Raw genomic sequence first — 56,547 nt, 5'->3', positions numbered from 1 at the left:
CACGTAGCCCACGACGAGCGCGCCCAGGATCTGCGGCACGAAGAACAGGCCGCGCAGCGCGCTCTTGAACTTGATCTTACTCGACAGCGCGATGGCCAGCATGAGCGAGATCACGTTCGTCAGGATCGTGGCGACCACCGCGACCTTGAACGTGAACAGGTACGAGTTAAGCACGCGCGTGTCGGTGAACAGGTCCGCGTAGTTGAGCAGGCCCACCATGTTGAAGGCGCCGTAGCCCTTCGAGTCGGTGAAGCTGTAGAAGAACCCCGTGATGAGCGGGTAGGTGTTGAACGCGACGAACAGCACGAGCACCGGGATGAGGATCGCGTAGAACGTCCTTGCGCGGCCCGAGCCGATCTTGCTCTTTGCGAGACTTGCCATTGCCTCTCCTCCTTATCCCTGGCTCTCTTCGTATTCCTGGACCTTGCGGATGACGTTGCGGTTGTAGCGCTGCCAGTCGCTGTCGAACTTCTCGAGGAACGCGGCGATGGCGGCATCGTCGTCGCGGTCGTCCTGGAGCATGGTCTGCAGCTGCGCGTCGACCGCCATGGCGCTCTGGTAGGAGTGGTCAAGGTAGTCGAGGACGCGGCCCTCGTCCAGCCAGGGCTTGATGTCGTCGAACAGGGGGTCGAGCTCGAAGTCGCCCTCGATGCAGGGGATGGCGCGCTGGTCGGCGATGTAGGTCTGCATGTACTCGGGCGAGGACAGGAAGTCGAGCACCTCGAAAACGGCGTCCTTGTGCTGGCAGGTCTCGGCGACGCACCACTGCAGGTCGACACCGGAGACCACGATGCGGTCTGCGGGGTCGTCCGCGGAGGGCATGGCGAACATGCCGACCTCGATGTCGGTGCCGGCGCGCAGGATCTGCGGGACCGCGAAGCTGCCGCACGGGAACATCGCGGACATGCCGTTGGCGAAGCGCGTGCACGCGTCGTTGTACTGGATCGAGAACGGGCCGGGGTCGCCGATCGTGGTCTGGCTGTAGACGAGCAGCTGGCGCATACGGCGCGCAGGCTCGCCGTAGTAGTCGGCGAACTTCGCCTCGCCGGCGTTCACCTGGCGCGCGAGGTCCGCGGGCACCATGTTCACCGTGATGGAGTTCCACGGGGAGAGAATCGTCCAGGTGTCGGCGTAGCCCAGGTAGAACGGGGCAACCTCCCCCTCCGCGACGATCCGGTCGCACAACGCGATGAGCTCGTCCCAGGTCTCGGGGATCTCCCAGCCCTTGTCGGCGAACATCCGCTTGTTGTAGAGCATGCCCGCGGCGTTGGCGACATAGGGCACGCCGTAGATGCCCTCCATGGGGACGTAGGTGACGCTCTCGAGGATGTCGCGGTAGGCCGGCTGCACGTTCTCGATGCCGGCGTAGCCGGAGACGTCGGCGAGGATCTCAGAATCGACGAAGCTCGCGTAGTCGGCGTCGCCGCCGATGCCGATCACGTCGGGGTAGTTCTCGCGCACGAAGCGCGTCTTCATGACGGTCACGGCGTCCGCCGGGCTCTGGATGTTCAGGTAGATGTCGTCATGGCTCGCGTTGAAGTCGGCCATGATCTGCTCGAAGATGCTCACGGCCTCCTGCTTGTAGGAGACGATCTCGACCTCCACCTTACCGTCGCTCCGCTCGTGCGCGCAGCCCGCGAACATGAGCGACGCGGCGCCCGCGGCGGTGAGCCCCAGGAGCGAGCGGCGCGAAATTGGCTTGGTAAGCATGCTGTGCTCTCCTCTCGGGCTCATCTAGTGGACGATGGCAAGCTCGGTCTCTTTGTCGAACACGTGGAGCTTGTCGATATCGAAGGCGACCTTGATGCGGTCGCCGGTGCGCACGGGGTTCGCGGCGGAGATGTGGGCCGAGATGGCGCCTCCGTCGACGTCGCCGTAGATCATGGCCTCCGAGCCCAGGAGCTCGTAGACGGTCACGGTAGCGTCGATCTGCTCGGAGAGGTTCCGGTTCTCGGCGTACTCGTGCTCCTCGACGACGTCCTCCGGACGGATGCCGGCGACGACGACCTTGCCGACGTAGGGCTTGAGCGCATCGGCCTTCGCATCGGGCACGGTGACGGTGTTGGCGCCGAAGGTGAGGTTAACGCGCCCGTCGCGCTCGCCCACCCGGGCGTCGATGAAGTTCATCTGCGGGGAGCCGATGAAGCCGGCGACGAACAGGTTGCAGGGCTCGGCGTAGAGCTTGGACGGCGTGTCCACCTGCTGCATCACGCCCTCCTTCATGACCACGATGCGGGTGCCGAGCGTCATGGCCTCGGTCTGGTCGTGCGTGACGTAGATGATCGTGGCGCCCAGGCGGTCGTGGAGCTTGGAGATCTCGGCGCGCATCTGCACGCGGAGCTTGGCGTCGAGGTTGGAGAGCGGCTCGTCCATCAGGAACACCTTGGGCTGGCGGGCGATGGCGCGGCCCATCGCGACGCGCTGGCGCTGGCCGCCGGAAAGCGCGGAGGGCTTGCGGTCGAGCAGCTTCTCGAGGTCGAGGATGCGGGCGGCATCGTGCACGATCTTGTCGATCTGGGCCTGGTCGACCTTGCGCAGGCGCAGCGGGAAAGCCATGTTCTCGTAGACCGTCATGTGCGGGTAGAGCGCGTAGTTCTGGAAGACCATGGCGATGTCGCGGTCCTTGGGCTCGACATCGTTCACCACGCGGCCGTCGATCTTGAGCGTGCCCGAAGTGATGTCCTCGAGGCCGGCGATCATGCGCAAGGTGGTGGACTTGCCGCAGCCGGACGGACCGACGAAGATGATGAATTCCTTGTCGGCGATCTCGAGATTGAAGTCCTTCACCCCCTCGTAGCCGTTGGGATACTTCTTGCCTACGTGTTCAAGCGTAAGTCCAGCCATCGAGCGACCCCTTCCATCGCGGTTCCCTGCTTTGCTGATGGCGACAGACAAAGCGTTCCGTCTTGATTCTAGAAGTTATCTTTTTGCTAGCTGTAACTCGCTTACGGGTATGTTTTATTCCCTATTCGTTGTTATCACTGGTATCTGGTGTATAGATTCGACGTTTGCTCTCCAAACAGATTCGACGAACGGTCGATTTCCCCTCCCTAACGGTAGGCTCGCCAAATGGACCACAAGGTATCTACACCGCATCGTAGCAGGGGGGATTTAGCGGCATGCCCTGAGCTTCCGCGCGTTTTCGATCACATATACCATTGTTCTCGTTTGTATGGACAAATAATATATCCTTATTGAACTATCCGTGCATTATGGTATATTTATCGCACCAACACGATACCTTGCGTCGCCGCAAAGGAGGGACCATGCGTCCGCATGAAATCGAGTTCTCGACCTTCGACGGGGGGATCTACACCGACCTCACCCCCTATCAATACGGGCGCGAGGTCTGCACGCCCGGCCATGCCTTCGGCCCGGCGCGGCGCGGGCACTACCTCTTCCATTACGTGCTCGACGGGTGCGGGACGCTCACGGCGAGCGGCGCGGAGGACGCCGAGCCCGCGACCTTCGAGGTCTCAGCCGGCGAGGGCTTCCTGATCTTCCCGGGCCAGGTGACCACCTACGTGGCCGACCTCAAGACGCCCTGGGAGTACATCTGGGTCGAGTTCGACGGGTCCCATGTGAAAAGCCTGCTCGACCGCACGGGGCTCTCCCCCGCCTACCCGATCTACCGCTCGCGCGACGACGGGAAGGCGCGCCAGATGGTCGACGCCATGAGGAGCCTCCTCGATCACCGCGCCGAATCGCCGGTGTACCTGGTCGGCTGCACGTACTTCTTCTTCGAGGCGTTCTTGAGCTCGGTTGAGCCGCATCGCTCGCAGGCGCCGAACAAGCTGCACGACTTCTACGTCGACCACGCCCTGAACTTCATCGAGGAGAATTACCGCGACAACGTCGGCGTCGAGGACATCGCGCGCAGCGTGGGCCTCAACCGCAGCTATTTCGGCAAGGTGTTCCGCGAGGCCATGGGGGTGTCCCCGCAGCAGTTCCTCATCGGCTACCGCATGGAGAAGGCCTGCGAGCTGCTCAAGCTCTCGACGCTCTCCATCGCCCAGGTCGGGCGCGAGGTCGGCTACCCCAACCAGCTGCACTTCTCGCGCGCGTTCAGAAACGCAGTCGGCATCTCACCGCGCGCGTGGCGCCAGCAGAACACGACGCGCTGACGCCGCCTAGCGCCCCGACGCCGCCCGTCCCCCGGCGATGGGCCGGCTCATCCACACGAAGTCCCAGGCCTCGAGCCTAAAGGTCCCGATACTCGCCGTCACGCCGGTGAGCAGGTCGGTGTAGGCGGCGCGCTCGGGCATCCACACCGTCTTCCCGGCATCGTCGAAGTTGAAGACGGCATGGAGCTCCTCGGTCCCCGTGCGGCGTACGATCCACAGGATCGCGGGATCGCTGTAGTCCTTGGCGTACGCCTCGGCGTCCGCATCGAAGAGCGCACTCGAGCGGCGGACGCGCTCGAGCTTGGCGAGCGCGCGGAAGATCCGATTCTGCACCGTGCCGTGCCGGTCGATGAGGCGCGCGAGGTCCCAGTCGAAGCGCCCGCGGTGGATGTAGCGCGAGTCGTCCGCCCGTTCCGGGTCGTCGTGGTAGCCGTAGTCGTTCACCTGCGCCACCTCGTCGCCGCTGTAGAGGATGGGCAACCCCGAGAGCGTGAGCATGTAGGCGTGGAGCATCACGTCCTTGCGCAGCGCCAGGTCCATCTTCTGCCCGTCGCCCTCGAAACCCGCCGCCTCGACGCCGCACATGGACGCCGTCGTCGCGCAGAGGCGCGCGTCGCCCGTCACGGGGTCGGCGTTGTAGAGCTCGCCGCGCGCGACGCTGCCCGGCACATGCCCCTGGAAGAACTCGTTCAGGTAGCACTTGTGCGGGACCTCCTCCATCCCCCATCGCCTGAGCGCCGGGTAGTCGAGGCCCCAGCCGATATCGTCGTGACAGCGCAGGTAGTTGAGGAAGGTGTAGGCGCGCGGCAGGCCGCTGACCGCGTTCAGCTGGTTGCGCAGCAGACGCGTGTCGCGCGTGGCGACGGTATGCCAGGTCGTGGCCATGGTGGTCACGTTGTAGAGCATGTGGCACTCCGGTTTGTCGACCGTCCCGAAATACGGTACGACCTCGACGGGCGCCATCACCACCTCGCCCAGGAGCATGACCCCCGGGCACACGATCTCGGCGATCATGCGCATCATGCGCACGATCGTGTGCACCTGCGGCAGGTTGCGGCAGTTGGTGCCCAGCTGCTTCCAGATGTAGGGCACCGCGTCGAGGCGGATGACGTCCATGCCCTGGTTCGCGAGGAAGAGGAAGTTGCACATCATCTCGTTGAACACGCGCGGGTTGCGGTAGTTCAGGTCCCATTGGTAGGGATAGAACTGGGTCATGACCGACTGCCCCAGCTCCGGGACGTACGTGAAATGGCCCGGTGCCGTCGTCGGGAAGACCTGCGGCACCTCGCGGCCGTAGCGCTCGATCGCGCCCTGGTCGGCCGTGAAGAAGTAGCGGCTCATGTACTCGCCCTCGCCCGCGCGCGCCCGGCGGGCCCACTCGTGCTCATCCGACGTGTGGTTCATCACGAAGTCCATGCAGAGGCTGATGCCGCGCTCGTGGCAGGTGCGCGCGAGATGCGCGAGGTCGTCCATGGTGCCGAGTGCCGGGTTGACGCGGCGGAAATCCGAGACCGCGTAGCCGCCGTCCGAGCGGCTTCTGTCTGCCGGCGTATCCAGGAAGGGCATGAGATGCAGGTAGTTCACGCCGCACCGTTCGATATAGGGCAGTTTCTCCTCCACCCCGCGGATCGTCCCCGCGAAGTTCTCGATATACAGCTGCATCCCGAGCATGGACCGGTCGCGGTACCACGCGCCCGCCGACTCGCGCTTTGCATCGAGCTCCTTGAGCGGGGCGGGGCGCTCATCGAAGGCGGCCCTGAGGCAGTCGCACAGCTCGGCGAACATGTCACCGTTGTCATAGAGCTCCATGTAGAGCCAGCGGAGCTCGTCATGATGGCGGGCGAGACGCCGCAAGAAGACCTCGTCGGCAGCGCTATTCTGCTTGGTATCGGAATCGGTTCGAGACGACATGTGAGCTCCCCGGTTATGCGGGAGATGGCGCACGGACCGCGCCCGCCGCCTCCCTCGCGCGTGTTCACCGCGCATCGTCTGTCGCCGGGATAACTATAGCACGTCCGCGCGGCCTATCCCGCGATAGCCAGGATCACCGTCCCGGCGACGTAGAGCACCGGGCCGAGCGCGCAGAGCACGACGCCGGCGACGCAGCAGATCTTGCCGACGGTGCAGGTCAGGTCCTTGCGGTAGTCGGCGCGGCGCGCGGCGCGCGCGAGCGTGAACCCATAGGCTCCAACCGCGATCCCCGCGACCTGCAGCACCAGCACGGGCACGAACGACAGCGCGAGCGAGATCGCCCCGAGCACGATCGACGCGACGTCTTTGGGAATGGAATCGGGCATGGGAACCTCCAGGGCTCAGGGAGCAGGCATCATCGCATGCGAGACATTATAGGCCGCCACCCCGCGCCTGCCCAGCTCCCTCGTCCTGCCCCCTTCGACGAAGGCGCCCTAGGCTTTCGATCCTTACCGCTTCCTATCCCAAATCTTCCCAGGTTCTTCCTCGTTTCCAACAGGCTCGCATACCGTTCACCGAGCGCGAACGGCAATCCTCGGCAAACCTATACCCCCTCTTGCAGACACGTGGCAGACGCGTTAGGGTGCCCCCATGAGAGATGAATCGCACCCTCCGACAACGGTCATATCGCATGCGAACGCGCTCCGCGCGATCCGCTACGCCCGCTGCCGCTACGGGCACCTCCCCTGGAGAAGACTATCCGTGCCGGAGCAGCGCTCCGTGCTCGCGCGCAGCGAATCGGGCATCCGCCGCATCGATGATGGCGAGCTCCTTCGCTACGGGTTCTGGGACGGCAGCGGCGCGATCGACTGCTTGATGTCGACCGGCGGTGCGCGAAGGCCCTCCTCGCTCATGAGCCCCCATCTGCTCACCGTGCCCCTTCCCGAGGGGAGCCTCATGGAGGTGTCCCGAGGGCTGTATGCGACCTCGCCGGAGATCGCCTTCCTCCAATACGCCCAGACCCATACGTTCGAGGAGTCGCTGGCGCTCGCATATGAGCTCTGCGGCGGGTTCTCGCTGGGCGAGCAGCCCATGCGCCATGACCGACCCGACGACCCATATTCACGTGAGCCGGGATACCTCGAGAGCGAACCCGCAACCTGCAAGCGCGTCCTCGAGCGGATGCTTTCGGGCAGCCCCGGCATGCACGGGGTCAAAGCCGCTCGTGTGGCGGCGCGCTGCGCCCTCGACGGCGCGCGCTCGCCCGCCGAAGCCATCATCGCAGGTCAATACCACACTCCCCAGGAACGGGGCGGCTTCGGGATCGTTCAGATCGAGCTGAACCGCAGGGTCGATTTCACGCCTGATGCCCAAGCAGCATCGGGGATGCCCTACGCCGTCTGCGATGCCTATATCGACATCGCGCGTGCGACCATGGAATACAACGGAGGGGACCACGACAGCCCCGGCGCCCGCATCCATGACGAACGGCGGGCGGCAGGGCTTGCGGTGATGGGTATCGTGACGTTCTCGATCAACTACACCATGCTCAGGGACATCGAATCCCTCGAGGCGATCGCGCGGGCGCTCTACCGGCGCGCCGGAAAGCAGTATCGGATGCGGACGCGCGGATACAGACCCAAGCAGATCGAGCTTCTCAACGGGTTGCGCAGCGCATTCGGCCTCAGCCCCTGTTGACCGGGGCGACCCATGCATAGTTTAGGAAGCTCCGCCCCTTTGGGCGAGCTTCGTAAGACACTTTTTTCGATATTGCACGATTGGCCGCCTCACTGGCCGGAATGCGGGCGCGTTTTCGCAGGATAGGATTCGCTCTATGCGCCTGCTTGGGAAAACGCACTGATAGACTCCCAGGATACATCGAGCAAAATCGAAAAAGATGTCTACCTGATCCGCATCCATCGCGCGCCAGGCGCGCGACCGCCCACCGCGAACGGGAAAGGGCGGGCGGTTCATATTAGAACCGGCCCGCCCGATCGCTCGCAAGGGTCGAAGTGGCTAGCACACGCCCTGGTCCATCATGGCATGGGCGACCTTGAGGAAGCCGGCGATGTTCGCACCGTACACGTAGTTCCCCTCGTGACCGTACGCACGAGCGGTGTCGTCGACGTTGTGGAACATGTCGCGCATGAGCTTCTCGAGCTTGCCGTCGACCTCCTCGAACGTCCACGTGAGGTGCTCGGCGTTCTGGCTCATCTCGAGTCCCGAGACCAGCACGCCGCCGGCATTGGCAGCCTTGCCGGGCATGAACGCGACGCCGTGGTCCAGAAGATAGGTCGTCGCCTCCAAGGTCGTGGGCATGTTGGCGCCCTCGCCGACGACCTTGCAGCCGTTCGCGACGAGCGTCTTGGCGTCGTCGAGCGTAAGCGTGTTCTCGCGGGCGCACGGCAGGGCGATATCGCAGGGCAGCTGCCAGACGCCGCGGCCGTCGCCCTCATGCCATACGGCGCCGGGACGCTCGTCGATGTACATAGCGAGGCTCACACCCTGGTCGTGACCGGAGCGCTTCTTGTCGTAGATGTGCTCGAGCACCTTGTAGTCGATACCGTCCTGGTCCTCGATCCAGCCCTTGGTGTCGGAAGCCGAGATCACGGTGCCGCCGAGCTGGGCGACCTTCTGGACCGCGTAGATGGCGACGTTGCCGGAACCGTGCACGACGACCTTCTTGCCCTCGAAGGAATCGCCCTTGCTCTTGAGGTACTCGTCGACGAAGTAGACGAGACCGTACCCCGTGGCCTCGGTGCGGGCGAGCGAGCCGCCGAACGAGAGGCCCTTGCCGGTGAGCACGCCGCTCCACTCGTTGCGGAGGCGCTTGTACTGGCCGAACATGAAGCCGATCTCGCGTCCGCCCACGCCCAGGTCGCCGGCAGGGACGTCGGTGTTGGGGCCGATATGGCGGCTGAGCTCGGTCATGAACGACTGGCAGAACGCCATGACCTCGCGGTTGGACTTGCCCTTGGGATCGAAATCCGATCCGCCCTTGCCGCCGCCCATGGGCAGCGTGGTAAGGGAGTTCTTGAAGATCTGCTCGAAGCCGAGGAACTTGAGCATGCCGAGGGTAACGGTTGGGTTGAAGCGCAGGCCGCCCTTGTAGGGACCGAGCGCGGAGTTGAACTCGACACGGTAGCCGCGGTTGACCTGCACCTTGCCGGCGTCGTCGATCCACGGGACGCGGAACATGACCACGCGTTCCGGTTCGACGAGGCGCTCGAGAAGCGAGACCTCCTCGAACTCGGGGTGGACTGCGACGGCGGGCTCGATGGTCTCGAGGACCTCGGTCGCGGCCTGTAGGAACTCCGGCTGGTCGGCGTAGCGCTCGCGCAGCTCGTCGATCACACGTTGGGTATAGTTCATCGATTCCTCCTCCAATTCATGCCCGGCCGGTGGTGGCACGGCGGGCACTCTAGCCGGATAGAGTGTAGCGCGAGGCGATTCCCGCCATGGGAACGGCCGTGCTCTTGAAACGCAGATGCAACACGGTCGAAACAACGCGAAACAGAAGCGAAGCCGGAAACACGCGCCGCAGCGCAGCAAGGCGGCGACCGGGTGCGACGTCGCATGCGCGCCTTGGCGCAAAACGAAAGCAGGCCAGATGCCTTAAGCTTCTGGCCTGCGATTTTCCTGGAGCGGGCGACGGGAATCGAACCCGCGTCATCAGCTTGGAAGGCTGGGGTTCTACCATTGAACTACGCCCGCATATGGTCGGGACGACAGGATTCGAACCTGCGGCATCGTGCTCCCAAAGCACGCGCGCTACCAGACTGCGCCACGTCCCGTGCGTCCGGGGAAGCATTATACGGGTTTTGCCCGGTACGGGCAAGGCGGCGGGCACCCTCAACCGATGCCCCATCTTCCCGATGCGCACCCGAATACGAGCGCCTATGCGCCATAATGGATGCCAAGATCAGCAGGCACGGACCATGAGGACGACATGAACGATACCGGCATACCGACCGAGGAACTTGGCCGCACCCTCATCATCGCGAACCCTACGGCGCAGCTCGGGACGAGCGAGCGCGTGGCGGAGCGGCTGCAGCGCTTCCTCTCGCTCTACCACCACGACCGGGCATCGTTCGAGCTCGTGTACACCGAGCGCGCAAGGCATGCCGAGGAGCTCGCGCGCGCGGCGGCGGGCTTCGACTCGGTCATCGCGCTCGGGGGCGACGGCGTCGTGCACGAGGTGGCGAACGGCCTTATGGCCATCGACCGGGCGCGGCGCCCCGCGATGGGCGTCGTGCCCGTGGGGTCGGGCAACGACTTCGCGCGAACGCTCGGCATGAGCGATTTCACAGGAGGGAGCCTCGCGCGCTACCTCGCCTGCGAGCGCGTGCCGTTCGATGTGGGCCGGCTCTCGCTCTGGAGCGACCGCGAGGCGCGCGCCGCCGGGGAGCCGCCGAGCGCGCACGAGCACTTCGTCGAGACGTTCTCCTTCGGGCTCGACGCGGCGGTCGCCATCGGCACCTACGAGCTGCGCGAGAAGACGCACCTCACCGGCAACGCCCTCTACATGGCGAGCGGCGTCGACGTCCTCGCGCGCCGGTTCCAGCCCTACCCCGCCCAGATAGCGCTCGATGGCGGAGACGCCGAGCGCTTCCGCACCTTCATCATGGCCGTGCAGCTGGGGCCCACGTACGGCTCGGGCTTCCATATCTGCCCCGACGCCGACCCGACGGACGGCCTGTTCGACGTGTGCATCGCGAGCGGCCGCGCGACGCGCGTGACCGCGCTCGGGCTGCTGCTCCGGGCGAAGAACGGAGGGCACGTGGGATCGCGCTACATCCGCTTCGAGCGGGCGCGCCGGGTGGATATCGAGCTCGAGGGGCGCGACTACCCCATGCAGGCGGACGGCGAGCGGGTCCGTGGCCAATGCGCCTCCATCGAGCTTCTGCCCGGTGCCCTCACGGTCTTAAAACCCATCGCGCCGTAGCACGATGCACCGGCCCTCCGGCTGCATACCGGGCCTGCCTAGAGGCCGAGCCCCTCGAGCCACGCGAGAATGTCGGCGACGACGCGACCGCGTTCCGGCTCGTTCAGGATCTCGTGACGAAGTCCCGGGTAGACGATCTCTTCGACGCGATCCATGCCGAGCGCGCGGTACTGCCCGACCGCGCGGTGCACGCCGCGGCCGAAATCGCCCACCGGGTCGCCCTCTCCCGCGATGAAGAGCATCGGAAGCCCGGAGGGGATCCGTCGCGCCCGCGAGCGGTCCTGGGCCGCAGCGGCGAGCGCCGTCACCGCGGCGTAGCCCCCGACGGTGAACTCGCGCCCGCAGAGCGGGTCGCCGATATAGGCGTCCACCACGGCGGGGTCATGCGAGAGCCAGTCGAAGTCCGTGCGCGCACCCGGTATCGCGCGCCCGTAGGCGCCGACGGCGAGGCCGTGCACGAGCGGGCTGCGCGACCGCTCTCCTCGCACGCGGGCGAGGACTCGGCAGAGCAGGTTGCCCGCACGGGCGAGCGCGAGCGGCTGCTGGCCCGTGCCGCAGACGATCGCGGCGGCGACATCGGCAGCCCGCGTGAGGTACACGCGGGCGATGAAGCTGCCGAGGGAGTGACCGAAGAGGATGTAGGGCAGCCCGTCCGCGCCGCAGAGCCCCTCGGCCCGCGCGCGGGCCTCCGCGACGTCGGCGATGAGGCATTCCGCTCCCCCATCGACCGGCAGATGGCCCAGATCGCCCGCAGCCGCGGTGGCGCCGTGGCCGATCTGGTCGTGGGCGACGACGGCGAAGCCCGAGTCGGCAAGCTCGCCGGCGAAGCGCTCGTAGCGGCCGATGTGCTCGGACATCCCGTGCACAATCTGCACGAGCCCGCGCGGGCGCGCGGGCGCCCCGGAGCCGTCCGGTACCCAAAGGCGGGCGCGGACGGTCGAGGCGCCATCGGCGCTCGGGAACGCGAACGAGCGGGTGCCCACGGCGCTAGCAGTGCTCGAGGGCCTGCGCGACGTCGTCGAGGAGGTCCTGCGTGTCCTCGATGCCGCAGGACAGGCGCACCATGTCGGGCGCGATGCCGGCCGCCTCGAGCTCCGCGTCGGTCATCTGGCGGTGCGTCGCGTTCGCGGGGTGCAGCACGCAGGTGCGGGCGTCGGCCACGTGGGTGGCGATCTGCGCGACGCGCAGGTTCTTCATGAACTCCTCGGCCGCGGCGCGCCCGCCGGTAAAGCCGAAGCTCACGACGCCGCAGGTGCCGTTGGGCATGTACTTGAGCGCCAGCTCGTGCCAGGGGTCGCCCGGGAGGCCCGGGTACTTCACGAAGCGGACCTTGGGATGCCCAGAGAGGAACTCGGCCATGGCCTGGCCGTTCTTGACGTGCTGGGGCATGCGCACGTGCAGGCTCTCCAGGCCCATGTTGAGCAGAAACGCGTTCTGCGGGCTCTGGATGCAGCCGAAGTCGCGCATGAGCTGCGAGGTCGCCTTGGTGATGAAGGCACCGGCCTGCCCGAACTTCTGCGTGTAGACGACGCCGTGGTAGGTCTCGTCCGGCGTGGTGAGGCCAGGGAACTTGTCGGCGTGCGCCTCCCAGTCGAAGTTGCCGGAGTCCACGATGGCACCGCCCACGGCGGCGCCGTGGCCGTCCATGTACTTGGTGGTGGAGTGCGTCACGATGTCGGCGCCCCACTCGATGGGACGGCACATGATGGGCGTGGGGAACGTGTTGTCCACGATGAGCGGCACGCCGTGCGCGTGCGCGGCGGCGGCGAAGCGCTCGATGTCGAGCACATCGAGGGCGGGGTTGGCGATGGACTCGCCGAAGACGGCCTTCGTGTTGGGCTTAAACGCCGCCTCGAGCTCGGCGTCGGTACAGTCGGGCGCGACGAACGTGCTCTCGATGCCCATGCGCTCGAGCGTGTGGGCGAGCAGGTTGAACGTGCCGCCGTAGATCGCGGAGCTCGCCACGACGTGGTCGCCGCAGCCGGCGATGTTGAAGACGGCGAAGAAGTTCGCCGCCTGGCCGGAGCTCGTGAGCATCGCGGCCGAGCCGCCCTCGAGCTCGCAGATCTTCTGGGCGACGTAGTCGTTCGTGGGGTTCTGCAGGCGCGTGTAGAAGTAGCCGGCCTCCTCGAGGTCGAAGAGGCGCCCCATGTGCTCGGAGGTATCGTACTTCCACGTGGTGGACTGGTAGATGGGGACCTGGCGCGGCTCGCCGTCACCCGGACGGTACCCGCCTTGCACGCACGTGGTGCCGATATGCTCTTGCATGGAATCGCTCCTAACCGTGTACGGAATCGTCTCGGCGACCGGGCGCCCGCCCGGAGGCCATGTCTACCTAGGGTACCCCTTGCGCGGGGGCGCACGCCACGGACGCGTGAAGTTTTACAGAGACGCTACCGTAAGAAGCCCCGGGCCGGGTGCTATGATGCAGGCGAGAGACCGCACGGCCCTATCGCCGCGCATTCGCCGCATGCCCGTCCGTCCCTTGGGCATAACATCGAGAAGAGAGGAACCGCCATGGCAGCCTCCGACATCACCGCGCGCACCGAGGAGCTCGTCGCCCAGGCGGACGCCCTGCACCGCCGCAAGTTCAACTGCGCGCAGTCGGTCGCGTGCGCGCTCGCGCCCGAGGTCGGCGCCGATTTCGAGACCTGCTACCGCCTGGCCGAGGGGTTCGGCGGCGGCATGGGCGGCAACAACGAGACCTGCGGCGCCATCTCGGGCGCCGTGATCGCGCTCAGTCAGCTGAACAGCGGCGGCAGCGATGCCGCCGGCACCACGAAGGCCGAGACCTACCGACTCGTCGACGCGCTGGTCGAGGGGTTCCGCGTCAAGAACGGCGGCACCGTCTGCCGCGAGCTCAAGGGCATAGGCTGCGACCACGGGCCGCTCCGCAGCTGCCCCGGCTGCATCGAGGACGCCATGCGCCTCGCGATCGGGATCATCGCCGAGAGCCAGCGCTAGATCGGAGCGCTCCCACTTCGCGGCGGGAGAGCACAGGCAGCGCGCCCGCAGGCGTCCCTAGAACTCGGCGAAGCGCTCCGCGCCCCGCTCGAGCCGGGGCTTCCCGGCCATGAGCTCGGTCACGGCCGCGATGAACGCCTCCTCGTCGCCGGCGCGGAACGCGATCGAGAGCGCTACCTCGTCGGTGTAGGCGCAATCGCGCACCTTGCCGCCGGCGCGCTCGGCGAGATGCCGCACCTGCTCCAGCAGGGCGTACCCCACGCGCACCTCCACCGGGACCACGGCCGTCATCTCCACGACCATCCCCTGCTCCACCGCCCGCTCGATCGCGGCGTGCGCGGCGGCGGTATAGGCGCGCGCGAGCCCGCCGGGCCCGAGCAGCGTCCCGCCGAAATAGCGGGTCGTCACGCAGCAGACGTCTCTCAAGCCGGCGCCGCGCAGCACCTCGAGCGTGGGCATGCCGCTCGTGCGCTGCGGCTCGCCGTCGTCGCTCGCCCGCTCCCGCCCGTCGCGCAAGATCCAGGCGGGGACGTTGTGCCGTGCATCGAAGTGCCGGGCGCGGACCGCCTCGATGTGCGCGGCCGCGGCCTCCTCGTCCTCGACATGCACCAGCTGGGCGATGAAGCGGCTCTTGCGGTCGACGAACTCGCCCTGCGCCTCGCACCCGGCGCGCATCGTGAGGTAGCTCTCCATTTCACCGGCCCTTCATGCCTAGAATCGTCAATGCGACGAGGGCGGCGCCCCAAGGCACCGCCCTCAATGGTAGCAAGCCCGGCGGCAAGCGCCGCCGTGAAGCGCGTGCGGCTTAGCTGTTCTTCATCACGATCGTGTCGATGCGGTCCGCGACCTCCTCGCAGTAATCGACGCAGTACTCGAGGAACGAGTAGGTTTCGTGCCAGGTGAAGATCACGATGGGGTCGGTGCAGGCGGTGTGCAGCTCGCGCATCGCCTTCATGTAGAGGGCGTCGGCCTCCTCCTCGATGCTGTTGAGCTCGACCACGTACTTGCGGATCGACTTGGACTTGCGGAAGTGCGCGAGCTCGCCCACGAGCCGGCGCATGGCCTCGCAGCCGCGCACGACCGTCTCGACCATCTCGAGCGCGTCGGGGCGCATCTCGCGGATGTTGTCGAAGTACAGCCGATGCAGCACGCCTTCGATGCGGTCGACCACCGTGTCGAGCGACTCACTGAGCTCGCCGATGTCCTCGCGCTCGATGGGCGTCACGAACGCGGTGACGAGCGCGTCCTGGATCTCGTGCTTCTTCTCGTCGGCCGCCTGCTCGATGGCGTGCATCTCCTCGAGCGACTGCTCGAGCGTGTCGGGATCGAAATCGTGCATGATCTTCGAGAGCAGCTGGGCCGCCTGCAGCGAGTAGTCGGCGCTCGCGCAGAAGGTCTCGAAATAGAATGCGTCGTTCTTCCTAGCCACCAGATCCTCCAATGTCGTGATGTGCGAACGGGTACGCGCCGGACCGCCCGGCGCGGCAGGTCATGCGAAACGCGGTCTAGAACACCATCATGAAGAGCTTCGCCATGACGAAGCTGATGAGGCCGCAGCCCGGGAACGTGAACACCCAGGTGAGCATCATGTCGCGGACCACGCCGAAGTTGATGGCCGACAGCCGCTTCACGGCGCCGACGCCCATGATGGCGCTGGTCTTGGTGTGCGTGGTCGATACCGGGATGCCGGTGAGCGTCGAGAGCAGGATGCAGGCGGCGCCGGCGAGGTCGGCCGAGAAGCCCTGGAAGGTCTCGAGCTTGACCATGTCCATGCCCACGGACTTGATGATCTTCTCGCCGCCCACGCTCGTGCCCACGCCCATGGTCACGCTGCAGAGGAGCATGAGCCAGACGGGGATGACGGCGCTCGCGAGGTCGGGCTGGCCGTTGCAGAACGCCACGCCCAAAAGCAGGACGCCGATGAACTTCTGGCCGTCCTGCGCGCCGTGCATGAAGCTCATGGCGGCGGCGCCGAAGATCTGCGCGTACTTGAACGCCTTGTTGGTGTGCCGCCGGTCCATGCCCGCGCAGAGGATGGTGACGAGCTTGCAGATGCCCCAGCCGAGCGCGAAGCCCAGGATGAGGCTGAGCACGAGGCCGTAGAGAACCTTCACCCACTCCTCGCCGTTGACGCCGTCGAGACCACCCTGGATGGCGATGGCGGCGCCCGTGAGGCCGGCGATGAGGCTGTGACTCTCGCTCGTGGGGATGCCGAAGATCGAGGCGCCCACGCTGTAGACCACGATCGAGAAGAGCGCGGCGCACAGCGCGATGAGCGCCATCTGGGTGTCGGTGCCGAAGTCGACCATGTTGGAGATGGTCGAGGCGACCGAGGAGTTGACCATCGTCATGAGGAGCACGCCCAAAAAGTTGAAGACGGCGCTCATGATGATGGCGGGGCGCACGTTGATGCTGCGCGTGGTCACCGCCGTGGCGATGGCGTTGGGGGCGTCGGTCCAGCCGTTGACGAAGATGACACCCAAGGTGAGCAGGACAGTGATCGCCAGGATGGGGTTGGTGGCCACCTGACCGATGAACTGGGTTACCGAGACGTCCAAGATTCGTTCTCCCCGATGCGGTGCGCGCACGCGCACACGACGATACGACCACGGGCTATTTTACCGTTTCTTAACGTTAACCTGATGTTCATCTGGATATTTGCCGGCAAATCTCGGGCCGTCATGCACGGCGCGACGCCTGCGAGCTGGGATGTTTTCGAGTGCGGCCGCAAATCTTTACGCTCAGCTTACATTGCCCTGATACCCGGATGACCGGATGGGCACCGGCCGCCGACAGCATGGAGGCGAAGCGGGCCTGTAAGCCGGGTTCTGTCGGGGACGGTCATTTATCTTGGCGGACGCGTTACCGCGCCGCTCTGCGCACGCCACCCGGGTGCGGTGCGGGCCGCACCGTGGCACCCCTATTCGCGCTTGCTCCGGATGGGGTTTACCAAGCCGCCGCGTCGCCGCGACGCTGGTGGTCTCTTACACCACCGTTTCAGCTTTTCCCTTTGCGCTTCGGCGCCGAGGCGCCTCCCCGCAGGTGGGAGTCTTCTTTTCTGCGGCACTTTCCGTCGGGTCGCCCCGCCTGGCCGTTAGCCAGCATCCTGCCCTGTGGAGCCCGGACTTTCCTCACGCGGGTGAACCGGGCCGAGCCCGGAGCCCCGCGCGCGACCGTCCGGCCCGCTTCGCAGGGGGTATTGTAGCACGCGCGGCGCATCGCGCCATGCAAAAGGGCGGCCCGCCCCAGCGGACCGCCCCGGCATGCGCGTGCGTGGATCCGGTCTACGCCATGATCTTCTTGAAGAGCTCCACGACGATCGCGTGGTCGGCCTCGCGCGGGTTGCCCGGGTAGCAGGCGTCGGCGAGCGCGTCATCGGCGATCTGGTCGAGCTCGTCGGCCTTGATGGCCTCGCAGACCTTGGGGATCTCGACGTCGGCGGAGAGCTGGCGCACCGCGGCGATGGCGGCGTCGGCGGCCTCGTCGGTCGTCATGCCGGTGGTGTCGACGCCCATGGCGACGGCGACGTCGGCCAGGCGCTCGGCCACGACGGGCTTGTTGAACTCCATGGCGATGGGCAGGAGCATCGCGCAGGCCACGCCGTGCGGCGTGTCGTAGTGCGCGGAGAGGGTGTGCGCCATGGCGTGGTCGATGCCGAGGCCCACGTTGGAGAAGCCCATGCCGGCGATGTACTGGCCGAGCGCCATGCCCTCGCGACCGCTGCCGGGCTCGCCGCTCTTGGCCTCGGCGACGGCGTCGCGCAGGTGCTTGGAGATGAGCTCGATGGCCTTCAGGTGGAACATATCGGAGAGCTCCCAGGCGCCCTTGGTGGTGTAGCCCTCGATGGCGTGCGTGAGCGCGTCCATGCCGGTGGCGGCGGTGAGGCCCGCCGGCATGGTGGCCATCATGTCGGGGTCGACCACGGCGACGATCGGCATGTCGTGCGGGTCGACGCACACGAACTTGCGCATGCGCTCGACATCGGTGATGACGTAGTTGATCGTGACCTCGGCCGCGGTGCCGGCGGTGGTGGGCACGGCGATGATCGGCGTGCAGGGGTTCTTGGTGGGTGCGACGCCCTCGAGCGAGCGCACGTCCTCGAACTCGGGGTTCGCGATGATGATGCCGATGGCCTTGGAGGTGTCCATCGAGGAGCCGCCGCCGATGGCGACGATGCAGTCGGCGCCGCACGCCTTGAAGGCCTCGACGCCGTGCTGGACGTTCTCGATCGTGGGGTTGGGCTTGATGTCGGAGTAGACCTCATAGGGGATCTGGGCGGCGTCGAGCAGGTCGGTCACCTTGGCGGTGATGCCGAACTTCACCAGATCCGGGTCGGACGCCACGAAGGCCTTCTTGAAGCCGCGGGCGGCGATCTCGTTGGGGATCTCGGCGATCGCGCCGGAGCCGTGATACGAGGTCTCGTTGAGCATGAAACGCTGTGCCATCTTGTCTCCTTCCCACACCAGCGGGGCCATGGCGCAGCTCCGCATGGACAGGCGCCCACCCGGACGCCCAACTGTCTGGTTGATACCCACGCGCGCCGAATCGTATCACTCGGTCGGCGAATGCATGCGACCGGGCACCCGCCCGCACGGCGCTACAATGGAGGGAACCCGGCACCCGTTTGCCTGCGGGCGCATCCTACCGTGGATTGGAGCTGCCATGTCCTTCGCCGACCTGACCCGTTCGCGCTTCTCCTGCCGTGCCTACGAGAGCCGCGCCGTCGCCGCCGAGGCGCTCGACGCCGTGATCGAGGCGGGCCGCATCGCGCCCTCGGCCCACAACAACCACCCCACGCGCGTCATCGTCTGCGACACGCCCGAACTGCGCGCCAAGGCCGCCCGCGCCGCGCACCACTTCGACCGCGACGGCAGCGTCTTCGGGGCGCCCGTCGTGCTCATCGCCTGCGCCGTCACCGGCGACGCCTGGGTGCGCACCACCGACGGCATGAACTCCTCGCTCATCGACACCTCGATCGTCGTCGATCAGATGATGATGCAGGCGACCGAGCTCGGCCTGGGCACCTGCTGGGTGTGCATGTTTGACCCCGCCATCGTGCGCGCCGAGTTCGACCTGCCCGAGGGCGTCGAGCCCGTCTCGATGCTCACGCTCGGCTATCCGGCAGAGGAGATCGCCGCCCCCGAGAAGCGCGCCGAGCGCTGCATCCCCCGCGAGCGCTTCCTCGACCCGCGCGCCTAGCGGACCGATAGATACGGCAAGCGCCGGGCACCGGTACTTCGACCGGTGCCCGGCGCCTCATGTCCGGGGTCGGTGCCGGGCGCTCGGGGCGGCGAGAGGCTAGAGGCCCATCTCCTGCTTCAGGCGGGCGAGCTCCCCATCGACGGCCGCGGTGGAGCCGGCGTCGGCGTACTTCTTCTCGAGCTCGGCAGCCGAGTCGACCGGCTCGGCGTTGAGCTCGGTCATGGCGTTGGAGCGGTCGAGCATCTCGTCCGCCTTGGCCTCCATGCGGTCGAAGGCGCTCATGGCGGCAGCGGCGCTATCGCCGGCGGAGCTGACGGCGTTGACCTTGTCCTGCGTCTTGGCGACGGCGACCTTGGCCTTGATGGCCTCGCGGCGGCTCTTGAGCGCCTCGATGTCCGAGACGAGCTTGTCGTGCATCTGGCGCATCTTGGTCGCGTTGTCGTGCGCGGCCTGGGCGGCCTTGCCGAGGCTGTCGCCCTTGGCCTCGAGCTGCTGCTTCTTGGCGAGGAACGCGCGGGCGTCGCCCTCGTTGCCGGCCTTGAGCGCCTGGCGCGCGAGGTCGTCGTACTTGGCGATCTCGGCGTCGTTCTCGTCGACGAGGCGCTGCGCGCGGGTCTCCTCCGCCATGACGCCGGCGGTCTCCTGCTTCACCTCGGCGAGCGACTCGGTGAGGTCGCGCAGGTACTGGTCGACCATCTTGGCGGGATCCTCGGCCTTGTCCAGAAGGTCGTTGATGTTGGCCTTGATGATGTCCGCGAACCTATCGAGCATTCCCATGTCCGTACTCCTTGTCGTATCGAACCTGTTTCCTATCCGTCCGGGCGCCTCCCGGGCGCTCGTCCGGTATGTACCCGTCCGCTCCCCTACGAGAAGGGCCCCTCGTCGTCTCCAGGATCTTTCCCGTACTTGCGCTCCAGATCCTCGAGGTCCTGGTCGCCGAAGGTCTCGAGCGGCGTGTTGAGCACCTCCTGCATGCGCTCGGCCTCCCGCTCCTTCGAGGCGCGGTAGCGCTTCACGCCCAGGTACACGAGGGCCGCGACGGCCACGATCGCGGCGCACACCGCGATGTAGACCAGAGGCGAGGTCGTGACGTGCATGATGCGCTCGCCCGTGCTCTCGAAGGCGTCGGCGAAGACCTCTTCCTCGGTGTCGGCCTCCTGGTAGTACCGGTCGAGGTAGTCCGCGAGGATGCCGATGGCCTCGTCGTCCATAACGGTCTTGGCCTGGCTGCCCACCGCGTACCCGCAGTTGAACGAACCGTGGTTATCATCGCAGAACACGAGCAGGAAGTGAGCCTCGTCGTCGAAGAGCTCATCGTATAGTTGATTCGCCATCTGGCCCAACGCACTCACCGAGGTCTCGGCACCGTTAGGCAGGATGTAGACGTACGGCGCCACGCCGGTCTCATCCTGGAAGGCGCGCAGGCCGCGCTCGAGCGTGGCGGAGTCATAGATCCAGGAGCCGTCGGCGTCGGTGTAGTAGCCCGCGTCGTCGCTCGCGGCGCCTGCCGGCAGCGCCTCGCGCTCGACCGTAGATGAAGGAGCCGACAGAGATTCTGCCGAGCACGACATCGCGCCGCTCAGCAACGAGAACAGCATCGAAAGGACAATCAGCATCACAATGATGCCCAGGCACCCGCCGAATGAGCAACCACTTCCTTGCGGCGAAGGACCCGCTGGGCCTCCCCCGCCGCCGCGCGAACCGCGCCCTATGCCGTAGCCGACCATGAAAGGCCAGAAGCCGCCGCCCGTATGGTAACCCCGCGGAGGCGGCCCCATCGGCCGCGGGCCGCGCCCGAAGCCGCCGAACCCGCCCGAGCGGCCACCGCTCCTGCCGCGGCCACCGCCGCCGGAGAAGCCGCCGAACGAGCGCCCGCCGCCCGAGAAGCCGCCGCCGAAGCCCCCGCCAGAGCGCCCGCCACCAGATCTACCCATGAGACGTCCTTTCGATCGAGATCGCGTCGGTATTACTCCCGTCCATTATGCCCGCTCGCGCGCGGGCGCGGCGCGGCGGGAGCGATTTGTTCGCCAGACGTTGACGGGCAGGCGGCCGCCGCGGGCGCGGCGGCGCGCCCAAGCCCCGGCCGTGCCGGCGCATCCAACGGAAACGGCCCCGGGGTCACCGGGGCCGTAGCATGCCTATGCGGTCGGTCGCGAACGAGCCTAGTCGAGGTCGTCCACGCCGAAGTTGTCGAGCGGCGCGAAGGGATCGGCCACGGGGACCGGCTCCGGGGCGGGCTCGGCCACGGGCGCGGGCGCCGGCGCCGGGACGGCGGGCGCGGGCTCGTAGCTCGCGGCGGCGGAGCCGACGGGCGTGGAGCTCAGCAAGTCGGAGGGGAACGAGTTCTGCGCGTCGTCCATGAAGTGCTGCAGGAGCTTCAGGTACTCGGCCTTGAACTCCTCGCGGGAGGCCTTGAGGCGGTCGATCTCCTTGAGCTCCTCCTGCTTCTCCTGGAGGGCCTGGCGGATGACGTCGCGCGCCTTGGCGTCGGCCTCGCTGGAGATGTGCTCGGCGTTCTGCTGCGCCTCGGCGACGATCGCCTCGGCGGTCTGCTGGGCGGCGATGAGGGCAGCCGAGATCTGGCGCTCGGAGGCGGAGGTGGAGGGCTGCTGCGGCGCGGCGATGGCCGCGGCGGGGCCGGCGGCGAGCTGGGCCTGCGCGTCGGCGAGCTGCTGCTGGGTCGCTGTGAGGCGGTTCTTCAGGTCGACGATCTTGGCGAGCATGGCGTCGACCTCGGACGCGAGCTGCTCGAGGAAGACGTCGACCTCGGCGGGATCGTAGCCGCGCTTGGCCTCGGAAAACGTCTGGGCCTGGATATCAGCAGGTGTAATGGCCATGGGAACTCCTTCGTTCACGTGTCAATGGGCGCATACCGCCCCTTGCCGCTTATCTACAAGATTATACCGATAACGAACCTCGACACGAGATTCAACGCAATTATTGCAATTACCGGCGAGAAGTCGAGCCCGCCCATAGGGGGGATGAGTCGCCTGAAGAGCCCGAGGAACGGCTCGCACAGCTGCTGCAGGACCATGCCGATGTCGTAGACGAGGCTCCCCTCGCGGATGGGGAACCAGGACATGAGGATGTAGGCGAGGATGAGCATCTCGTAGAAGTTGACGAGCGTGCTCAAGACCTCGGCGAGCTGGTAGGGTGTGATGGTGATCAGCGCTCCTTCGGGGCTACTTGAGGTAGCCGTCGTCGCGTAGCTTTACCAGGTCGGACTGCTTGACCTCGCAGCCGGCGGGCAGGACCATGAACACGCGGTCGCCCACCTCCTTGACCGAGGCGCCGAGCCCGCAGGCGAACCCGTAGCTGAAGTCGAGCACGCGCTTGGCGATCTCGGTGCGCACGCCCACGAAGACGAGCGCCACGGGCTGCTTGGTGCGCACGCGGCGCACGACGGTCTCGACGTCGTCGTAGCTCTCGGGGCGCAGCACGTAGGCGGGCAGCTGGGGCGTGGACGAGAGGATCGAGGACGCATGCTGCTCCACCGCGGGCGCGGGGGCCGTGCGTGTCTGGGCAGCGTGCTCGCGCACCGATGCCGCGAACGTGGACGGCGTGTCGTAGGCGCCGGGACGGTAGGCGTCCTGGCTGCGCGCCGGCGGGTTGTACGTGGCGCCGTGGCGGTCGGCGTCGCCCACGAGCTGGCCCGAGCGCGTGTAGACCGCGACGGACTCGGCCTCGCCGCGGCGCGTCTGGCCGAGCACGCCGTTGGACGGGTCGGCCTGCGAGCGGTACGTGGGCTCGGAGACGCTGCCGTCGCCCGCGCCGTAGGCGGAATCGGCCACCTGGTAGTCGTCCTGGTAGCCGTCGTCGTAGTACTCGTCGTAGCCGTCGCCCTCGTCATAGCCGTCCTGGGCGTAGTCGTCCTGGTTCTGGCCGAAGGGAAGCCTGCTTTTGATGTCGTCTAGGAAGCTCACGTTCTCAACCTCTCTGCATGCCGCGGTTCGTGACGGTCGCAGGTCGTTGTTGCCCCGACCTGCCTATTCTAGCGTAAAGGCGGGGTTGAAGACCACCCTGCCCAGGCGGATGAGGGTCGACCCCTCGAGGATCGCCTCCTCGAAGTCCTCGCTCATGCCGCAGGAGAGCTCCGCGAGGTCGAGCGCGGGGCAGGCGGCCGCGAGCTCGTCGCGAAGCTCGCGCAGGCCCTCGAACGTGGACCGCGCGATATCCTTATCCCCCTGCGGGGCCATGGTCATAAGCCCGCGGATGGCGATTCCACGAAGCTCACCCAACTCCGGAAGCACACGGCGCAGCTCGGCGGGGTCGAAGCCCGACTTGGAGGCCTCGCCGGAGACGTTGACCTCCAGGAGCACCGGCTGGGGCGCGGTGAGGCTCCCCTCCTCCATGCGGCGCTCCGCCCGCGAGGAGACCGCCTCCGCGAGGTGCGCCGAGCTGATGGAGTGGATGCACGCCGCGCGGCCGAGCACCGCGTTGATCTTGTTCTTCTGGAGGTTCCCGATCATGTCGAAGCGCACCGGCTCGAACCCGGGCACGAGCGCGAGGCCCTCGAGCTTGCGGGCGAGCTCCTGCGGCCGGTTCTCGCCGAAGAGCCTATACCCCGCCTCGATGGCGGCGAGCACCTGCACGACGTCGACGGTCTTGGAGACCGCCATGACCTTGACCTCGCCGGGGGCGCGGCCGCAGGCGGCCAGCGCGGCGTCGACGCGCTCCATGATCTCCGCGCGCCGGCGGCTGATCGCCTCGAGATATTCGTCCATGAGCGCCTTCCTTCACGTAGCGACGCCTCCATACTAGCGCAGGCGACACGTGCGCGGCCCGCGACCGCAAAGCCTCACGCAAGGTTTACGATACGGCCGGCCTGCCGCGGCGTGCGGGGCGCCGGGCCTACGCGCGCAGCACGGCGATGGCCCCATGGCGCCCGCAGGTGCCGCCCTCGCCGCGGTACGAGTAGAAGCGGTCCGTGCCCGAGAGCGTCGAGAGCCCCGTGTCGCAGATGCGCTCCGCCGCAAGCCCCGCCGCCTCGAGCGACTGCCGGATGGCCGCCGCCAGGTCGAGCAGGCGCGAGCCCGGGCGCACCGAGGCAGGGTAGCGCTCGCCGAAGCGCTCGATGAGCTCGGGCGAGACCTCGTACTCGTCCCCGAGGATGTGCGGGCCTATGAAGGCGTCCATGCCGGCGGGGTCGCAGCCGAGCTCGGAGGCGAGCAGGCGCGCCGCCTTGCCCGCGATGCCGGCGTACGTGCCCTTCCAGCCGGAGTGCGCCACGGCGAACCCGCCCTCGGCGACGACGATGACCGGCACGCAGTCGGCGAAGCACAGAAGCACGGGGACGCCCGGGGCGCGGCACACGATCGCGTCGGCGCCCTCGGCGGCCTCGGCGCGCACGCGCTCGAGCTCCGCGTCGTCGCCCGTGCGCACAATGGCCACATGGTCGCCGTGCACCTGGTTGGGCACGATGAGGCACCCCGCGAGGCCCTCGGCGCCGAGCGCGGCGAGCGCGCGGCGGCGGTTCTCCCCCACCGCCTCGGGGTCGTCGCCCACATGCGCGCCGAGGTTCAGCGAGGTAAAGGGCGCCACCGAGACGCCGCCTGTGCGCTCGGTGAAGCCGAAGGCCACCGGCCCCTCGAGGCTTCCGACGAGGGCGACCCCGTCATGTTCGATGCGCGTGAGCTCCATGGTGCGGTCCTTTCTCACGGCGCCTGCGCGACGCCGTCTGGTGCGGCCGGTGAGCGGGCCGCCTCGGGTGGATATGAGCAGGCGCCCCGGGAACCGAGGCGCCTGGCAGACGATCCGTTGGTGATGGGCCCCGGCCCTTAGAAGTTGCCGCGCTTCAGGAAGTCGGGCAGCTCGAACTGGTCGTTGCCGAAGTTGGGGACCTCGGTGCCGCCGATGGTGCGCGTCGAGGGAGCGCTCTGGGCGGGCGCGGCGTGGGCGCCGGCCGGCTCGCGCTCGGCACGGGAGCTCGCGGGCGTGAAGAGCTCGTCCTGGCGGTTGACGTTGCGGTCGGTGAAGCCGGTGGCGATGACGGTGATGCGCACCTGGTCGCCAAGGGACTCGTCCACAACGGTACCGAAGATGATGTTGGCCTCGGAGTCGACGGCGTTCGCGACGAGGTCGGCGGCGTCGTTGATCTCCTGGATGCCGAGGTCCTTGGAGCCGGCGATGGAGAGCAGGACGCGGGTCGCGCCGTCGATGGAGCTCTCGAGCAGGCGGCTCGAGATGGCCTGCTGGGCGGCGTCCACGGCGCGGTTGTCGCCGGAGGCGGTGCCGATGCCCATCATGGCCGTGCCGGCCTGCTTCATGATGGTCTTCACGTCGGCGAAGTCGAGGTTGATGATGCCGGGCACGGTGATGAGGTCCGTGATGCCCTGGGTGCCCTGCGAGAGCACGCCGTCGGCCGTGGCGAAGGCCTCGAGCATGGTGGTCTTTTTCTCGGCGATATCGAGCAGCTTGTCGTTGGGGATGACGATCATGGTGTCGACGCAGTCGGCGAGCGTGCGGATGCCCTCCTCGGCGCTGGCCTTGCGCTTGCGGCCCTCGAAGGTGAAGGGCTTGGTGACGACGGCGACCGTGAGCGCGCCGATGTCGTTCATGGCGATGTCGGCCACGATGGGAGCGGCGCCCGTGCCCGTGCCGCCGCCCTCGCCCGCGGTGATGAACACCATGTCGGCGCCGGCGAGCGCCTCCTGGATGTCGTCGCGGCTCTCGTCGGCCGCCTTGCGGCCGATCTCGGGGTTGGCGCCGGCGCCGAGGCCGCGAGTGAGGTCGGTGCCGATGTGCACCTTGATGTCCGCATCCGAGATCGCGAGTGCCTGGGCGTCGGTGTTGATGGCGACGAACTCGACGCCGCGGATGCCCTCCTCGATCATGCGGTTGACCGCGTTGGTTCCGCCGCCGCCCACGCCGACTACCTTGATAACGGCGAGGTAATTGCTGATCTCGTTCTCGTGCATGTCGGTCCTCCGAAATCGGGCTGCGGATCTGGTCCTAACTTTAACCTTCAAGTTTACATTAAACGTCGAGGTAAACCGGCATATGTTTGCACAAAACGCGCTTTGAAGTCAACCGACGCGGCCCAAAATGTGGATTTCGCAGGAGATACGCAGGTCAGGGCATCAACCGTTCACCGGTCAGGTCTAGTCGCTCTGCGCCTGCCTGAAGGTGTAGTGGTCAGGCGTGCTCACGTTGATGTAGACCACGCCCTGCTCCTGCTCGAGCAGGCGGGTTATGATGCGCTCCTTCGTGGCGATGTCGACCGGCTCGCCGAGCGAGACCTCAATGCCCGATTTCAGGATGGCCGAGATCGCCTCGACCGACTCGAGCGACAGCTCGCGCACCTCGGAGCGGAAGGAGGCCGTAAAGCCGTTCACGTACTCGAGGCCCGCGAGGAGCACCTCCGAGGTGACCTCGGCGCCCGAGGACGGCTCGATGTCGGCGGCGACATCCGTGAAGAGCACGACCCCGTCCTGCTGGGCGAGCGCGACGGCGGCATCCATGCCCGTGAGGAGCTGGCTCCCCTCCGGCACCGCGACCGCCGGCGCCTGCTGGACGGCGTCAGCCGCCTCCCCGTCGCCGGCATCGTCCGCGGCGTCCGCATCGTCGCCCGACGCCGCGCCGCCCTCATCGGAGGTATCGGAAGCCGCGGCGGCAGATCCGCCGTCGGACGGCTCCCCCGCCCCGTCATCTGCCACAGCGGCATCGCCGTCCGCCGCATCGTCCGCGGCGGCGTCCTGCGCATCGGCCGATGCCGGCGTCCCCGCGTCCGCAGGCGCGAGCGCGGAGGCGGGCGCGACGTTGCCCTCGGCATCGACCGTGACGGAGAGCGAGATCGGCGCGATCCATGTCCCCTCGGCGCTGATGCTCCACGCGACGTCGCTCGAGGCGATGAACGCGATGGCGACGACCTCGTGCTCGCGGGGCGTCACCACGAGGGTATGCGGGAACCGGCGCTCCACGTCCGCGCCGGCGATCCAGGGGTTCTGCCCGAGCGACTCCTCGATGGCGCCCACGTCGACGTTCATGAGGGTCGAGCCCTGGGGCACGTCGACCAGCTGCTCGGCCGCCTCCTGCGTGACGTGCTCGCTGCCGTTCACGACCACGTCCGTGATCGCGAAGAGCGGCGAGTTGGCCACCACGATGCCGAGCACGCCGAGCGCGAGGACGGCCGCGAGGGCGATGCCGATGAAGCGCCCCGGCAGCGCGGGAAGCTTGGGCAGCGGGATGTGCGGGAGGGCCGGGAGCGCGAACCCCTTCCCGCCGGATACCGTCCTCTTGGACGGCGGCGTGGAGAGGACGCGCTTGGTGCCGGGGCCGGCCGGGCGCCTGCCGCCCGCGGGCTTGCCGGCGGGACGGCGCACGGTGGGGGCGGCGCCCTTGCCGGCGGGCGCGGCGCCCTTGGCCTGGACGCGGGCCTTCGGGGCCTGCGGCTTAGGCGAGGCGGACTTGGCTGCGGGGGCCGAAAGCGAGGTCTTGCGCGGGCGGGCGGCCTTGGCCTTGCCCGTCCCGCCCAGAAGCGAGCCGCCGCGGGCGGCGCCGGCCGCTGCCGGGGCCTTCCTGGCGGGAGCCTTCTTCTTGGCGGGTGCCGCGCCCGGGCGCGCCGCCTTCTTGGGGCGCGGGCCCTGGGCGGGGCGCGACGAGGAGGCGCCGGCGCGGCGGAAGGTCGGTTTGGAGGCGCTAGAAGCCGAGGAACTTGACTTCCGGTTGAAGCTCGACGCCATACTCCTCCTGAACCTTCTCGTAGACGTGCCTGATGACCGCGGCGACGTCGGATGCCGTCGCGGTTCCCGTGTTCACGATAAAGTTACCGTGGACGGGCGATACCTCGGCCCCGCCGACCGAAAAACCCTTCAATCCACAGTCCTCGACCATCTTCCCTACACTTCCCTCGGGCGGGTTGCGGAAGACCGAGCCGCAGCTCGCGACGCCGATCGGCTGCGTGCGGCGGCGCCGGGAGAGGTAGCGCTCCATCTTGGTGCGGATGTCGAGCTTCGCGGCGGGCTCGAGCTCGAGCGTGGCCTCCAGCACGATCTCGTCGCGCGGGAGCGTGCAGGTACGGTAGCCCCAGACGATGTCGCCGGCGCCGTAGTGGCGAAAACCCGCGCCCGGCTTGAAGGTGACGACCTCCTTCACGACCGAGCCGATCCACTCGGTGCGCGTGCCGGCGTCCATGGAGACCGCGCCGCCCACGGTGCCGGGGATCCCCACGGCGAACTCCAGCCCTGAGAGGCCCTTCGCGTAGGCCTCGTTCACGAGTCGCATGAGCACCACGCCCGCGCCCACCGTGAGCGTGCGGCCATCGTCGGCGAGCACCGTACGGCCGAACTCGTTGCCGAGCGTGATGACCGCGCCGCGGTAGCCCTCGTCGGCGACGAGCAGGTTCGACCCGCGGCCGATGACGACCCAGGGGACCCGCTCGCGCGCGAGCACGTCGACGGTGCGGCGCAGCGCGTGGTAGCTGTGGCAGGTCACGAACAGGTCGGCGGGGCCGCCGATGCGGTAGGTGGTGTGGCGCGCGAGGCGCTCGTGCTCGGAGACGTCGGTGTCGACGGCCCCGGAGAGCGCCATGACCGCGTTGAAGAGGCCCATGAGACCCTTACGCCTCTCGCTGGGAGAGGTACTCGATGAACTCGGGCCCCACGGCGGTCACGTCGCCGGCGCCCATGGTGATGAACAGGTCGCCCGGCTTCACCACCTCGGCGAGCACCTCGGGAAGCTTCATGCGGTCGCCCACGTAGACGACCTCCTTGCCCGGGTGCCGCTCGCGCACCAGGTCGGCGAGCATGCGGCTCGTGACGCCCGGGATGGGCATCTCGCCCGCGGAGAACACGTCGATGAGCACGAGGCGGTCCGCCTCGGCGAAGGCGTCGGCGAAGTCGTCGGCGAAGGCTTGGAGGCGCGAGTAGCGATGCGGCTGGAATACCACGCCCACGCTCGGGTAGCCGAGGCGCGCGGCGGCGGCGAGCGTCGCCTTGATCTCGGTGGGATGGTGCCCGTAGTCGTCCACGACGGTGATCCCGTCGATGTCGCCCACGTGCGTGAAGCGGCGGCGCACCCCGGCGAAGCCCGAGAGCGCCTCGGCCGCGGCGGCGGTGTCGAGGTCGAGCACCCAGGCCACGGTAAGCGACGCGGTGGCGTTCAGGAGGTTATGGAGGCCCGGGTTGGCCTTGATGGTTACGTGGCGCTCGCTTCCGTCGGGGAAGCGCACGGTGCAGCCGCCGGCGAGGCCCTCGGTGCGCTCGTCGGGGATGCAGCGCACGTCGGCGTCCGCGGCGGTGCCGTAGGTGACCACGCGCCGGCCGGTGCCTCGCGCGAGCTCGGCGAGATGCGGGCTCTCGGCGCAGGCGATGACGGTGCCCTCCTCGCCGACGAGGCCCATGAACTCGGCGAAGGTGCGCTCGATCTCGTCGAGCGAGTCGTAGTGGTCGAGGTGGTCGGCCTCGATGTTGGTCACCACGACCACGTCGGGGTCGAGGTAGAGGAACGACTTGTCGGACTCGTCGGCCTCGCAGACGAAGTGCGGGCCCTGCCCGTTGCGGCCGTTGGTGTCGTAGCCCTCGACGATGCCGCCGATGAGGAAGCTCGGGTCGAGGCCCATGCGGTCGAGCATCGTGGCGCACATGGAGGACGTCGTGGTCTTGCCGTGCGTGCCGGCGATGGCGACGGTGGTGTAGCCGTGGCCGAGCTCGGAGAGCATCTTGGCGCGCGGCCAGACGGGGATCTTGAGCTCGCGGGCGCGCATGAGCTCCGGGTTGGTCTCGGGGATAGCGGTCGAGACCACCACCACGTCCGGGCGCACCTCGTCTATGGTCGCCGCGTCGTGCCCGATGTGGATGTCCACGCCGGCGCGGATGAGCTGGCGGATGTAGCGGGACTTCTTGAGGTCGGAGCCGCTCACCGCGTAGCCGCGCTCATGCAGCACGAGCGCGATGCCGCTCATGCCGGCACCTCCCACGCCGATAAAATGCACACGCATCGAGTCGGGCGCGTTCAGGGTCGCTGAGGTCTGTCCCATAAGTGAGTGCTCCTTTATCAGGGGATAGGGACCGCGCGGCGGTCCCCCTTGTCAAACGTATCAGTTTACTTCAAATCGGCGCGCTTGTGGCGCGGCGGCCGGCGCGGCGGGCGCGCCCGCGCCCTACGCGAGCCCCTCGAGCGCGTCGGCGAGGCGCTCCGCCGCCCGCGCCTGCTCGAGCCCGCGGGCGCGCTCGCGCATCGCCGCGCGGCGCTCGGGGTCCGCGAGCAACCCCAGCAGCTCGTCGGCGAAATCCGCGTCGTCGATGCGGGCGTCGGGGAACATGACGGCAGCGCCGGCATCGACCAGAAGACGCGCGTTGGTGGTCTGGTGGTCGGCCGTGGCGTGCGGGTAGGGCACGAGGACCGAGGGCACCGCGAGCGCCGCGATCTCGGCGATCGAGGAGGCGCCGGCGCGCGAGAGCACGAGGTCGGCCGCCGCGAGCACGTCGCCCATGTCGTCGATGTAGGGCCGCACGCGGTAGCGCTCGGCCTCGGCGGGCGCGAGCGCGAGGGCGCGCTCGGTGCCGTCGTAGTCGTCGGCGCCGGTCGAGTGGAGCACGTGCACGCCGGAAAGGGCCAGGAGGGCCTCCTTGAGGGAGATCATGCGCTCGTTCAGGTGGTGCGCCCCGAGCGAGCCGCCGAAGGTGACGAGGAGCGTCTCCCCGTCGCGCACGCCGAGCGCGGCACGGCCGCGCACGCGGTCCCCCGCGAGCACGGAGCGGCGCACGGGGTTACCGGTGAACACGATGCGCTCAGGCGCGGCGCCGCGCTGCTCGAAGACCGCCGAGACGCTCGGCTGCGCGACGGCGATGAGCGAGGCGCCCTTGGCGGACTGCTTGTTGGCGAGCCCCGGCACGGAGTTCTGCTCGTGCAGGGCGTACGGGATCCCCAGGTGCGCCGCGGCGCGCACGAGCGGCAGCTCCACGTAGGCGCCGAAGCCGATCGCCACGTCGGGCCTGAGCGCGGCGTCGTCCTCGAAGAGGCGCGTGAGGCGCGCCGCCTCGCGCGAGAGCCTCACCAGGGCCGAGACGAGCGTCCAAGGGCGCGAGCGGTCGAAGCCGGTCACGTCGATCGGCTGGAAGGCGAAGCCCGCCTGCGGCACGAGGGTGCCCTCCAGGCGGCGGGTCTCGCCGTAAAACGTCACCCGGTGCCCGCGCTCGCGGAGCTCCTCGGCGAGCGCCAGGGCCGGATTCACGTGGCCGGCCGTTCCGCCGGCGGCAATGGCGATGTTGAGGCTAGCGGTCATGGCTGTTCCTCCCCCGGTCGCGCCCGCGGCCCCGCCGGTCGCGGGACGGTTCCGTCCCATCATAGTTCGTGCGGACCCCGCGCGAGCGCAGGCGGTCCGCCGGGTCGGCGCCCAGGTCGACCCGCTCCCAGGACCCGCGCCGGCCCGCGTCAGCGCGCGGCGGCCTGTCCGTGCCCTGCGGGCGGCGCCGCTCCCCCGCCCCGCCCGCGGACCTCCTGCCGGACGGGCGGGCCTGCCCCTCGGGGGCGGCGCCGTCCACCACGGAGAAGCCGCGCTGCCGGCCGGTTCCGCGCACCCGGGGCGCGCCCGCGGTGCTGCCCTCGATGGTGCCGGGAGCCGCGTCCGCGACGCCACCCGCCGCGTCCTCGCGCACCACCTGGAAGGCGGCGCGGCGCGCGTCGTGCGAGGTGAGCGGGTTGCTCTCGATCGACACGCGCAGGATGAGGCCCGCGAGGATGAGCATGGCCATCATCGAGGAGCCGCCGTAGGAGATGAACGGCAGCGTCTTGCCCGTCATGGGCGTGACACCCAGGATGCCGAGGATGTTCACCAGGAACTGCGCCATGATCATGAAGGCCGAGCCGTAGGCGACGAGCCTGCCGTGCACCGTGGGCGACTGCGCGGCGATCTTGAAGGCGGCGTAGATCATCATGAGGTAGAGCGCGAAGAAGACGAGCGTGCCCACGAAGCCCAGCTCCTCGCCGATGATGGCGAGGATGTAGTCGTTGTGGGCCTCGGGCAGGTAGTTGTACTTCATCGTGGAGTTGCCGATGCCCCGGCCGAACAGCCCGCCCGAGGCGAAGGCCATGATGGCGAGCGTGGCCTGGTAGCCGTCGCCGTACGGGTCGAGCCACGGGTCGCTCGCCGTGAAGAGGCGCGCCGAGCGGTAGCTCGAGCCCAGCACGAAGATGAGCACCAAAAGCACGCCCGTGACGAAGATGAAGCCGATAAGCGGGTAGGAGAACCCGGCGAAGTAGCACATCGCATAGACGGTCGAGGCGATGATGAGGCAGGTGCCCATGTCGGGCTCGAGGATGATCGCGGCGAGCGGGGCGATGACGCAGACCGCCAGCTGCAGCAGAAACGCCGCCGTGTCGAGCGAGCCCTCCTCGTAGTACTCGTGGAAGATCTTGGCGGCCGTGAGGATGAGCACGGCCTTGGCGAACTCCGAGGGCTGGAACTGGAAACCGGCGATCACGATCCAGCGCGTGGCGCCGCCCACGTTCACGCCCACGAGGAGCACGGCGAGCAGGAGCGCCAGAAAGCCGAGCCAGATGCCCCACATGAGCCCCGAGCGCATGAAGTCGAGCGAGACGCGCGAGGCCGCGAGCATGAGCGCGACGCCCGCCGCCATGAAGGTCGCCTGGCGGCCGAGGTAGTACGTCGAGCTGCCCGTCTCCTTGAGCGCCTCGACCGACGAGGCGGAGTAGACCATGAGCAGGCCGAACGCGAGCAGCGCCGCGAGGCAGCTCAGGAAGACGAGCCGCGGGCGCATGATGCGCGCGGGCACGCCGGCGATGAGCTTCTCGCCGAGGGCCGAGTGCTCGCCCGCGCCGCGGCGCGCGCGCCGGCTCGCTTGCCGCTCGCGCGCGTTCTCTTTGTCCTTCGCCCCGGATCCCGCCCGGGCTTCGCGCTTCGTGGTCGCCATCTACGCCCCCTAGCGCCCGGAGCCGTCGCGCGGCCCGAGGTCGGCCACGAGCTCCTTGAAGCGCCGGCCGCGCTCCTCGAAGCCGGAGAACTCGTCGTAGGACGCGCAAGCCGGCGAGAGCAGGACCACGTCGCCCGCGGCGGCGAGCGAGCGCGCGACCTGCACCGCGTCGGCGAGGTCGCCCGCCTCGGCGATGTCGAGGGCGCCCTGGCCGTCCGCTTCGCGGAAGGCGTCGAGGAAGCGCTGGCGGGCGGCGCCGAAGCACACCACGGCCTTGACCGAGGACGCCGCGACGCGCTGGGCGAAGCCCTCGAGCGGCGTGCCCTTGTCGGACCCGCCCACGAGCAGCACCACGCCCACCTGCGGGAAGGCGGTGAGCGCCTTCTCCACGGCGTCGGTGTTGGTCGCCTTGGAATCGTTCACGTAGCGCACCCCGTCGACGGTCGCGACGGGCTCGATGCGGTGCTCGAGCGGCGCGAAGGAGCGTAAGGCCGCATCGACCCGCGCGGGGTCGGCCCCCACCCAGAGGGCCGCGGCCGCGGCCGCGAGCGCGTTCGTGACGTTGTGGTCGCCGGCGATGCCGAGCTCGCTGACGGGCACGAGCGGGCGCTCCGTGCCGGCGAGGCGCACGGTGAGCACCCCGTCGCGCACGAAGGCGGCATGCTCCGCCCCGGTGTCGGCGAGCGCGAGCTCGAGCACGGCGGCGCCGTGCGAGGCGGCCGCGGGCGCGCACGCCGCGGCCTCGGGGTCGTCCATCGAGACCACGGCGAGGTCGCCCGGAACGAGGTTCGCGAAGATGCGGCGCTTCGCCGCCGCGTAGGCCTCGTGCGTGCGGTGCCAGGCCAGATGGTCGGCGGTGATGTTGAGCAGGACGGCGACGCGCGGGTGCAGCTCGGTCGTCGTCGCGAGCTGGTAGCTCGACAGCTCGGCCGCGAACCACGAGCCAGGAGCCCGGGAGTCGACGGCGGCGATGGGTGCCGTCCCGATGTTTCCCACCGCGCTGCACGGCATCCCGGCGGCGTTGAGCAGGTGGTTCACGAGCGAGGTCGTGGTGGTCTTGCCGTTCGTGCCGGTGATCGCGATCCAGCGCTCCGGCGAGAGGCGCCAGGCGAACTCGGGCTCGCCCATGATCTCGGTCGCATGGGCCGCCGCCGAGGCGAAGAAATCCGAGAACTCCGAGATGCCGGGGCTCGCCACGCAGACATCGTAGGCGCCCGCGACCTCCTCGGTCGAGAAGACGAAGCGCACGCCGGCGCGCGCGAGCTCGCGGGTGGCGTCGGTCTCCTTCGAGGAGGCGCCGCCGTAGACGGTGACGGAGCTCACGCGCCCGCCCAGGTGGGCCGAAGCCCATCGGGCGACGGCGAGACCGGTCCCGCCCTGGCCGAGCACGAGCAGGCTGAACGTTTGAGGCAGAGGCATCGCGGTCACTATCCCAGCTGGAAGGCGAGGGCGAGCCCGAGCGCGCCGAAGGCGGCCGCCACGATCCAGAAGCGGATGACGACCTTCGTCTCGGCCCAGCCCATCTTCTCGAAATGATGGTGGATGGGGGCCATGAGGAAGACGCGCTTCCCCGTGGCCTTGAAGCTCACGACCTGGATCATCACCGAGAGGGCCTCGATGATGAAAAGCCCGCCCACGATGAGCGAGACCACCTCGGTGCCGGTCATGATGGCCATGCACGCGAAGCCCGCGCCCAGGGCGAGCGACCCCGTGTCGCCCATGAAGATGCTCGCGGGGTAGCAGTTGAACCACAGAAAGCCGAGGCACGCGCCCGCACAGGCGGCGGAGAACACCGCGAGGTTGGCGTCGCCCGAGATGAAGGCGAAGGCGGCCATGATGAGCATGGCGATCATCGAGGTGCCGCCGGCCAGGCCGTCCAGGCCGTCGGTGAGGTTCACCGCGTTGGAGAGACCCGCGATGAGCAGCCACGTGAAGGCGACGTAGAGCCACGGGATGCTGAACGCCCCGGCGCCCTCGCCGAGCGTCGTGGTGAGGATGCCGAGGTCGATGGAGAGCCCGCCCGGGAAACGCACCAGGGGGTCGACGCCGCACCAGTTGACGGCGAGCAGGCAGAACGTCACGCAGATGACGGTCAGACCGATCATCTTGGCGTGCGGCGTGAGGCCGAGCGAGCGCCCGTGCGAGACGGAGGTCGCGTCGTCGATGAGGCCGAGCAGCCCCGTCGCGATGGTGGCGCCCAGCACGAGCGCGATCTCGGTGGTGAAGCGCGCCATGATGAGCGTCGTCGCGAGCACGGAGACGAGGATGACCACGCCGCCCATGGTGGGCGTGCCCTGCTTCACGAGGTGCCGCTCGGGGCCGTCGGCGCGGACCTGCTGGCCGATGCCCTCGAACCGGAGCAGCCGGATCCACAGCGGCATGAGCGCCATCGCCACGACCGCGGCGATGCCGAGCGCCAGAAACGTCTGGTAGGTCGGGTACGCGGGATTGCCGAGCATCTAGCACACCTCCTCGACGAAGCGGTCGAGGCCCACGAAGCGCGAGCCCTTGACCAGCACCGTATCATCTGCCGTAAGGTCGCCCGCGATGAGGCGCGCGACCTCCTCCGCCGAGCTCGCGAGCAGCGTCACGTCCTCGTCGAGCCCCATGAGGCGGGCGGCCGCGAGCATCTCCTCGGCGCCGGGGCCGCCCACGCAGACGAGGAGGTCCGGCTTCTTGGCGGCGGCGTAGGCACCCACGAGCCCGTGCAGACGCGCGGACTCGCCCCCCAGCTCGCCGATCTCGCCCAGAACGGCGATGCGCCGGCCGCGGGCCGGCAGCATGCACATGAGGTCGAGCGCGGCGGCCGTGGACTCGGGGCTCGCGTTGTACGAGTCGTCGATGATGCGCGCCCCGCACCGCGCGCGGCGGATCTCCTGGCGCCGCCCCGTGATGGCGAGCGCGCGGAACGCCTGGTCGATATCCTCCGCGCTCGCGCCCAGGCGGGCGGCGACGGCGGCCGCGAGCACGGCGTTCGCCACGGACTGGCGGCCCGTGATGGAGAGCATGGTGTCGATCGAGGTGCCGTCCTCGAGCTTGAGCGCGAAGTGCGGACGGCCCTCGTCGTCGAGCTCGACGGCGCTGGCGCGCACGGCGTCGAGCTCCTCGAAGCCGGCCAGAAGCACCTCGACGCCCGCCGGGCGGGCGAAGGTGTCGGCGATGAACGGCGTGAAGGCGTCCTCGCCGGTGAGCACCAGAAGCGGCGCCGCGCCCGGCTCCCCCGCCGTCGCACCCTGGGGCACGGGCACCATGCCGTCCACGATCTCGGCCTTGGCGCGCGCGATGTTCTCGCGGCTGCCGAGCATGCCGATATGCGAGGTGCCCACCTTGGTGATGACGGCGAGCGACGGCTCGGCGCAGCGCGTGAGCCGCTCGATCTCGCCGCGGGAGTTCATGCCCATCTCGAGCACGAGCACCTCGGTGCCGCGCGGGGCCGCGAGGATGGTGAGCGGCATGCCGATGAGGTTGTTGAAGTTGCCGCCGGTCACGTGCACGCGGAAGCGGCGCGCGAGCACGCCGGCGAGGATGTCCTTCGTGGTGGTCTTGCCGATGGAGCCGGTGATGCCCACCACGGTGCAGCCGAGGATGCGCCGCCAGCGGTGCGCGAGCGCGAGGAGGAACCCCTCGGCGTCATCGACCGTGAAAACCGCGCAGCCGCGCTCCACCGCGAGCTCGAGCTCGCGGGCGGTAGGCTCGCGCGTGAGCGCCACGGCCGCGGCGCCGGCCTCGATCGCCTGCGCGGCGAAGTCGTTGCCGTCAACGCGCTCGCCGGGAAACGCGACGAAGAGCGCCCCCTCGCCGGCCTCGCGCGAATCGATAACGCAGCGCGTGCACACGCGCTCGGGGTCGCCGGCGCGAAGCTCGGCGCCGGTCGCCTCCCGGATCTCTCTGACAGCAAGCTCCACGGTGCCGTCCCCTCGTATATACGGGGCCGAAGCTCATCCGGCCCGACGTCTCCATCGTGCGCCCGCACCCGGGCGCCCCCGGCACCGCCATGCGGTACCAGCAGGTTATTGTAGCGTAGGCGCACGCGCCCGGCGGGCGGGGCGGCCAATCGCACAAGGTGTGCAACTGGAGCTCCAGGGCCGGCCGGTGAGCCTAGCGCGTGCGCTCCACGCCCAGGATCGAGAGCGCCTGCCCCATCACCGCGGCGAAGGGCGGCGCCGCCTGGCCGCCGCCGGAGCCCGCCGTACCGTCGAGCGTCACGTAGACGAGGACCTTCGGGTCGCTCGCCGGCGCGAAGCCCATGAAGGAGGCCATGAAGTTGTTCTCCTGGTAGCCGCCCTCCTCGCTCGCGCGCTCCGCCGTGCCGGTCTTGCCCGCGACGTCGTAGCCGGGCACCTGGCCGCCCGAGCCGGTGCCCTCGTCCACGACCGTCACCATCATCGACGTCACGGCCTCGGCGGCCTCGGGGCTGATGGTCTCGACGTCGCCGTCGCTCCAGTCGACCTCCTCGCCGTGGTGCGACTTGAGGAAGTGCGGCGTGTGCGCCACCCCGCCGCCGGCGATGCTCGCCACGGCGCGGGCGACCTCGATGGGCGAGACGGCGATGCCCTGGCCGAACGACATCGAGCCCAGAGTCGAGCCGTCGTACTCGCTGCGCTCGCGCACGATGCCCGTCGACTCGCCCGGGAAGTCGATGCCCGACTCGTGCCCGATCCCATAGGTGTCGAGGTACTCGGCGAAGGCGTCGGCCCCGATCTGCTCGCCCAAAAGGACCATGCCGGTGTTGGACGAGCGGCGCATGATCTCGCGGACCGTCATGGTCATGCCGTAGTCGCGCTTGTCGACGTCGGTCACCCAGTCGTCGCCCACCTTGACGCGGGCGGGGACCTCGAAGGTCGAGTCGGGCGTGAAGGCGCCCATGTCGATGCCCATGCCCGTGACGAGGGCCTTGAACACCGAGCCGGGCTCGTAGGCGTCGGTCACGACGCGCAGGTTCATGTCCGCAGCCTCGGTGTTCGCGAGGTCGGTCTGGTCGTAGGTGGGGTTCGAGCAGGCGGCGAAGATCTCGCCGGTCTGGGGGTCCATCACGAGGATCGAGCCGTAGTTGGCTCCCGACGACTGGACCGCCTCGGCAAGCGCCTTCTCGGCGGCGGACTGGATGTTCACGTCGAGCGCGAGCACCAGGTCCTCGCCGTCCTCGGCGTTCACCTTCTCGTAGGCGCCGCCGGCGATGTAGGAGCCGTCGCGGGCGCGCTCGCGCACGATCGAGCCGTTCACACCCTGGAGCTGCTCGTCGTAGTAGCTCTCCAGGCCCGAGACACCCTCGTTGTCGATGTTCACCACGCCCAGCACCTGCGAGGCGAGGTTGCCGTAGGGGTAGACGCGCTTCATGGTCTGCTCGAACTCGATGCCGGCGATCTCGCGGTCGGCGAGGGCGTCGGCGATGTCCTGGTCGACCTGGCGCTTGATGTAGGCGAACGTGGTGTCGCGGCCGACCTTCTCGCGGCACTCCTCCTCGTCGACGCCGAGGAGCTCCACGAGAGCGGAGACCGCCTCGTCCTCGTCATCGATGAGCTGCGGGTTCACGTAGACGTTCTGGCACTCCACACTCGAGGTGAGCACGTTGCCGTTACGGTCGTAGATGGTGCCGCGCTTGGCGAAGAGTGTCTGGTTGGAGACGCGGCGCTGGTCGGCGCGGTCGCGGTAGGTCCCCGCGTTCACCACCTGGTAGTCGATGAGCTTGCCCACGCCGAGGGCCACACAGAACCCGAAGGCGCCCATCACGACGTTGCGCCGTGGGATGCGCTCGCGGTCGAGGTCGCTGTGGAGCAGGTCGACCTGGGGGCGGCCGCCGCGCGGCGGGCGCGGGGGCCTGCCGCCGCCGGACGAGCCCGACCCCGCGCGGCCACCGCGGCCGGAGGCCGAGCCGCGGCGCTCGCCGCCCGCAGCCGGGCGACCGCCGCGGGCGGAGCGACGCGATGCCGGCCCGCGGCCCGCGGAACCCGAACCGCGGCGGCTCGAGGACGAACCGCCGCGGGAATCGTATCCATATCGGTTAGCTGACATAGGTGCCTGATCTGATCGGTAGCCTACTGGGCCGCGACGGGCGCGGGAGCGTCCGCCTCGGCTGCCGCCGCATTGAGCGCGTCGCCCTCCGTCGCAGCGGCGTCGGGCTCACTCAGATCGAGCGTGACCGAGCCCTCGGGCTCGACCATGCCGAGCGTGCCCATCGCGAGGTCGCGGATGCGCGTGTCGGCGCCGTAGACCGAGTTCATCACCTCGAGGCTCGAGCTGTCGTCGCGCGCGGCCTCGAGCGACGAGGAGACCTCGGCGTTCGCGTTCAGGTACGAGGCGGTGGCGCCTGCGATGGTAACACGGGCGATACCGATGGTGAAAACGAGCGCGACGAGCACACAGAAGACCTTCACGACATGGGTGAAGACCGGGCTCACCAGCTGGTTGGCCTCGCGACCCTCGCCGGTGTAGACGTCGAGGTGCGGGCGGCCCTGCGGGGCGCGGGCCGGCGCGGCGGTGCGGGCGCGCTCGGGAGCGGCCGCGGCGTCGAAGGCGTATGCGAGATTGGAATCATAGCGTGCCATGGTGCTCGGCCTCCCATCCCAAATCGATCGTCGGTTCGTTTGCAGTGCGTTTCTAGCGATACGGGTGGGATCTTCGAAGCCCTCGCGTCACGAGCGTTGACGGATGCCCTCCGTCCGCTCGGCCACGCGGATCTTCGCCGACCTCGCCCGCGGGTTGCGCTCCACCTCTTCGGCGGATGCAACGAGCGGTTTACGGGTGATGACCTTGAGTATCGGCACGTTCCCGCACACGCACACCGGGATCTCCGGCGGGCAGGTGCAGCCCTGGCTCAGCTCCTGGAAGAGCCGCTTCACGATGCGGTCCTCAAGCGAGTGGTACGAGATGACGCAGATGCGCCCTCCCGGGTTGAGCCACCGCACCGCCGCCTCGAGGCCGCGCTCGAGCACCTCGAGCTCGTGGTTCACCTCGATGCGGATGGCCTGGAAGCTCTTGCGCGCGGGATGGTGGCCTGCGCGCCTGCGGGCCGCGGCCGGGATGGCCGCCTTGATGGCCTCGACGAGCTCGCCGGTGGTCTCGATCGGGCGCGTCTCGCGACGCCGCACGATCTCGCGGGCGATCTGCGGGGCGAACTTCTCCTCCCCGTAGATGCTGAGGATCCGGGTCAGGTCTGCTGTGTTGTAGGTGTTGATGACCTGAGCTGCGTTTAGGGGGTTGTTCCCCGGATCCATCCGCATATCGAGCGGGGCGTCCTCGTGATACGAGAAGCCCCTTCCTGGGATATCGAGTTGCGGGCTCGAAACGCCAAGATCGAAGAGGATGCCGTCGACGCCGGGCACCTCGGCCCGGCAGAGGAGCTCGTCCAAGTCCCCGAAGTTGCCCTTCAGGAGCTTGTGCGGCGTACCCGGCGCCTCGCGGTCGAGCCGCTCGGTGGCCGCGGCGAGTGCCATGTCATCCTGATCGATCCCGATCAGCAGGCCGTCCTCGCCGATCGCGCGGGCCATCTCGACCGAGTGGCCGGCGCCGCCGAGCGTGCAGTCGCACACGACGGACCCGCTCTCCAGCTGAAGCGCTGTGAGCACTTCCCGGAGCATGACAGGTTCATGCCGATATTCTGGTGTCAACGTTCCCGTTGCCATGCACGCACCCTCCCAGGACCGTTAGTTGAAGAAGTCCGCGAGCGCGCTCTTCACGGAGGCCTTGCGGGCCTCGTGCGTCGCGCGATCCCAGATCACCAGGCGGTCGTCGTTGCCCACAACGGTCACCTCGCGGTCGAGATGGGCCTCTCCCCGGACCGACTCGGGAAGGCTGATACGGGCGGCGGAGTCTATTTCAAGTGTGGTTGCCGCACCGTTAAGAGCCTCCTTGACCAGTCGATGCTGCTCGTTCGTGGGGTTGTAGCCACCCTTTGACTCGAACACCGACATGAGCCAGTCGCGGAACGTGTCCTCGGTGAACACGTACACGGCGTCGATCTCCTTCTCAGGAGCGGCGAGGACGCGCACCTGGTCCCCAAGCTGCTTACGGAAGGCAGGCGGCAGAGACAGACGACCCTTCGCATCGAGATTGCGATCGTAGGTACCTGTCAGATACACCGCTTGCACCCCCTTAGGCTTACTCGTGGGCAGATGCGGGAGCCACCCCGCCGTCGACGCTTTCAATAATATGGGTTGACTCCCCCTTTCGCAACACTTTCTCCCACTCTCTCCCCCAACGGTACCCCAGCGCCCCTCGACGGGCCCGCGGGCACCCCGCCTCCACCCAAGGCGGAACACAAGATGTTGGGTTCGCGGTACGAAAGAGCCCCCACCGGTCGATGGGGGCTCGGTGAACCTAACCTTCAAGTTTTACTTGAACCGATTTTCGCAGACGGCCGAAGGAATTGTGTCGAAACGGAGAAGCCGCAGGTGGCCGGTGGCCTGGGGAGACGGCGCGAGCAAGGTGCGCGGGTGGGCGCGTATGCGCGCGGCTGCGGTCGAGATGGCGCTCGGCGCCCCGTCACGCGCGCGGGTGGGCGGCAAGGTACACCTCGCGCAGCTGCGTGCGGTCGAGGTGCGTGTAGACCTGCGTGGTCGAGATGTCGGCATGGCCCAAGATCTCCTGCAGGACGCGCAGGTCGGCGCCGCCGGCGAGCATGTGGGTCGCGAACGAGTGGCGCAGCGTGTGCGGGTGCAGCCCCTCGATGCCCACGGCGCGGCCGTAGCGCTCGCAAAGCGCGTGCACCGACTGGCGCGAGAGCCGCCCGCCGTTCTTGTTGAGAAAGACCGCCGAGGTCGCCTGGCCCGATCGGGCGTGGCGCGCGAGCTCGTCGCGCGGCCCGTCGAGATAGCCCATGAGCGCCGCGCGCGCGGTGCCCAGGATGGGGACGAGCCGCTCCTTGGACCCCTTGCCCACCACGCGCATGAACTCCTCGTCGAGGTAGAGGTCGCGCAGGTCGAGACCTGAAAGCTCGTTCACGCGCAGGCCGCACCCGTAGAGCACCTCCAGGATGGCACGGTCGCGCGCGGCCGCGGCGGTATCGGGGAACGGCTGCTCGAGCAGGGCGCGGGCCTCGTCGATCGTGAGGAAGTCGGGCAGGTGCTCCTCCTTCTTGGGCAGGCGGAGCGCCGCGGTGGGATGCGCTGTCGTGAGCCCCTCGCGCAGCATGAAGGCGTGGAGGCCCTTGATGGCGGAAAGCGCGCGCTCGACCGAGGCGTCCGCGTAGCCGGCATCGCGGCGCGCGACGACGAACGCGTCGATGTCGGCGCGCGCGACGCGGTCGGGGTCGGTGACGTCCCGCTCGGCGAGGAAGCCGGTATAGGCGGAGAGGTCGCGCCGGTAGCCCTCGACCGTGTTGCGCGCGAGGTTGCGCTCGACGGCGAGAAACGCCAGGTACTCCCTCACCGCGCGCTCGAGCGCCGTGGGCGCGGCGCCGGGGCGCGCGGCGCCGTTGCGGGCGGGCGCGGCCACGGCCCTAGCCCTCGGCGGAATTCCTGGGCGTGACCTCGAGGCGGTCGACGCCCTCGTGGCGGCCGATGGCGGCACGGGTGAACTCGCGGAAGAGCGGCGCCGGCTTGGTGGGACGGCTCTTGAACTCGGGGTGCGCCTGCGTGGCCACGAACCAGGGGTGCACGTCCGCCGGCAGCTCGACCATCTCGACGAGCGACTCATCCGGCGAGAGCCCCGAGATCACGAGGCCGGCGCGCTCGAGCTCGTCGCGGAACGCGTTGTTGAACTCGTAGCGGTGGCGATGGCGCTCGTAGACGAGCTCCTCGCCGTACGCCTCGCGCGCGAGCGAGCCCGCGGCGAGCTTGCAGGGGTAGGCGCCGAGGCGCATGGTGCCGCCCTTCTCGGTCACGTCCTCCTGGGCGCTCATGAGGTCGATGACCGGATGCGGGCACTCGGGCTCGAACTCGGTGGAGTCGGCGTCGGCGAGGCCGGCCACGTGGCGCGCGAACTCGCAGACCGCGACCTGCATGCCCAGGCAGAGGCCGAGATAGGGGATCTTGTGCTCGCGGGCGTAGCGCGCCGCGCAGATCTTGCCCTCGAGGCCGCGCACGCCGAAGCCGCCCGGCACCACGATGCCCGCCGCGTCGCCGAGCACCTCGTCGCAGGCCTCCCAGGTGAGCGCCTCGCCGTCGATGAGCTGGACGTCGATGTGGCGGTCGAACGCGATGCCCGCGTGCCGGATAGCCTCGATGACCGAGAGGTAGGCGTCGGGCAGCTGGGTGTACTTGCCCACCACGGCCACCTTCACCGCGTCGGCATGATGGTTGGCGTGGTCCTTCTTCTCGAGGAAGCGGTACCAGTCCGCCATGTCGCGCTCATGCGGCTCGAGCCCAAGGCGCTCGCAGACACGCAGGTCGAAGTCCTGGTCGGCGAGCATGCGCGGCACGTCGTAGATGCTCGCGCAGTCCTCGTTCGTGAAGACGCAGTCCACATCCACGTCGCAGAAGCTCGCGATCTTCGCACGGATGGCGTCGTCGATCTCGTGATCGCTGCGCAGGACGATGATGTCGGGCTGGATGCCGAAGCTGCGGAGCTCCTTCACCGAGTGCTGCGTGGGCTTGGTCTTGACCTCGTGCGCCGCGGCGATGTAGGGCACGAGCGACACGTGGATGAAGCAGACGTTCTCGGCCCCGGCGTCCTTGCGGTACTGACGGATCGCCTCGAGGAACGCCTGGCTCTCGATGTCGCCGATGGTGCCGCCGAGCTCGGTAATCACGACGTCGGAGCCCGTCTGCTCCTCGATGCGGCGGAACTTGTCCTTGATGGCGTTCGTCACGTGCGGGATCACCTGGACGGTGCCGCCCAAAAAGTCGCCGCGACGCTCGCGCGCGATCAGGTTCTTGTAGATGGCGCCGGTGGTGAAGTTCGAGTCGCGCGTGAGGTTCTCGTCGATGAAGCGCTCGTAATGGCCGAGGTCGAGGTCGCTCTCGTAGCCGTCCTCCGTCACGAACACCTCGCCGTGCTGGAACGGGCTCATGGTGCCCGGGTCGACGTTGAGATACGGGTCGGCCTTCTGCATGGTCACCTTGTAGCCGCGGCTCTTGAGGAGCCTGCCGAGCGAGGCCGCGGTGATGCCCTTGCCGAGGGACGAGACGACGCCGCCGGTCACGAAGATATGCTTGGTCATTATGTTGTACCTGCGCTTCCCGTATCAGAACCTGTGGTCTTTACGGGCCTTCATGGTATCACTCGGGCACCGCGCCGGCGCGGTCGAGCCCGGCGAATTCACGCAACGGAAACGGTAGGGGCGGCGCTTGGAAAGGCATGGGGCGTGCGGACGCCATTCCGATCCGGCCAGCGTGATGTTCAAGCAGGAATACTGTGGGTCATTCGCGGCAAGCCCCCGCCACACCCGTTCCCCATCGAGAAAACAGCTGGATAGCCGTCTGGCAATGCCCCGTGACACCCGCCTCGCACGAGTAACCCACAGTATTCTTGTCTGAACTTCCCCGGCTGCCGCCGAAGACGCCGGTTGCCGGCCTGTGGACATGGGTTTTTTAAATTAGATATATAAAAATCGATGTGGGGCGCGCCTCAAGCGAGACGACGCCCCGATGCAGGACGACACGGGGCGACGGATCGCGCGTCAACACCGGCTTTCCCCTCGGTTTCCCAACTCGGCCGTCTTGGCGGTGGGTAGATCGGAAAACAGCCGGTACACCGCGATTCCCTTGCGACGAAAGCCCAGATAAACGGTTCCTGACGCAAAGCGCTACCCTACCGTTCCGAAAACAACCACCGCCAAGACGATCGAATGTCGGAACGGCGGCCCGAGCACCCTGAGAGCCGTCTACCCGAGGCGCACGGTGCGCGTCGCGATGCGCCGCACGAGCGCGGGGCTGTGCGACACGATGACGAGGCCCATCGCGCGCTCATCGGCGAGCGCGAGCACCTCGCGCCAGAGCGAGGCCTGCGTGACGGCATCGAGCATGGCCGTCATCTCGTCGCAGATGAGGTAGCGTGGCCGGGCGAGCAGCGCGCGCACGACGCAGAGCCTCATGAGCTCGCCGCCCGAGAGCTCGTGCGGGAAGCGGTCGAGCCACGCCTCGCGCACGCCAAACCGCTCGAGAAGACCTGTCGAGCGGATTCGGTCGAGCTCGGGGCGGCGGAGCGCGGGCGAGTCGTTCCCGGTCGTATGAGGGAGCCCTTCCGAAACGCTCACGTCGAGGCGCGCGAGCGGGTCGAACGCCTGCTCGGGGTGCTGCCAGATCAGCTGGACCGGACGCGGAGACGCAGGCGGGTGGCGGAAGAGGCCGCCACGTGCGAGAAGGGGCGCGCCGTCGACGGTGACCGTACCGGCCTGCGGACGGAGGTACCCGGCGAGCAGACGGCAGAGTGTGGTCTTGCCCGTGCCCGAGGGCGCCGCGAGGGCGACGCACTCGCCCGGCTCGACCATGAGCGACAGGCCATCCAGCACCGAGCGGCCGCTCGGATAGGAAAACGAGATGCTATCGGCGACGAGGCCCATCGGGGCACCTCCCATCGTCCGCGCCCGCGTCTGCGCCGGCGGCGAAATCGTGTTCCGGCATCGCATGCCAGAGCGCCCGCGAGAACGGGTGGCGCAGCAGCTCCGGCGCCGCGAAGCTCGCGCACGAGGTCTCCTCCACCACGGTGCCGTCCTTGAAGACCGCGACGCGGTCGGCCACGGTGAGCGCGAGCTCGAGGTCGTGCGTGATGAGCAGCACGCCGCCGCCCGAGCGCGCGAAGGTCCTGAGGTCGTCGAGGGCGCGCACCGCGAGCTCGAGGTCGAGCCCGGGCGTGGGCTCATCCGCCACGATGAGGCGGGGCTCGTCCATGAGTGCGCACATGAGGAGCACGCGGCGGGCCATGCCGCCCGAGAGCTCATGCGGGTAGAGCCGCTCGACCTCGGGCGCAAGACCGTAGCGTGCGAAGAGCTCCCGCATGCGCTCCGCGCGCTCGCGGCGCCGCGCTCCCGAGCAGGCCCCGACGACCTGTTCCCCCACCCTCATGAGCGGGTCCAGGTGCGTCACGCTCTGCGGCACGAGCGAGATCCCGTGTCCGCGCAGACGCGCCAGGTCGTGGGCGCCGACACGCCGCCCATCGAAGAAGATCGAGCCCTCCACGCGGGCGTTCGGCTCATAGAGCCCCAGGATAGCGTCGGCAAGAAGCGTCTTTCCCGAGCCGCTCGCGCCCACCACGGCGAGGACCTCGCCCTCGTGCACCGAGACCGAGAGGTCGCGGATGACGGGCAGCTCGACCTTCTTCGCGGAGAAGAAGGGGGCGGCGGGGTCGTACATGGTGAAGGACACGCCCAGGTGCTCGACCGTGAGCAGATGGTGCCCGGCCGCATGGCGCGAGCCGTCCGCATGGGTATGGTGGTGGTGCAGCTCGGTGTCGCGGTGCGCGGCTGCGGGCGCCTCCGGCGAAGCCGTCTCCGGCTCGAGGCGATCGCGCATCATGCCTGCGCCCCCTCGGGATCGACGAGGCGGCGCAAGAGCGCTCCGGCGCGGTCGAAGAGCAGCACGCACGCGAGCAGCGCCAAGCCGGGGAACACCGCGAGCCACCAGGCGCCGGTCGTGAGGTAGCCCATGGCCTCCGAGAGGATCACGCCGATCGCGGGCTGCTCGGGCGGGAGGCCGAAGCCCAGGAAGGTGATGGACGCCTCGTGCAGGACCGCGTGCGGGAAGAGGAGCACGAGCCCCACCAGGTACTGCGGCAGCACATGGGGGATGACGTGCGCCGCCACCAGCCGCGCGCGCGAGACGCCGAGCGCCGTCGAGCAGGCGAAGAACGGCTGCGCGCGCACCTGGAGGATCTCGGCGCGCAGGACGCGCGCGAGGCTCGGCCAGTGCGTGACGGCGATGCCCACGAGCACGCCCGCCGTGCCGCGCCCGAGCGCGTAGCTGATGAGGATGAGCAACACCAGGTGCGGGATGCCCATCACGAGGTCGATGAGCCACTCGACCGCGGCGTCGACGCGCGGGCCGCCGAGCGCCGCCGCGGTCTCGAGCGCGAGCGCGATGACCGAGGATGCCGCGGCTGCGAGCAGCCCCACCCCGATCGAGGTCGAGAGCCCCGCGAGCGTGCGCGCGAGCATGTCGCGGCCCATCCAATCCGTCCCGAAGGGGTGCGCGGAGCTGGGGGCGAGGTTGCGCGCGGCGAAGTCCACCGCCGCGGCGCGGTCCTGCGAGAGGGCGCCTGCGACGGCGATCGCCGCGAGCGCGGCGGCGACGGCGGCGAACATGAGCAGAAGCGCCCGCCTGCCGCTCAGGCGGCCCGATGCGGCCGGTACGTGGAACACGGTGCGGGCGCCCGGGGCGGCGTCCGGCATCGGTGCCGTGGTTGCGGGCACGTCCGCGCGCGCGTCACTCGACATGGGCCACCTCCCCCTTGAGGCGCGGGTCGACCGCGCCGTAGAGGGCGTTCGCGAGCGCGTTTCCCGCGAACACGAGGGCGGCCGAGGCGAGCGCGAGCCCGACCAGCAGCGGCGCGTCGCCGCCGAGGCCCGCCGTCACCGCGGCCTGTCCCAGCCCGGGATACGAGAAGACCTGCTCCACCAGGATCGAGCCGCCGAAGATCTCGCTGATCTGCGCGCACTGGAGCGTGAGCGCCGGGATGATGAGGTTGCGCACGCCGTGCCGCAGCACGATGGAGCGCGCCGACTCCCCGCGCGAGCGCGCGAAGCGCACGTAGTCGCTCGCCATGACCTCGCGGGTCTTCTCGCGGGTGTGGAGCGCCACGTTGGCGACGCCGGTGAGCGAGAGCACGAGCGCCGGCAACACGATGTGGTGCAGGCGCACGGCGAGCGGGACCGCGCCGGAAGACCCGATGGGGACCGAAAAGCCCAGGGGGAACCAGCCCAGGTAGACGGAGAAGACCATGAGCGCGACCAGGGCCAGCCAGAACGTGGGCGTGGCCGAAAGCAGGTAGCAGTAGCCGCGCACCGCGCGATCGAGCAGGCTTCCCGGCCGCGCGCCGGAGGCGACGCCGAGCGCGGTGCCGAGCAGTCCGGCGACAAGCCAGCTCGCGGCGAGCAGCACCACGGAGCTCGTGAAGCGCTCCGCCACCACGGCGACGACCGGCTCGTTGTAGCGCAGGCTCTCGCCCAGGTCGCCGCGGACGGCATCGGCGAGCCACGCCGCGTAGCGCTCGAGCACCGGGGTGCCCGCGTCCCAGCGCTCGGCGAGCTGCGCGCGGCGCTCGGGCGACATCGTGGCGTAGGCGACCTGGCCCACGTTCGCCTGGACGGGGTCGATGGGCGAGTTGCCCACCAGCCAGAACGTGACGAAGCTCACAGCGAGCATGAGCAGGGCGAAGCGCGCGGCGAGGCGCACCGCGAAGGGCAGGCGGCGCGGGGCATCCTGCCCGCCGGCGCGGCGCGCGCCGCGGCCGTCAGGGGACGCGCCCGCGCGCCCCGTAGCATGGGGATCCCTGACAGGCACCGGCTACCAGCTCCAACGGTCGACGTTGTTCACGAGCGACCAGCCGTGCCCGTGCGGATGGGGCTTCTGCTCCGCGACGGAGAGTCCCGCGCGCTTGAAGTAGAGGTGGTCGACGTTGGCGATCCAGGCCCAGGTGGCCGCGCCCTTGGGGGCGAAGCCGTCCGCCCCGTCCCACGCGGCGAGCCGCCAATGCCCATAGGACTCCTCGACCTCGGGCTGCGCGAGCGCCTCGTCGAGGTGCGCGTCGATGGCGGCGCTCTCGTAGCAGGCGTAGTTGCCCCAGCCCGTGGAGTAGTTCAAGGCGTAGACCTCGATGGGCGAGTTGGAGCCCCAACCCCAGAGCACCGGCTGGGCGTACTGGTTGGGGTAGATCTCGTCCCAGCTGCCGCCGCGCGGGCTCGCCTCGATGCCCAGCTCCGCGAGCTGGGAGGCGAGCTCGTTCGCCATGGCCTGGCGCACGGAGTCGTCCGACGCGTACCAGATGTCGAAGGCGGCGCGCACGCCGTCGCGCACGCGGATGCCGTCCTCCCCCGGCGCCCAGCCCGCCTCGTCGAGGAGGGCGCGGGCGGCATCGGGATCGTAGGCGACCTGCATGTCCTCGCTCGACCACGGCATGTCGTCGCCCACGCTGTAGGCGACCTTGCCATAGCCCGAAAGCACGTGCTCGATCACCTGCTCGCGGTCGATGCCCTGGTTGATGGCGCGGCGCACGGCGATGTCGCAGGTGACGTCGTTGCCGGTGGGGTACGCCATGTCGCCCTCGACCGTCTTGGTCCCGCCGGCAGGAAGGGTCGGCAGCGAGATGCCGCGCGAGTCGACCGTCGCGTACGACACGAGCTCGTAGCCCTCGAAGCTCTGGCTCGCGTGCGTGGCGTAGGTGTAGGCGATGTCGACCTCGCCCGCGGCGACCGCGGCGAGCGCGGCGTCCTCGTCCATGAACACCACGACCACACGCTCCATGAGGGGCGCCTCGCCGTAGTAGCCCGGGTTGGCGCGAAAGATCGCCTGCTGGCCGCGGTCCCAGCGCTCGAGCAGGTAGCGGCCGGAGCCGATGGGGTTTTGGCCGTAGCCCTCCCCATAGGCGTGTTCGGGCACGATGCCGAGCACCGCGAGCGTGTAGAGCAGCGCGTTGTACGGCTTGTTGAGGTGGAGCTCGACCGTGTACTCGCCCGTGGCCACCGCCTCGTCCACCATGGAGAGGTCCGCCTCCGCGACGTCGCTCGCGACGATCGAGTTCACCGTGAACGCCACGTCAGAGGCGGTGAGCGGCTCGCCGTCGCTGAAGGCCGCATCGTCGCGCAGGGCGAAGGTCCAGGTGAGGCCGTCCTCTGAGCAGCCGTACTCCGTGGCGAGGTCGCAGACGAACTCCAGGTTCTCGTCGGTGGTGATGAGGGTGGACTGGATGAGGGGCTCGTGCACGTGCTCGCCGCAGCCCCATGCGATGAGCGGGTCGAAGCCCGCCGCGGGCTCGCTGCCCGTGTTCATCGCGACGATGACCTGCACGGCAGCGTCCCCGGCGGCGGAACCGGCATCCGCGCCGGCGTCGTCCCCCGAACAGGCGGCCTGCGTGCCCGCCGCCGCGAGCGCCGCCGCCCCCGCAAGCGAGACGAACCCGCGGCGCGTGAGCCCGGTCGTGCGATTCCCGTCGAAAGCGGCCATGGCGCGTCCTTTCATGGAAACGGGGCGCATGCCCCGTCATCATAAGTGTTACGAAAGTAACCATTCGTGTTACCGTGACCATCTTAGCATAGACCGGTCGGCATCGGATGCGGGAAGCGGGCGGATGGGGCCCGGCGCCGGCCCGCCGCGAGAAACGGCGCCCGCGGCCTTAGTCGAGCCTCAAGAACGCGAGCAGCTCGGCGCGGTCGTTCGCCACCACGCCGTCGACCACGCCGTCGAGCGCGCGCTGGAGCAGGACCCCGATGCGCGGGCCCGGCTTCACGCCGGCGGCTATGAGGTCGCGCCCGCCGAGCGCGAGCGTCTGCAGGCTGTACGCCTCGTGGTTGGCGAGAAGCTCGCGCACCATCTCGCGCATGCGCTCGATCTCGTCCACGTAGTAGAAGCAGAACGGTGCCTTGCCGAGCGTGTCGGCGCGCTTGATGTCGAAGAGCTCGTTCACGAGCCGCACGGTATTGAGCCCCTCGCCCGCGAAGAGGCCGAGCAGACGCAGCAGGTCGGTGCGCTCGGTGCGGAGCGGCCGGTCGTGGTGGCGGATGATGAGGCAGGCGTCGCGCGTGAGCTCCGTCGAGCAGGAGAGGCGGCGCATGATGGCCTCGGCCGTGCGCGCGCCCCGTTCGGGGTGGCCGTAGAAGTGCCCGTTGCCCCGGTCGTCCAAGGTGAAGCACTCGGGCTTGGCGATGTCGTGCAGAAGCGCCGCCCACATGAGCGATGCCGAGGGCGGGCGGTCGGGGTCCCCCCCGTCGATGCGCGCCCGGGCGAGCTCGCCGGCGACCGTGAGCACGCGCGCGATGTGATCGTAGACGTCAAAGGCATGGTAGCGGCTGTGCTGGTCGAAGCCGCGGCAGGCCGCGAGCTCGGGGATCGCCGCGCACATGAGCTCGGGGTAGCGGATGAGGGCGTCGCCGCCGTGCCCGGTGGCGAGGATGCCGTCGAGCTCCCAGCCCACGCGCTCGCGGGCGACGGCGTCGAGCAGCGGCGCGCAGTCGGCCAGCGCCCGCGCCGTGGCCGGGTCCATGGCGAAGTCGAGCCGGCAGGCGAACCGCACGGCGCGCAGCATCCTGAGCGCGTCCTCCTCGAAGCGCCGGCGCGGCTCCCCCACCGCGCGGATGACGCCGTGCGCGAGGTCCCCTTCGCCGTCGTAGCGGTCGAGCAGCCCGCGCTCGGGGTGCCAGGCCATGGCGTTCACGGTGAAGTCGCGCCGGGCCAGGTCGTCCTCGACGCAGGTGGCACGCGTGACCTCCTCGGGGTGGCGGCCGTCGGTGTAGAAGCCATCGAGGCGGTACGTGGTGACCTCGATGCGCTCGCCGTCGCAAACGGCGGTGATGCCGCCGAAGCGCGTACCCGACTCGATCACGCGGATGCCCGCGGCCTCGAGCGCGCGGTCGTTCTCCTCCCAGGCGCCCGCGCAGCAGATGTCGACGTCGTGGCACGGGGCGCCGCGCAGGGCGTCGCGCACCCAGCCGCCGACGACCCAGGCCTCGAGGCCCGCGGCCTCGAGCGAGCGCAGCACGCGGAGCGCCGGCGCGGGCAGCACGGTCCCGTTGAGCGCGGGGGCACCGACGCGCGGTGCGGCCGCGGACGCGGCATCGCGCGGATCGCTCGTCATGTCATGCCCCCTCTCTCGGACCTGTCGGTGACATCAGTATAGCGTGCCGCACGCGGACGGCGGCCAGGCGCGGCACAAGGAACCGCCCCCGCGCGCGGGCGCGGAGGCGGTCGGGATGGCTATGGGGCCGAGGCACCGGGGGCGCGGGGGCGCCTGTGCCCACCGGGCGCGGGGCGCCCCGCACGCGGGCCTAGCGCGCGAGCTTGCGCACAGTCACGCGCTTGCTGTACTCGTCGACATGGCCGAAGTCGCCCAAACCGACGCTCTCGGCGACGTTCGCGCCCGTCGCCATGGCGAGCTTGAGCGCGTCCGCGACGTTGTCGCGGTCGTGGTACCACTTGTAGAGGAACGCCGCGAGGGTGCAGTCGCCGGCGCAGACGGAGGACACGAGCTTGATGTTGAAGTCGCGCTTGGCATACCAGATATCCTCGCCGTTGGAGAAGTAGGCGCTGCCGCGGCTGCCCATGGTGAGCAGCACGTTCTGCACGCCGGCCTCGTGCGCGAGCGCGAGCGCGCGGCGGGCGTCGTCGTCCGTGTCGATCTGCACGCCGAAGATCTCGCGCATCTCGTGGTGGTTGGGCTTGATGAGCAGCGGGTGCTTGGCGCAGAGCGTCTTGAGCTTGTCGCTCGAGAGGTCGAGCACCACGTCGGCGCCGCGCGCCTGGGCGTGGTCGACGACCTTGTCGAGGAAGTCCTTCGACGCCTTGGGCGGGAGCGAACCGGACACGACGAGGCACTCGAGGTCGCCGGTGTTGTCCAGGATGTTCAGGAGCTCCTGCTCGCCCTGCGGGGTCAGCACGGGGCCGGGGTTGAGCACGCCGTACTCGTTCTCGCCATCGTTGAAGTAGCCGCAGATGCGCGTGATGCCGTCGATCCAGACCGGGCGGCACAGGCACCCCATGTTCATGGTCTCATCGACGACGTACTTGCCGGTGAAGCCGGCGAAGAACCCGAGCGCGACCGAGTCGACGCCGAACTTCTTCAGGGCGAAGGACACGTCGAGGCCCTTGCCGTTCGCGGTGTAGCTGGCGGAATACGAGCGCACGTTCTCGTTGGGGACGAGCGTGGGGCACTGGACCGTCATGTCGACGGCCGGGTTGGCGGTAAGGGTGTAGAACATAGGCTGCCACCTTCCTTTCGCACGAAGCTGCATGGCGCAAGCATAGTCGCGCCATGCAGCGGATGCAAGCTATGGCCCATCGGGCCTTACGGAGCCTTTACCGAGGCACTCCCCTAGCGGGCGGCCTTCTGGAGCGCGGCCTTGACCTCTTCGGCGGTCTTGAGCTGCATGACCTCGGCCTCGAGGGCGTCGGCGTCGGCCTTCGACCACTGGGAGATGGTCTTGCGGGTACGCAGGATGCTCGGCGCGGAGACCGAGAACTCCTCCATGCCCCAGCTGAGCAGCAGCGGCGTGAGCAGCGGGTCGGCCGCGGCCTCGCCGCACATACCCACCATGATGCCGGCCTTGACGCCATTGGTGATGATGTTCTTGATGGCGCGCAGCACCGCCGGGTAGTACCAGCTGTAGAGATAGGAGACCTTGTCGTTGCCGCGGTCGGAGGCCATGGTGTAGCCCGTGAGGTCGTTGGTGCCGATGGAGAAGAACGCAGCCTCCTCGGCGAGCAGGTCGGCGATGTTGGCGGCGGCTGCCGTCTCCATCATGACGCCGACCTCGATGTTCTCGTCGAACTTGCGGCCCTCGCAGCGCAGCTCCTCCTTGCACTCCTCGACGAGCGCCTTGACCTGGCGGACCTCCTCGACGCAGGTGACGAGCGGGATCATGATCTTGATGTCGCCGAAGGCGCTCGCGCGCAGCAGGGCGCGGAGCTGGACCTTGTACTCGTCGGAGTTGTCGAGGCAGTAGCGCACGGCGCGGTAGCCCATGAAGGGGTTGTCCTCCTTCTGGAGCTTGAGGTACGGAATCTCCTTGTCGCCGCCCACGTCGAGCGTGCGGATGATGACCGGCGCGCCCTTGAGCGTCACGGCCGCCTTGCGGTAGGCCTCGAACTGCTCGTCCTCGGTCGGGAGCTCCTTGGCGTCCATGAACAGGAACTCGGAGCGGAAAAGCCCGATGGCCTCGGCGTCGTGGTCGATGGCGCCCTTGGCGTCCTCGGGGTTGCCGATGTTGCAGGCGAGCACCTTCTTGTCGCCGTCGGCCGTGACCGTGGGCTTGCCGCGGAAGGCCTCGAGCGCGTGCTTCTCCTCCGCGAAGGCGGCGGCGCGGGCCTGGTAGTCGGCGAGGGTGGCCTCATCAGGCTCGGCGAGCACGTGGCCGTTGATGCCGTCGACGACGACGGTCATGCCGTTGTGCAGGGCGCCGCAGGCGTTGGCGACCGAGAGGACCGCAGGGATCTCGAGCGCGCGGGCGATGATGGCGGAGTGGGAGGTGCGGCCGCCGACCTCGGTCACGATGCCGGCCACGTTCTCCTTGTCGATGGTGGCGGTCATGGACGGGGTGAGGTCGTGCACCACGATGATGCTGCCGGCGGGCAGCGCGGACAGGTCGACCACGTCGCGGCCGAGCAGCTCGGCCAGGATGCCGGTGCGGATGTCGGCGATGTCGGCCGCGCGCAGGCGGAACATCTCGTCGTCCATGCTCAGGAACATGTTCTCGAACATGGTGGACGTCTCGACGAGCGCCTGCTCGGCGCAGGTGCCGCCGTCGATGGCGGCGTTGATGCCGTCCACGAGACCGGGGTCCTGAGCGAGCATGATGTGGCCGCTCATGATCTCGGCCTCGTTCTCACCCACGGTGACCTTCATGCGCTCGGCCTGGGCCTCGGTCTTCTTGCAGAAGACGTCGAGCGCGGCCTGGTAGCGCGCCTTCTCGGCCGCGGCATCCTCGACCGCATGCGGCTCGAAGGACAGATCGGGCTCGACGGCCAGGACGACCGAGCCGATGCCGATGCCCTCGGATGCGTTGACTCCCTCGTACATGTGCAGTTCCTCTCTCCGTGCAACCCGGGTCCCTATACCCGGGAACAGAAAAGCGCAGGCACCATGCAGGCACCTGCGCTCTCCACACAAACTTAGATGCTCGCTATGCGAGACATGGCAGGTGGTCTACTCGCCGAGACCGCTCTTGATGAGGTCGATGGCGGTGGTGAGGGCGTCGGCCTCGTCAGCGCCGTCGCAGCGGATCTCGACCTCGGTGCCGCAGGGGATGCCGGCGGCCATGAGGGCCATGGGGCTCTTGCCGTTGACCTCCTTCTCGGGGGTGACGACGGTCACGTCGCAGGCGAACTTGCCCATGGTGGAGGCGAAGAGGCCCGCAGGACGCATGTGAAGACCCTGGGGGTTGACGAGGGTGACCTTCTCAGAAACCATAGCTGTCTCCTTTTTTGCATTGTCCCGGTTCGGACGGCGCCCGCCGGGCCACAATAAACGACTCTCATAGTTTAACGCATGCCGCCGCCCTTGGGACTAAAGATTTGCGAGCGGTATGCACGGGGCGGGCTGAACGAGCCGAACGGGTCACATCCCCTGCACGCGCTTGAGGAAGGCATCGAATCGCGGAACGGTGAAATCGATCTCCCCTCTTCCCGTAGCGTAGATGAGACCCTTGTTGATGAGCTTGCCGCGGAAGGGGCTGATGGCCGTGACCTTGCGCCCCATCGCCTTCGCGACGTTGGCGATCGTGCACGGCAGCTCGCCGCACGATGCCATAGCCTGCAGGAACTCCTGCTCGCGCGCCGTGCAGCGGTTGTACCTCACGAGGAAGAACCCCTTGTCGAGCCTCTTGTTGGTCTCTTCGATGTTGGCGGCGACGTTGTCTGCGGTGATGCGCCGCCCGTCGCAGCGCTCCCAAATCGTCGCGCACATCTCCTGGATGAAATACGGATACCCGGCGGTCTCCTGGACGATGAGCTCGACCGCGTCCTCGTCATACGCCACGCCGAACGGCTTGGCCGGCTCGACGATCGCCTCGGCGGCAGCGCTCGCGCTCAGCGAGTCGACCTCGATGAACTCGAAGAGGCGCTCGGAATACGACTTGACATCGCCCGCATCTTTGAGGATCCGCGGCAAGCCGGCACAGAAGAAGATGATGGGGAGGTTGAGCTGGCTCGTGCGATGGAGGGCCGTCATGACCGCCTCCAGCTCCTCTTTGCGAGCGTACTGGACTTCGTCGACGCAGAAGCAGATGGTCTTCCCACATTGCCGCGCGCATTTCCCGAGCTCCACAAACAGCTGGGTCAAGTCGTTCGACAGATCACCGGTTCCAGCCGTCGCCGTGGTGAGGGCGGCGTCTTTGAGACCGAGCGATAGCGTGTTGTCTGCAGGATTCCAAGTAGCGCTGAACGATTTGGCAACCGATGCGAGCCTGTTGAGCCAGCTCTTCGCAGCCTGGAATGCGCTCAGGCTCACCACGAAGGCGTTCGATGCGCTCGCTAACGTTTTGGTGAGATCGCCGTCCTCCTTGACCTCGATATGGCGGCAAAGGACCTCGAGTTTATCGGCCTCCTCCTCGACCGCGTTGAGAAGGACTGTCTTCCCCACCCCGCGCAGGCCGTAGTAGATGACAGATCGCGCCTGGTAACCCTCAGAAACAGCCTGGAGGCGCTGTCGGGCGCTATCGACGAGGTCACTGCGTCCGGCTAAGTACCGTGGCATGACGCCCGCACCTGGCGTATATGGGTTGCGGAAATCGATCATTGCATCTCCAATCGCATTCTTGAAAATAAATCGTTATAAAGTATTATAATTGTTCGCAGTAATTAGACAACCTCGCGATTAGCTTTCGTAGGTTGATTTCCGATCCCAACCGAACACATTGAGCTGACGGCACGCTCCCGCAGTTAACCGAACGCCCCCGAGGTCCTATCCGGGCCCCGGGGGCGGCATTTTCCCAGTTGAAGGAATGGTGGAGATG

General features: G+C 68.6%; 49 protein-coding genes, 2 tRNA genes and 1 other RNA gene (1 of these 52 only partly in view). 5 read left to right on the top strand and 47 right to left on the bottom strand.

Going from position 1 to position 56,547, the window contains the following annotated elements; all coding sequences use genetic code 11:
• The 3 genes in view from FS885_RS07045 to FS885_RS07035 are tightly spaced (at most 24 nt apart) and all read right to left on the bottom strand, a layout consistent with a single transcriptional unit that may run on beyond the window.
• Positions 1-381, bottom strand: the beginning of a protein-coding gene (locus tag FS885_RS07045) for a carbohydrate ABC transporter permease (protein ID WP_144744355.1). It extends 492 nt beyond the left edge of the window; only the first 381 of its 873 coding nucleotides appear in the window; the start codon lies at positions 379-381; its stop codon lies beyond the left edge, outside the window.
• A gap of 12 nt (positions 382-393) precedes the next feature.
• Positions 394-1,710, bottom strand: coding sequence for an ABC transporter substrate-binding protein (locus FS885_RS07040; protein ID WP_144744354.1), 1,317 nt, complete (start codon positions 1,708-1,710; stop codon positions 394-396).
• Between the two features lie 24 nt (positions 1,711-1,734).
• The gene (locus FS885_RS07035; RefSeq protein ID WP_144744353.1) at positions 1,735-2,844 is read right to left on the bottom strand and encodes an ABC transporter ATP-binding protein; all 1,110 of its coding nucleotides are present in this window, start codon (positions 2,842-2,844) and stop codon (positions 1,735-1,737) included.
• 422 nt (positions 2,845-3,266) lie between these two features.
• On the opposite strand from FS885_RS07035, the gene FS885_RS07030 reads away from it, so the two are divergent.
• Entirely contained in the window at positions 3,267-4,124 is an 858-nt protein-coding gene (locus tag FS885_RS07030; RefSeq protein ID WP_144744352.1) for an AraC family transcriptional regulator, read from the top strand.
• Between the two features lie 6 nt (positions 4,125-4,130).
• Here the strand turns inward: FS885_RS07030 and FS885_RS07025 are convergent, their stop codons facing one another.
• Together FS885_RS07025 and FS885_RS07020 are read right to left on the bottom strand one after the other, a co-directional pair.
• Positions 4,131-6,035: an alpha-amylase family protein gene (locus tag FS885_RS07025; protein WP_144744351.1), complete on the bottom strand. Its 1,905-nt coding sequence runs from the start codon at positions 6,033-6,035 to the stop codon at positions 4,131-4,133.
• Positions 6,036-6,148: 113 nt separating this feature from the next.
• Positions 6,149-6,421, bottom strand: coding sequence for a hypothetical protein (locus FS885_RS07020; protein ID WP_144744350.1), 273 nt, complete (start codon positions 6,419-6,421; stop codon positions 6,149-6,151).
• Between the two features lie 265 nt (positions 6,422-6,686).
• On the opposite strand from FS885_RS07020, the gene FS885_RS07015 reads away from it, so the two are divergent.
• A complete protein-coding gene (locus FS885_RS07015; RefSeq protein WP_144744349.1) occupies positions 6,687-7,733 on the top strand; it encodes a hypothetical protein in 1,047 nt (348 codons plus the stop codon).
• 318 nt (positions 7,734-8,051) lie between these two features.
• Here the strand turns inward: FS885_RS07015 and gdhA are convergent, their stop codons facing one another.
• The 3 genes from gdhA to FS885_RS07000 form a co-directional block, all read right to left on the bottom strand.
• Positions 8,052-9,407 carry an NADP-specific glutamate dehydrogenase gene (gene gdhA / locus FS885_RS07010; RefSeq protein ID WP_144744348.1) on the bottom strand — a complete coding sequence of 452 codons (1,356 nt, stop codon included), beginning with the start codon at positions 9,405-9,407 and terminating at the stop codon, positions 8,052-8,054.
• A 268-nt stretch (positions 9,408-9,675) separates the two neighbouring features.
• A tRNA-Gly gene (locus FS885_RS07005) sits at positions 9,676-9,749 on the bottom strand.
• 3 nt (positions 9,750-9,752) lie between these two features.
• A tRNA-Pro gene (locus tag FS885_RS07000) sits at positions 9,753-9,829 on the bottom strand.
• 155 nt (positions 9,830-9,984) lie between these two features.
• Here FS885_RS07000 and FS885_RS06995 point away from each other — a divergent pair.
• Positions 9,985-10,980: a diacylglycerol/lipid kinase family protein gene (locus FS885_RS06995; protein ID WP_144744347.1), complete on the top strand. Its 996-nt coding sequence runs from the start codon at positions 9,985-9,987 to the stop codon at positions 10,978-10,980.
• Between the two features lie 38 nt (positions 10,981-11,018).
• Here FS885_RS06995 and FS885_RS06990 read toward each other — a convergent pair whose 3' ends face one another.
• Both FS885_RS06990 and FS885_RS06985 read right to left on the bottom strand, forming a co-directional pair.
• The gene (locus FS885_RS06990; protein ID WP_144744346.1) at positions 11,019-11,963 is read right to left on the bottom strand and encodes an alpha/beta fold hydrolase; all 945 of its coding nucleotides are present in this window, start codon (positions 11,961-11,963) and stop codon (positions 11,019-11,021) included.
• A 4-nt stretch (positions 11,964-11,967) separates the two neighbouring features.
• Positions 11,968-13,248: an O-acetylhomoserine aminocarboxypropyltransferase/cysteine synthase family protein gene (locus tag FS885_RS06985; RefSeq protein WP_144744345.1), complete on the bottom strand. Its 1,281-nt coding sequence runs from the start codon at positions 13,246-13,248 to the stop codon at positions 11,968-11,970.
• Positions 13,249-13,497: 249 nt separating this feature from the next.
• On the opposite strand from FS885_RS06985, the gene FS885_RS06980 reads away from it, so the two are divergent.
• A complete protein-coding gene (locus FS885_RS06980; protein WP_144744344.1) occupies positions 13,498-13,944 on the top strand; it encodes a C-GCAxxG-C-C family protein in 447 nt (148 codons plus the stop codon).
• Positions 13,945-14,001: 57 nt separating this feature from the next.
• On the opposite strand, the gene FS885_RS06975 is transcribed toward FS885_RS06980, so the two are convergent.
• The 5 genes from FS885_RS06975 to fucO all read right to left on the bottom strand — a co-directional run bounded on the left by FS885_RS06975 (position 14,002) and on the right by fucO (position 18,389).
• Entirely contained in the window at positions 14,002-14,637 is a 636-nt protein-coding gene (locus FS885_RS06975; RefSeq protein ID WP_144744343.1) for an IMPACT family protein, read from the bottom strand.
• A gap of 112 nt (positions 14,638-14,749) precedes the next feature.
• Positions 14,750-15,373 (bottom strand): DUF47 domain-containing protein, encoded by a 624-nt coding sequence (locus tag FS885_RS06970; RefSeq protein ID WP_144744342.1) that lies wholly within the window; start codon positions 15,371-15,373, stop codon positions 14,750-14,752.
• Between the two features lie 76 nt (positions 15,374-15,449).
• Positions 15,450-16,502 (bottom strand): inorganic phosphate transporter, encoded by a 1,053-nt coding sequence (locus FS885_RS06965; protein WP_144744341.1) that lies wholly within the window; start codon positions 16,500-16,502, stop codon positions 15,450-15,452.
• A gap of 243 nt (positions 16,503-16,745) precedes the next feature.
• An RNA gene (gene rnpB, locus FS885_RS06960) (RNase P RNA component class A) lies at positions 16,746-17,133 on the bottom strand.
• Positions 17,134-17,228: 95 nt separating this feature from the next.
• A complete protein-coding gene (gene fucO / locus FS885_RS06955) occupies positions 17,229-18,389 on the bottom strand; it encodes a lactaldehyde reductase (RefSeq protein ID WP_144744340.1) in 1,161 nt (386 codons plus the stop codon).
• A 217-nt stretch (positions 18,390-18,606) separates the two neighbouring features.
• Between fucO and FS885_RS06950 the strand changes: the two genes are divergently transcribed.
• The gene (locus tag FS885_RS06950) at positions 18,607-19,143 is read left to right on the top strand and encodes a nitroreductase family protein (protein ID WP_144744339.1); all 537 of its coding nucleotides are present in this window, start codon (positions 18,607-18,609) and stop codon (positions 19,141-19,143) included.
• A 99-nt stretch (positions 19,144-19,242) separates the two neighbouring features.
• Here the strand turns inward: FS885_RS06950 and FS885_RS06945 are convergent, their stop codons facing one another.
• The 32 genes from FS885_RS06945 to FS885_RS06790 form a co-directional block, all read right to left on the bottom strand.
• Complete coding sequence (locus FS885_RS06945; protein WP_144744338.1) at positions 19,243-19,923, bottom strand: PspA/IM30 family protein; 681 nt, start codon at positions 19,921-19,923, stop codon at positions 19,243-19,245.
• 86 nt (positions 19,924-20,009) lie between these two features.
• Positions 20,010-20,744, bottom strand: coding sequence for an alkaline phosphatase family protein (locus FS885_RS09935; protein WP_186365810.1), 735 nt, complete (start codon positions 20,742-20,744; stop codon positions 20,010-20,012).
• 564 nt (positions 20,745-21,308) lie between these two features.
• Positions 21,309-21,983 carry a DivIVA domain-containing protein gene (locus FS885_RS06935; RefSeq protein ID WP_144744337.1) on the bottom strand — a complete coding sequence of 225 codons (675 nt, stop codon included), beginning with the start codon at positions 21,981-21,983 and terminating at the stop codon, positions 21,309-21,311.
• Positions 21,984-22,036: 53 nt separating this feature from the next.
• Complete coding sequence (locus FS885_RS06930) at positions 22,037-22,279, bottom strand: YggT family protein (protein WP_281281392.1); 243 nt, start codon at positions 22,277-22,279, stop codon at positions 22,037-22,039.
• Positions 22,280-22,328: 49 nt separating this feature from the next.
• The gene (sepF, locus tag FS885_RS06925) at positions 22,329-23,069 is read right to left on the bottom strand and encodes a cell division protein SepF (protein WP_144744335.1); all 741 of its coding nucleotides are present in this window, start codon (positions 23,067-23,069) and stop codon (positions 22,329-22,331) included.
• Positions 23,070-23,132: 63 nt separating this feature from the next.
• Positions 23,133-23,870, bottom strand: coding sequence for a YggS family pyridoxal phosphate-dependent enzyme (locus tag FS885_RS06920; RefSeq protein ID WP_144744334.1), 738 nt, complete (start codon positions 23,868-23,870; stop codon positions 23,133-23,135).
• A 127-nt stretch (positions 23,871-23,997) separates the two neighbouring features.
• Positions 23,998-24,786: a purine nucleoside phosphorylase YfiH/LACC1 family protein gene (locus tag FS885_RS06915; protein WP_144744333.1), complete on the bottom strand. Its 789-nt coding sequence runs from the start codon at positions 24,784-24,786 to the stop codon at positions 23,998-24,000.
• Positions 24,787-24,923: 137 nt separating this feature from the next.
• Positions 24,924-26,063, bottom strand: a complete 1,140-nt coding sequence (gene ftsZ / locus FS885_RS06910; protein WP_144744332.1) for a cell division protein FtsZ — start codon at positions 26,061-26,063, stop codon at positions 24,924-24,926.
• A gap of 183 nt (positions 26,064-26,246) precedes the next feature.
• Positions 26,247-27,827 carry an FtsQ-type POTRA domain-containing protein gene (locus tag FS885_RS06905; RefSeq protein WP_144744331.1) on the bottom strand — a complete coding sequence of 527 codons (1,581 nt, stop codon included), beginning with the start codon at positions 27,825-27,827 and terminating at the stop codon, positions 26,247-26,249.
• On the bottom strand, positions 27,784-28,695 hold the full coding sequence (gene murB / locus FS885_RS06900; RefSeq protein ID WP_144744330.1) for a UDP-N-acetylmuramate dehydrogenase: 912 nt from the start codon (positions 28,693-28,695) through the stop codon (positions 27,784-27,786). Before murB ends, FS885_RS06905 begins: the two co-directional genes overlap by 44 nt.
• Before the next feature lie 7 nt (positions 28,696-28,702).
• Complete coding sequence (gene murC / locus FS885_RS06895) at positions 28,703-30,121, bottom strand: UDP-N-acetylmuramate--L-alanine ligase (RefSeq protein WP_186365809.1); 1,419 nt, start codon at positions 30,119-30,121, stop codon at positions 28,703-28,705.
• Between the two features lie 123 nt (positions 30,122-30,244).
• On the bottom strand, positions 30,245-31,369 hold the full coding sequence (gene murG / locus FS885_RS06890) for an undecaprenyldiphospho-muramoylpentapeptide beta-N-acetylglucosaminyltransferase (RefSeq protein ID WP_144744329.1): 1,125 nt from the start codon (positions 31,367-31,369) through the stop codon (positions 30,245-30,247).
• Positions 31,359-33,017, bottom strand: coding sequence for a putative lipid II flippase FtsW (ftsW, locus tag FS885_RS06885; protein WP_144744328.1), 1,659 nt, complete (start codon positions 33,015-33,017; stop codon positions 31,359-31,361). The genes murG and ftsW overlap by 11 nt, the downstream gene beginning before the upstream one ends.
• 9 nt (positions 33,018-33,026) lie before the next feature.
• On the bottom strand, positions 33,027-34,436 hold the full coding sequence (murD, locus tag FS885_RS06880) for a UDP-N-acetylmuramoyl-L-alanine--D-glutamate ligase (RefSeq protein WP_144744327.1): 1,410 nt from the start codon (positions 34,434-34,436) through the stop codon (positions 33,027-33,029).
• A gap of 8 nt (positions 34,437-34,444) precedes the next feature.
• Complete coding sequence (gene mraY / locus FS885_RS06875) at positions 34,445-35,476, bottom strand: phospho-N-acetylmuramoyl-pentapeptide-transferase (protein ID WP_144744326.1); 1,032 nt, start codon at positions 35,474-35,476, stop codon at positions 34,445-34,447.
• Positions 35,477-36,922 (bottom strand): UDP-N-acetylmuramoyl-tripeptide--D-alanyl-D-alanine ligase, encoded by a 1,446-nt coding sequence (locus FS885_RS06870; protein WP_144744325.1) that lies wholly within the window; start codon positions 36,920-36,922, stop codon positions 35,477-35,479. It lies immediately after the preceding gene.
• Positions 36,923-37,115: 193 nt separating this feature from the next.
• Positions 37,116-39,029 (bottom strand): peptidoglycan D,D-transpeptidase FtsI family protein, encoded by a 1,914-nt coding sequence (locus FS885_RS06865; RefSeq protein ID WP_342777742.1) that lies wholly within the window; start codon positions 39,027-39,029, stop codon positions 37,116-37,118.
• A gap of 23 nt (positions 39,030-39,052) precedes the next feature.
• On the bottom strand, positions 39,053-39,562 hold the full coding sequence (locus tag FS885_RS06860) for a cell division protein FtsL (RefSeq protein WP_246060839.1): 510 nt from the start codon (positions 39,560-39,562) through the stop codon (positions 39,053-39,055).
• Between the two features lie 87 nt (positions 39,563-39,649).
• A complete protein-coding gene (gene rsmH, locus FS885_RS06855; protein WP_144744324.1) occupies positions 39,650-40,639 on the bottom strand; it encodes a 16S rRNA (cytosine(1402)-N(4))-methyltransferase RsmH in 990 nt (329 codons plus the stop codon).
• Positions 40,640-40,660: 21 nt separating this feature from the next.
• Entirely contained in the window at positions 40,661-41,095 is a 435-nt protein-coding gene (locus FS885_RS06850; RefSeq protein WP_144744323.1) for a division/cell wall cluster transcriptional repressor MraZ, read from the bottom strand.
• Between the two features lie 403 nt (positions 41,096-41,498).
• The gene (locus FS885_RS06845; protein ID WP_144744322.1) at positions 41,499-42,449 is read right to left on the bottom strand and encodes a tyrosine recombinase; all 951 of its coding nucleotides are present in this window, start codon (positions 42,447-42,449) and stop codon (positions 41,499-41,501) included.
• A gap of 4 nt (positions 42,450-42,453) precedes the next feature.
• Positions 42,454-44,115, bottom strand: a complete 1,662-nt coding sequence (locus tag FS885_RS06840; protein ID WP_144744321.1) for a CTP synthase — start codon at positions 44,113-44,115, stop codon at positions 42,454-42,456.
• Between the two features lie 663 nt (positions 44,116-44,778).
• Positions 44,779-45,456 carry an ABC transporter ATP-binding protein gene (locus tag FS885_RS06835; protein ID WP_144744320.1) on the bottom strand — a complete coding sequence of 226 codons (678 nt, stop codon included), beginning with the start codon at positions 45,454-45,456 and terminating at the stop codon, positions 44,779-44,781.
• Complete coding sequence (locus FS885_RS06830) at positions 45,437-46,408, bottom strand: ATP-binding cassette domain-containing protein (RefSeq protein WP_186365808.1); 972 nt, start codon at positions 46,406-46,408, stop codon at positions 45,437-45,439. Before FS885_RS06830 ends, FS885_RS06835 begins: the two co-directional genes overlap by 20 nt.
• Positions 46,405-47,325: an ABC transporter permease gene (locus FS885_RS06825; protein WP_144744319.1), complete on the bottom strand. Its 921-nt coding sequence runs from the start codon at positions 47,323-47,325 to the stop codon at positions 46,405-46,407. Before FS885_RS06825 ends, FS885_RS06830 begins: the two co-directional genes overlap by 4 nt.
• On the bottom strand, positions 47,315-48,391 hold the full coding sequence (locus FS885_RS06820) for an ABC transporter permease (protein ID WP_246060837.1): 1,077 nt from the start codon (positions 48,389-48,391) through the stop codon (positions 47,315-47,317). The genes FS885_RS06825 and FS885_RS06820 overlap by 11 nt, the downstream gene beginning before the upstream one ends.
• A 3-nt stretch (positions 48,392-48,394) precedes the next feature.
• A complete protein-coding gene (locus FS885_RS06815) occupies positions 48,395-50,050 on the bottom strand; it encodes an ABC transporter substrate-binding protein (protein ID WP_144744318.1) in 1,656 nt (551 codons plus the stop codon).
• Positions 50,051-50,219: 169 nt separating this feature from the next.
• Positions 50,220-51,677 carry a CCA tRNA nucleotidyltransferase gene (locus tag FS885_RS06810; protein WP_144744317.1) on the bottom strand — a complete coding sequence of 486 codons (1,458 nt, stop codon included), beginning with the start codon at positions 51,675-51,677 and terminating at the stop codon, positions 50,220-50,222.
• Positions 51,678-51,867: 190 nt separating this feature from the next.
• Positions 51,868-52,797, bottom strand: a complete 930-nt coding sequence (locus tag FS885_RS06805; RefSeq protein ID WP_144744316.1) for a 1-phosphofructokinase family hexose kinase — start codon at positions 52,795-52,797, stop codon at positions 51,868-51,870.
• 113 nt (positions 52,798-52,910) lie between these two features.
• Positions 52,911-54,614, bottom strand: a complete 1,704-nt coding sequence (gene ptsP, locus FS885_RS06800; protein WP_144744315.1) for a phosphoenolpyruvate--protein phosphotransferase — start codon at positions 54,612-54,614, stop codon at positions 52,911-52,913.
• A 126-nt stretch (positions 54,615-54,740) separates the two neighbouring features.
• A complete protein-coding gene (locus tag FS885_RS06795; RefSeq protein ID WP_102372266.1) occupies positions 54,741-55,004 on the bottom strand; it encodes an HPr family phosphocarrier protein in 264 nt (87 codons plus the stop codon).
• Positions 55,005-55,151: 147 nt separating this feature from the next.
• Positions 55,152-56,288, bottom strand: coding sequence for an AAA family ATPase (locus tag FS885_RS06790; protein ID WP_186365807.1), 1,137 nt, complete (start codon positions 56,286-56,288; stop codon positions 55,152-55,154).
• Positions 56,289-56,547: the final 259 nt, after the last annotated feature.

Origin of the sequence: Enorma burkinafasonensis, from assembly GCF_902150035.1 — a bacterium.
GTDB lineage: Bacteria > Actinomycetota > Coriobacteriia > Coriobacteriales > Coriobacteriaceae > Enorma > Enorma burkinafasonensis.
Note: the sequence above shows the minus strand (reverse complement) of the source record. Positions and strands in the feature narration are given on the sequence as shown.

What these genes read in the sequence shown, in the direction of transcription:
- FS885_RS06825 (WP_144744319.1), bottom strand. Translation starts at nt 47,325, where the DNA reads ATGTCGAGTGACGCGCGCGCGGACGTGCCCGCAACCACGGCACCGATG.
- ptsP (WP_144744315.1), bottom strand. Translation starts at nt 54,614, where the DNA reads ATGTACGAGGGAGTCAACGCATCCGAGGGCATCGGCATCGGCTCGGTC.
- FS885_RS06980 (WP_144744344.1), top strand. Translation starts at nt 13,498, where the DNA reads ATGGCAGCCTCCGACATCACCGCGCGCACCGAGGAGCTCGTCGCCCAG.
- FS885_RS06830 (WP_186365808.1), bottom strand. Translation starts at nt 46,408, where the DNA reads ATGATGCGCGATCGCCTCGAGCCGGAGACGGCTTCGCCGGAGGCGCCC.
- FS885_RS06840 (WP_144744321.1), bottom strand. Translation starts at nt 44,115, where the DNA reads ATGACCAAGCATATCTTCGTGACCGGCGGCGTCGTCTCGTCCCTCGGC.
- FS885_RS06835 (WP_144744320.1), bottom strand. Translation starts at nt 45,456, where the DNA reads ATGGGCCTCGTCGCCGATAGCATCTCGTTTTCCTATCCGAGCGGCCGC.
- FS885_RS06795 (WP_102372266.1), bottom strand. Translation starts at nt 55,004, where the DNA reads ATGGTTTCTGAGAAGGTCACCCTCGTCAACCCCCAGGGTCTTCACATG.
- mraY (WP_144744326.1), bottom strand. Translation starts at nt 35,476, where the DNA reads ATGCTCGGCAATCCCGCGTACCCGACCTACCAGACGTTTCTGGCGCTC.
- FS885_RS07025 (WP_144744351.1), bottom strand. Translation starts at nt 6,035, where the DNA reads ATGTCGTCTCGAACCGATTCCGATACCAAGCAGAATAGCGCTGCCGAC.
- FS885_RS06920 (WP_144744334.1), bottom strand. Translation starts at nt 23,870, where the DNA reads ATGGACGAATATCTCGAGGCGATCAGCCGCCGGCGCGCGGAGATCATG.
- FS885_RS06865 (WP_342777742.1), bottom strand. Translation starts at nt 39,029, where the DNA reads ATGTCAGCTAACCGATATGGATACGATTCCCGCGGCGGTTCGTCCTCG.
- fucO (WP_144744340.1), bottom strand. Translation starts at nt 18,389, where the DNA reads ATGGCACAGCGTTTCATGCTCAACGAGACCTCGTATCACGGCTCCGGC.
- FS885_RS06945 (WP_144744338.1), bottom strand. Translation starts at nt 19,923, where the DNA reads ATGGGAATGCTCGATAGGTTCGCGGACATCATCAAGGCCAACATCAAC.
- murB (WP_144744330.1), bottom strand. Translation starts at nt 28,695, where the DNA reads ATGGGCCTCTTCAACGCGGTCATGGCGCTCTCCGGGGCCGTCGACACC.
- FS885_RS06950 (WP_144744339.1), top strand. Translation starts at nt 18,607, where the DNA reads ATGTCCTTCGCCGACCTGACCCGTTCGCGCTTCTCCTGCCGTGCCTAC.
- ftsW (WP_144744328.1), bottom strand. Translation starts at nt 33,017, where the DNA reads ATGGCGACCACGAAGCGCGAAGCCCGGGCGGGATCCGGGGCGAAGGAC.
- FS885_RS06805 (WP_144744316.1), bottom strand. Translation starts at nt 52,797, where the DNA reads ATGTTCTACACCCTTACCGCCAACCCGGCCGTCGACATGACGGTCCAG.
- FS885_RS07015 (WP_144744349.1), top strand. Translation starts at nt 6,687, where the DNA reads ATGAGAGATGAATCGCACCCTCCGACAACGGTCATATCGCATGCGAAC.
- FS885_RS07035 (WP_144744353.1), bottom strand. Translation starts at nt 2,844, where the DNA reads ATGGCTGGACTTACGCTTGAACACGTAGGCAAGAAGTATCCCAACGGC.
- FS885_RS09935 (WP_186365810.1), bottom strand. Translation starts at nt 20,744, where the DNA reads ATGCTGTTCTCGTTGCTGAGCGGCGCGATGTCGTGCTCGGCAGAATCT.
- FS885_RS07040 (WP_144744354.1), bottom strand. Translation starts at nt 1,710, where the DNA reads ATGCTTACCAAGCCAATTTCGCGCCGCTCGCTCCTGGGGCTCACCGCC.
- FS885_RS06810 (WP_144744317.1), bottom strand. Translation starts at nt 51,677, where the DNA reads ATGACGAGCGATCCGCGCGATGCCGCGTCCGCGGCCGCACCGCGCGTC.
- murG (WP_144744329.1), bottom strand. Translation starts at nt 31,369, where the DNA reads ATGACCGCTAGCCTCAACATCGCCATTGCCGCCGGCGGAACGGCCGGC.
- FS885_RS06995 (WP_144744347.1), top strand. Translation starts at nt 9,985, where the DNA reads ATGAACGATACCGGCATACCGACCGAGGAACTTGGCCGCACCCTCATC.
- FS885_RS06905 (WP_144744331.1), bottom strand. Translation starts at nt 27,827, where the DNA reads ATGGCGTCGAGCTTCAACCGGAAGTCAAGTTCCTCGGCTTCTAGCGCC.
- FS885_RS06985 (WP_144744345.1), bottom strand. Translation starts at nt 13,248, where the DNA reads ATGCAAGAGCATATCGGCACCACGTGCGTGCAAGGCGGGTACCGTCCG.
- FS885_RS06790 (WP_186365807.1), bottom strand. Translation starts at nt 56,288, where the DNA reads ATGCCACGGTACTTAGCCGGACGCAGTGACCTCGTCGATAGCGCCCGA.
- murC (WP_186365809.1), bottom strand. Translation starts at nt 30,121, where the DNA reads ATGGGACAGACCTCAGCGACCCTGAACGCGCCCGACTCGATGCGTGTG.
- gdhA (WP_144744348.1), bottom strand. Translation starts at nt 9,407, where the DNA reads ATGAACTATACCCAACGTGTGATCGACGAGCTGCGCGAGCGCTACGCC.
- FS885_RS07030 (WP_144744352.1), top strand. Translation starts at nt 3,267, where the DNA reads ATGCGTCCGCATGAAATCGAGTTCTCGACCTTCGACGGGGGGATCTAC.
- FS885_RS06815 (WP_144744318.1), bottom strand. Translation starts at nt 50,050, where the DNA reads ATGGCCGCTTTCGACGGGAATCGCACGACCGGGCTCACGCGCCGCGGG.
- rsmH (WP_144744324.1), bottom strand. Translation starts at nt 40,639, where the DNA reads ATGGCAACGGGAACGTTGACACCAGAATATCGGCATGAACCTGTCATG.
- murD (WP_144744327.1), bottom strand. Translation starts at nt 34,436, where the DNA reads ATGCCTCTGCCTCAAACGTTCAGCCTGCTCGTGCTCGGCCAGGGCGGG.
- FS885_RS06935 (WP_144744337.1), bottom strand. Translation starts at nt 21,983, where the DNA reads ATGGCCATTACACCTGCTGATATCCAGGCCCAGACGTTTTCCGAGGCC.
- ftsZ (WP_144744332.1), bottom strand. Translation starts at nt 26,063, where the DNA reads ATGCACGAGAACGAGATCAGCAATTACCTCGCCGTTATCAAGGTAGTC.
- FS885_RS06975 (WP_144744343.1), bottom strand. Translation starts at nt 14,637, where the DNA reads ATGGAGAGCTACCTCACGATGCGCGCCGGGTGCGAGGCGCAGGGCGAG.
- FS885_RS07020 (WP_144744350.1), bottom strand. Translation starts at nt 6,421, where the DNA reads ATGCCCGATTCCATTCCCAAAGACGTCGCGTCGATCGTGCTCGGGGCG.
- FS885_RS06860 (WP_246060839.1), bottom strand. Translation starts at nt 39,562, where the DNA reads ATGGCACGCTATGATTCCAATCTCGCATACGCCTTCGACGCCGCGGCC.
- FS885_RS06915 (WP_144744333.1), bottom strand. Translation starts at nt 24,786, where the DNA reads ATGGAGCTCACGCGCATCGAACATGACGGGGTCGCCCTCGTCGGAAGC.